This is a genomic window from Acidobacteriota bacterium (assembly GCA_016196035.1).
Taxonomy (GTDB): Bacteria; Acidobacteriota; Blastocatellia; order RBC074; family RBC074; genus JACPYM01.
In genome coordinates this window covers 1-47,800 of the sequence record JACPYM010000073.1, presented here as the reverse complement: position 1 = coordinate 47,800, position 47,800 = coordinate 1, and the positions used below count along the sequence as shown (strand labels likewise).

The following is a 47,800-nucleotide window of genomic DNA, read 5'->3' as shown; positions in this document are numbered from 1 at the left end:
CCTGGGAGCGCAGGCGTCTCGCCTGCGGGATGAAGGGGAAGACCTGCCGGAGTCAGCGTGTCTGATTTGACGCCCGCAGGCGAGACGCCTGCGCTCCCAGGCGCGCTCCCAGGCAAGGTTTCCAGCGCAAAGCCCAAATCGCTCGCCGATTGAAACCTGCGCTCCGGTTTCTTCTCCAAACAGCGCCGCACGATTTTGTCCAGCGCCGGCGAAATCTTCGCATTCGTCTCGCTCAACTCCGGCAGCTCTTCCTTCAAAATCGCGCTCATTAGCTCAGCCATCGAAGACCCATTGAATGCGCGCTGTCCGGCCAGCATCTCGTACAAGATCATCCCGAAGCTGAAAATATCTGAGCGATGATCCACTTCTGCGCCGCGTACTTGTTCGGGCGACATATAGCCCACCGTCCCCATAATCACGCCTGGATTCGTGAGTGGCTTCTTCAAGAGGTTTTGGGTCGCCGCTTCTGAATCCACACCGCCCGCCAACTTCGGCGGCTTCAGCTTCGCCAAGCCGAAGTCGAGAATCTTCACGCGGCCATCCGTCGTCACGAAAAGGTTCTCCGGTTTCAGGTCACGATGGACGATGCCTTTGGCGTGCGCGGCTGCCAAGCCGCTGGCGATCTGCTGCGCGTATTCAAGCGCCTTGCGCACCGGCAGCGCGCCGGCTTCCAGATGCGCGCGCAGTTCTTCGCCTTCCAGCAATTCGGCGACGAGATAAGGCGCGCCCGCGTGATTGCCAATGTCATAGATCGTCAGGATGTTCGGATGATTGAGCGCCGACGTGGCGCGCGCTTCCTGCTCAAAGCGTTTCAAGCGGTCGGAGTCATTGGCGAAGTCAGCAGGCAGAACCTTGATCGCCACTTCGCGGTCAAGGCGCGTGTCTTTGGCGCGATAGACTTCGCCCATCCCGCCCGCGCCGAGCGGCGCGACGATTTCATAAGCGCCAAGCCGCGCGCCGGGCACAATGGTCATTGTTAATGGGCCTCCGGGTTGGGTTGGTAAAGCGTGCGCAGTGTAAGGCAGCGCGGCGGCATTTGAAATACGCCGCCGCGCCGCCGGTTATTGTTGGTTGCTGGCTGGACACGCGCTTCAGAACGTCGCAATCGGATTGAGCGGCGACCCCGTGCCGCCTGTGATCGGCAAGGGCGCGGCGCTCAGCAAAAACGTCCAGCGTTTGCGTTGCGCCGTGGCGGCGCTCAGCGGCCCCAGATCGCAATTGTCGAAAATGTGCACGCCCATCGCATTCAGCGTCAGCAAGTGCACGGGATGCGAGATGCCTGCGATGCCCGACGGCAAGACATCGCTGGCGGCATCGCTGCCCAGCAAGGCTACATCGCGGTCTTTGAGCCACTTCGCGCACGAGGCGTGCAGGCCCGCCGTGCCTTGCTCGGCATCCCACGCGCCTTTGGCCGCACGGCGCGCCCAGCGTCCGGTGTGAATGAACACCGCGTCGCCTGCGCCAACCTTGAGGCCGGCGCGCTTTTCCCAAGCATCCAAATCCGCCGGATAGATCGCTACGGCGCCGTCCAGATAGGGCACGCCTTTGAGCGCGGCCATATCCATCAGCACGCCGCGCGTGAAGATGCCTTGTTTCAGATTGGTGATCGCCAGCTTGCCCGCGCCCTTGGCCGTGACTTCCTGGCGGGAAAAGCCGTTGTACATTTTGCCCTGGTAAAAGATGTGGCAGAGCGCATCCATGTGCGTGTGCTGATAGCCGTGAAAGTTGACGCCGAAACTGTCGGCGCTCCATTGCAGTTCGTCGGCCAGTAGCATGGTGTGTTGGTAAGGATTCGGATTATCCACCGCGCGCTCCGCGTTCGATTCGCGCGCCAGCGAAACGGCGACACCCTCTTTGACCAGCGCGGCGGCGGCTTTGCGTTTGGCGGGCGTGAGCAGATTGAGCGCGCCGAGTTGATCGTCTTTGCCCCAGCGGCCCCAATTGGAAAGCTGGGTCATCATTTGGTCAATGTCGGCTTTGGTCAGCTTTTGTTGCGCGTGGGTCGGCAGATAGAACGTGAGCGCGCCGGTCAAGACCAGCACGAGGGCGGTGAATGGGTAACGTTTACGATTCATGGTGCCTCCTGTAATCAGATTGTTTGGGAATGAGAGAAACAATTCTTCCATAGCGGCAGTTGTGAGCAGGCTTCTCTCCTATTCTGAGTATGCAGCGCTTCCAACGTGCAGTCTCGGCATAACATCCATTGGCCGACAGTACACCTCTTTGCCAGCCCGCCAACCCATCACTGCATCTTTTGACCTTCATTCCGCCCCACGCCTGCACGCTGGAAGCAGTGTTTGCTCAGGACTATTTCTTCACCTCTGCCATCCAATTGACCACCACATTGATGGGCGGGGAGGCCGTGTCTTCAACTCGTGTGATCACCAAGAACCGTTTTCCATCGCTTGTCACGACATAGTTGTTTCGGCCCGGATTGACAAAAGGAGTCTCAAAGAGCTGACGCGGCACACCCGTCTCGAACCCGGCAGCAGTAGCCTTCACTTCTACCGCCATTAGTATCTTGTCGCCGACGACAAAAAATAACTCCTTCCCGTCCCGCCGCCACTGCGGCTCCACACCACCGTTTACTGAAACCTGCCATTTGCCGCCGAGTTGTGGGAAAGTCGTCACGTAGACTTCACCCCTGCCAGATTCATATGACGCGTAGGCCACATAGCGGCCATCGGGCGAGATGGTTGGTTGTTCTTCTTGAAACTGCGTTTTGAGAAAGGGCTTGGCGGTGCGCTCTTCTTCCAGCGACAACAACCACAAATCATTCTGGGTCGAACTGCTGAAGCCAAGAGGATTCGTAACATAGATCATCAGTCGGCCATCGGGCGACAGGTCAGAGACGTTCTTGATTTCGGGCGAGGTGTAAACGAGTTCCTCTTCTTCGGCAGCGTCCACTTTCTTTTGGAAAATGTCGCGCTGCCCTTTGCGGTCGGAAGTAAAGAAAACCCGGCTGCCATCTCTTGACCAGAGCGGATTGAGATCATCCGCCGGATCAAAGGTGAACCGCGATTTAGCGCCACGCGCCAAATCAAACAGCCAGATGTCGCGTTTCTTTGTGTTGGGGTCTCGAATACCTACAGCCAACCGCTTGTCGTCCGCCGAAAGACTCGGATTGCTGTAATTGGCTGGCTCACCGACCGCACCAAGTTGCTTGCCGGTTTGATCGTACCAGATCAGTTGCGGCAACTTACTAGCGCCAGTCTGATAAGCCAGTACGCCGCTCTCAGAAACGCTGAAGTGTGTAAAGAAAACGGGAAGAAAAGGGGTAGTTCTCACCTGCTCAGCCACCTGAAAGGGTGCTCCGACGAGCTTCAGCGCGCCGGGGTCGAAGACTTGTCCCAACAGCGTGCCACCTTTGGCGAACAGCAAATGGCCCGCCGCATAGCTACCAGTACATTCCGTGTTGAGCACCAGCTTCGTCGCTTTGTCCGAGAGCGAGCCAACATAAATTCCCGTCCGGGCAGCCTGGTTATAGTTATAGTTCGCAAAATAAAGGAAGTGTTGACCGTCGGGCAAAAATTGCGGGAGCCCCTGAATGATTTCTCCATGCGACGCATCAAGCGTCGTCAACGCGGTAGGAACGCCGCCTGTGGCGGGCACACGATAGAGCACATCCCCGCTTCCCGACAGGACAATTTCACCAGCGCGATTCCACGAAGCTCCGACCGGTATCTTGGCTTCGCAAATCGTTTGCGGCGTGGCACCTAACAGCTCAATCCGCTTCAACTTTCCCTCGCTGAAAAACCCTAGCGAGCGGCTGTCTGGTGACCAGAACGGAAGAGCCGCATCCTCCGTTCCAGGCAAGGCCTGGGCTGTGAAAGAATTCAGCGGGCGGACGTACAGAAGCCTCTTCCCACTTAAGTCGGCGGCGCTAAAGGCGAGCCGCTGCCCGTCCGGCGAGACGGAAAAAGCAGCGAAATTCGTTTTTTCCGGCGCAAACTGCATAAACCGCAAGGCCAGCGCCTCCGGTTGCGCACGCTTGAAGTAGGCAATGCCCGATCCGACAAACACCACTAGGAAAATCGCTGCCGCAAGCCAACCAAACTGTCCAAGGCCGATACGCCACTTGCTGCCGGTCTGGTCAGTCACCACTCCGGTCACCTCGCTTAATTGCGCGCCGGACGGCCAACTCGCGTGCGCCGCGACGGCTTCGAGTGCAAAACCCAGATCGCGCGCCGACTGAAAGCGCAACTCCGGTTGCTTCTCTAAACAATGCCGCACGAGCTTGTCTAGCGCCGGGTTGATCTTCGCATTGGTCTCGCTCAACTCCGGCGGCTCGTCTTTCAAAATCGCGCTCATCACATCCGCCATTGACGCCCCGCTGAACGGCCGTTTGCCGCTCAGCATCTCGTACAGAATCATCCCGAAGCTGAAGATGTCCGAGCGATGATCGACTTCCTGCCCGCGCACCTGTTCCGGCGACATGTACCCAACCGTCCCCATCACCATGCCGGGATTCGTCAACGGCTTTTGCGTAGGAGCTTCGGAATCCACGCCGCCCGCCAACCTCTGCGGCTTCAGCTTCGCTAAGCCGAAATCTAAAATCTTGACGCGCCCATCTTTGGTGACGAACAGGTTTTCGGGTTTGAGGTCCCGATGCACAATGCCTTTGTCGTGCGCGGCGGCCAGCCCAGCCGCAATCTGCTGCGCATACTCGATGGCTTTGCGCACGGGCAGCGCACCAGCTTCTGACCCCGAAGGCATTTGCGCGCGCAATTCTTCGCCTTCCAGCAATTCGGCGACGATGTAAGGCGTTCCCGCGTGCTCGCCAATGTCGTAGATGGTCAGAATATTTGGATGATTGAGTGCCGAAGTCGCGCGCGCTTCTTGCTCGAAGCGTTTGAGCAAGGTTGCGTCTTGGACAAAGCTGCTCGGCAAAACCTTGATAGCGACTGCGCGGTTCAAGCGCTCATCCTTAGCCCGATAGACTTCGCCCATTCCCCCCTTGCCCAGGGGCCCAAGAATCTTGTACGCGCCGATTTGTTGTCCTGCGAGAAACGGCAGCTTGGCCTCGCTCAACGCCGCGGCACCAAGCCGTTGTGCCACCAGTTCGAGCCCCTTTCCCTCAATGAAGCTCCACTCCGCGCTGTCATCGCGCAATAACATTTCGACCTCGTGCCGCAAACCGTCATCAGCGGTGCAGGCTTCCACTAGAAAAGCTGCGCGCTCCGCTGGGGCGTATTCTCTCGCTGCGTGATAGAGCTTTTCGATCTGTAGCAAGCGTTCTGGGTCCATTGCGTCCTCTATGCGGAAGCTGTTATCGCCAGCCTTACACAATTATTGCTTGGTAATCGCCTCGTCCAGATTAAACAGCAAACTGGGCATAGGCCGCCAATTCCGCCGCAGCGAATTGACCGCCGATACGTTTGTCGCCAACCGCCAGCAGTTGCGCGGCGGCTGGCAGGTTGCTGGTGAAATACGCTTGCTGCTTGCTCAGATTGCGCACCAATGTTTGTAACTCCCGTTCGCTGGGCGCACGCGCCAGCAAGACGCGAAAGCCCCAAGCTAGGCGTTGTTGCGGCGTCGCGCCACCTTCCTTGAGCATGCGTTCGGCCAGGAAGCGTGCTGCTTCGACATACGTCACATCGTTCATCAGGTTCAGTGATTACAGCGGTGTGTTGGTAAGGATTCGGATTATCCACCTCGCGTTCCGCGTTCGATTCGCATGCCAGCGAAACAGCGACGCCCTCTTTGACCAGCGCGGCGGCGGCTTTGCGTTTGGCGGGCGTGAGCAGATTGAGCGCGCCGAGTTGATCGTCTTTGCCCCAGCGGCCCCAATTGGAAAGCTGGGTCATCAGCCGGTCAATGTCGGCCTTGGTGAGTTGCGGTTGGGCATGCGCCGGTAAATAAAATGTGAACGCGATGCAGCACGCCGTGACAAGCGCGGCGCGAACGGAAAGCAGGCGATTCATGCGGCCTCCAGTCGTGATGTTGGTTGTCAGTACAGACACGAATTCAACGTGACGCACGTTGACGAAAGTAAGGCAAAGACGCAACGAGGCGCGGGTGAACGGGGCAGTGCCCGACATCTGCAACACACGCGCATTGGTAATTTACCTATTTCCGGCGGCGTTGACGATCTGAGCCGGGCCTTTGCCGCAGGTTTTTTATGAAGCGGTTGCCGACACGGTCCGCTGATGTTTCAAATATAGACTGCAAGGAAAAGAATTTGGTCAAAACCACGGGGGACACGGGGGACACGGGGGACACGGGGCACACGGGGCACACGGGGTACAGGGGGTACAGGGGGCAGAGCGTGGGCAAAAAGACCGCTGAACATTGAGCAAGGCGCACCCGCTGCTGACCTTGCTGCCCCCGTGTTCCCTGTGTCCCCCGTGGTTTTCTTTTTCTTGAATGCTAGAGGGCGGCATTCTGAAGCGGCGGCGCGGAAACCCGGACTTGAGTATTGTTCAAACGGCGCTACTGTTATACCTTTGCTGTCGCTAACCACTTGGTAAGTCAGCGGCAAATCACAAGGAGCAATAAACTTCATGAAGCCGGATGAGGCGATCAATGTACAGGACTTGTTTTCGATTCGCGGTAAAGTCGCGCTGGTGACAGGCGGCTCGCGTGGCATTGGATTGATGATTGCGCGCGGCTATTTGGAGGCGGGCGCGAAGGTTTACATCTCAGCCCGCAAAAAAGAAGTCTGCGATGAGGTCGCGGCGCAATTGTCCGCCATCGGTGAGTGTATCTCGTTGCCCGCCGATCTCTCGGCGGTGACGGGCTGTCAGGAACTGGCGGCGGCAATTCAAGCGCGCGAATCAGCCTTGCACATCCTCGTCAACAACGCTGGCGCGGCCTGGGGCGCGCCGCTCGAAGGCTATCCCGAAGTCGGTTGGGACAAAGTCATGGACACCAATGTCAAAGGGGTTTTCTTTCTGACCCAGCAATTGCTGCCCTTGCTCGAAAAGGCCGCCACGGCGACTGATCCGGCGCGCGTGATCAACATCGGTTCAATTGATGGATTGAAGGTGCCACGCGTCGAAAATTACGCCTATGCGCCCAGCAAGGCGGCGGTGCATCATCTGACCCGCGTGCTGGCGGTTCAACTCGGCCCCCGCAACATCACCGTCAATGCGGTCGCGCCGGGGCCGTTCGAAAGCAAAATGACCGAATGGATGCTCGATAACTTCCGTTCGGAAATCGAAGCGCAATGTCCGCTCAAACGCATTGGCGAACCGGCGGATATGGTGGGCGTGGCGATCTATCTGGCCGCGCGTGCCGGCGCGTATCTGAACGGCGTGGTCATCCCTGTGGATGGAGGCATCTGTATCAAATAGCCGGAGGAGAAACTGAGCTGTAATGGCCAAACAAACCGCTCTCATCGAAGCGTTGCTCACCATCCCGCCGACCAGTCATCGGCGCAAACTGACGGTCAAGGCGGCTAAAACCGGCAAGGATGGCAAAGCTGGCGCGAGCAAGGCGCGCACGCAAGCCGTCACGGCCAATGACAATGAAATAGACCGGCTGCGGCAGATTTATTATGTGGCGGCGCGGCTGTTTTGCGAACGCGGTTTCGACGCCACTTCGATGAATGACATCGCCGACGCCATCGGCTTTACCAAAGCGGCGGTTTACCATTTCATCCCCGGCGGCAAGAAAGAGCTTTTATATGCCGTCATCAGCTACGGCATGGATACGCTCGAACGCGAAGTGCTCGCACCCGCGCGCGCGGTCGCCGATCCCGAGCAACGGCTGCGCACCATTATCCAAAACCATGTTCAGGTCATTACGCGCGGCAGCACCGCCGCGGGTTTCAATCCTGTCACTGTTGTCGTGGATGAAGTCGCCGGACTTTCCCCAGTTCATCGCCGTAAGATCGCGCAACGCAAACGCGCTTATGTGGATTTGGTGCGCGACACGCTGCGGGCACTGAAAGTCGAAGGGAAATTGAAAGAGATAGACATCACGGTGATTGCGTTCAGTATTTTCGGCATGATGCTCTGGCTGGCGCGTTGGTATCGCCCGGATGGGCCGTTGACCAACACCCAGGTTGCCGAAGAAATTTGCAAAATGGCCCTGAGCGGCCTGTTACAAACAGAGCCGCGTTGAAATTCCTGGCGCACCTTCAGCGCGCAAGGCATATTTTCCGCCAGGCCTACCTGGCTGCTGTCGGCTTTGCTTGGCGGCTATGGCGGATTGCCTTTGCCTTTGGTGAGACTCGACAAAAACTCATCGTTCTTGCGCTCCCTGACAGTTCGTACCATGCGCCGAATGATATTCACCGGATTCCAGGACTCCGTGAACAGCTTTTGGTGTGCGCTCCATTCGTGCCGGATGATTTTCAGCGGCAGCATAAATAGGCTGCCTTCCACAGCCGCCCGACAGTATCTGCATTTATAAATGTAATGATGCATTGCCAGCCTTCGTAACCCCTTCTCCATTCGGATAAGTTTCAAACGCCGCCAACCCGTCTCAAGGTGAGAGGTGAGCGAGGCGAAAAACGATCCTCTCTTCGCGACTTGGCGGGAAGATTTTCTTTTCAGAACGTGTTGAACAATTACGATCCGTCCAACGCACCGCTGCCCGATACCTGCCTGACCAAGCTCAAACTGCCCTGGTTGGATCAGCTAGCGGGGTGACGGTGTTTATCGCATCGTCCCATAAACGGCATTGCCGGAATGTTTATGGTGCAGGTTTCAGGTTGAACGGTTGCAGGTTCAAGTGCCTGGCACCTTGAGACCCAGACGGGGCGCGTGTATAGGCCAAGCGTAAGCTGGCTCAGACACAGTCGGGGCTTATCAGCAAGCACATATCTGTTTTGGGTTTGTTGGGAGAGAGGCACTCTCTGGGAGTGCCAAGCTTGGTGGTGTAACCGGTCATTCTAGTTGATGAAGCCGCCAGCTTGCCTTTTGCGAAAGGCGTTTTGCTGTGCACCGGTTGAGATATGCAACTTGAACTGATTTAGTAAGACCATCAAAACGCTTACTTGATACCAAACTTAAATCAATTTGTCATGGGACTGGCTGACTATGGCTGTAATTTTGACCGAATTTAACAGCCATCCGCTTTTCCTCCTGCGTCGCCTTTAACGTGGATTAAAATTTGAGTGCAAGGCTCCGCCTTCCAAAGCCAAAACCTGCCCGGTCATTAAATCGGGGCCGGTGATGATGTTGAGAATGGCGGCGGCGACATCTTCTGGTATGCAAACGCGCTGGAGCAAAACTTGTTGCTCGACCTTCTGCTTGGTTGCTTCATAGGCAACTTCGCCCAAACCTTCTTGTAACCAGCGCCCGGTGATGAAGCCGGGAGCGACCGCATTGACACGGACAGTCGGGGCAAAGACGCGCGCCAAGGTCACGGTCAGATTATTGAGCGCCGCCTTGGAGGCACAATAGGGAATGGAGCTGCCCGTTCCGGCTAGCCCCGCGATACTGGAAACGTTGACGATTTCGCCATTGCCAGCGGCGAGCAAGGCGGCCCGCGCCGCCCGCGCGCATTGAAACGGGCCAAGCAAATTCGTGCCCAGAATGCGCTGCCAATCTTCGGCCGTCACCGCTTCGAGGTCGGCGTGTTTGATAAACGAGGTCGTGCCGGCGTTGTTGACCAATACGTCCAACCGCCCAAATTCCTGCACGGCCCTGTCAATCATCCGGCGGCAGGCGGCATCGTCGGTGACATCGGCTTGCACGGCGACCCCGTGCACCCCGCACGCTGTTACGGCGGCGGCGGTTTCTTCTGCCTCAGCTTTTGAGCGGCTGTAATTGATTAGCACGGCACAACCACGCCGCGCCAGTTCCAAAGCCGTGGCGCGGCCTACTCCGGTTCCGCCGCCCGTCACGACGGCTGCTTTACCTGCGATTTCCATAGGATTTGTTGCTCCCGCAAAGGGTGACAGCGAACCTCAAATCTGCGTTGTCAGCGAAAATGAAGGTGGAATGCTTATTCGGACTGGCACAATCTACGATTGAAGCGCCTTTTGCACAATATCGGTTGGGCTAGTTTTCAGGCAAGACGGACGCGGGCCTTTCAGTGCCGGATAATTGACACCGAAGCGCTGAATTTATGTAACGTTTCGTGTACTGCTCCACACATAGACGCACGTTCGACTTTCACAAGTTCCAGCAGCATTCCCATTCATCTTGGAAGATCACCGTTTATTGTCACTGACAGTCAATGACTGATCGGCTGCGGAGACGTGCGCGCGTATTGAAGACCTGCGGTCCCCTCTAAACTTCGCCGGGACGAAGTTCTGTTTCCACGCTCTGCTTCTCTAAACAGCGGTTCGGTTGAAGGATGCACTCATTCTTCAATGTGCCGCTGAGATATGCTGAGCGCAGTATTGATAGGTTCAGCACCAGTGGAATGCCACGCCAATTCAAGCAAGAGGTTGCTTGAAAAACACTGCGGCTTGAATCTATGAATGCGTCGCACAGTAGCTACGCGCCGAGAGTTCAAATTTCCGGTATGCAAACCGCCACCCGAAGCCGCCCGTTGAGACGGCGCTTCCGTGGCTGTTCTTGAGACCGGAAAGACTTGTACAGACGGCAATCTTTGCGCAGCAAATTCTACTGGTTGCGGGGCATTATCGTTAGCGTTACGAAAACGATCTTTAAGCAGTAACACCATTGGCTTCAGCCATGCTTGCACTCTCTAGACAGTGGCTCTTGTGGTGGCGATCGGCCTTAACGCTAAAGCAAGCACGACCACGCACGTAATTCCCCCAACCGATACAAAGACAGAGCGAACGAAATTCGGGGCCGCGGTTCCTGGCCTCGCTGTGTAGCTATTGCGTGCTGTACCTAGTCGGAACAACTCGGCACCCAACCCACTAGGTAATTTTATATGGCAATCAAAGGTCTCTTTGTCGGGGATGCTGAAGCAGTCAAACAGCACTTATTGAGTTTAGAAAAAGCCGGGCAATTTCAGTTTGAATATGTACCCACGGCGGAAGCCGCCAGCGCCTTGTTAACGCAGAGCGCCTTTGATTTTTTGATCACGGATGAGAAGTTGCCGCAATTGTCGGGGGCCGATTTATTGGCCTGGTGCCAGCAGCGCCAGCCGGCGTTAGTCACCTTCATGCTCGCCGAGCCGGGCGCTACCGCCGTTGCCGTGACCGCCATGAAACGTGGCGCGGCAGATGTTTTGACCAAGCCGCTTTCCGGTGAAACGCTTGCCACCGCCCTCCAAAATGCCCTAAAAAATTCGACACATCCGGCTGTTTCCACCGTTGGAAATCACCCTGCGCAGGCGCGGCTGGTGGCGCATTCCGCAAAGATGCGCAAATTGTACGAGCAGGCCAAAACCATCGCTCCCTTCAACACCACCGTCCTCATTACGGGCGAGTCGGGCACCGGCAAGGAACTGATTGCGCGCACCATTCACGAGCACAGCAATCGCCGCCAACGCAATTTTGTCGCGCTGAATTGTTCGGCCATTCCGGATCATTTGTTGGAAGCAGAATTGTTCGGTCACGTCAAAGGCGCTTTCACGGGGGCGCAAACGGCGCGCGAGGGCCGCTTTGAGTATGCCAATGGCGGCACGCTGTTTTTGGATGAAATCGGCGATATGAGCCTGCCGTTGCAGGCCAAGTTGCTGCGGGTATTGCAGGAGCGCGAGTTCGAAAAGCTCGGCTCTTCGCGCACGGTTTCGGTGGATGTGCGCATCCTGGCGGCCACGAGCGCGGACTTGGAGCAAAAGATCAAAGAGGGCACTTTCCGGTTGGATTTGTATTACCGGTTGAATGTCGTGCATTTGCGCGTGGCGCCCTTGCGCGAGCGCCGGGAAGCGATTCGGCCCTTGGCGGAACAACTGCTGGCGCGGTTTTGCGCCAGCGCCGGGTTACCCGCCAAACAAATTGACGGAGAGGTGCTGGAAACTTTGCAGGCCTATCACTGGCCGGGCAATGTGCGGCAACTGCAAAACGCGATGGAATGTGCGGCGGCGTTTTCCGGCCCGGCAGAGACCCTTTACGTTTGGGATTTGCCCGAAGAGATTCGCGGCACGGGCGCTGGCCAGAGCCAAGCCAAGCTGAGGACTGATCTCGGAACAGGATTCGGAATGGATGCGGCTTTGCTGTCACAGCAGCCGCTGCCGGTCGAAGGCGTGAGTCTGGATGCGGTAGTGACGAATATTGAGCGCGAATTGTTGTTGCGTTCCTTAAGCCAGACCGGTGGCAACAAGATGCAAGCGGCCAAGCTGCTGAAGATGAAACGCACCACCTTTGTGGAAAAGCTCAAGCGGTTACAGATCGAAGAGTTCAACGAAGTAACCCTGGCGGAACTGGCGGTCAATGCCAATGGAAATCTTCCTTATGGAGGATTTGCGCTGGGTGCGCCAGGTGCAGTGGAGCGGTTGCGCTGCTGAGCGTCTGACGATCGTCAGAGGCGAGCGGCTTGGAATTGGAAAAATGTTGTGAGCGTTTTTGGCAGACGGCTTCTTGCGCATTAAGCTGATTGATCGTTGTTCCACCCTCACCGCAACGCTTATTGACCTTGCTTGGCGATTTGAGGCGGCGGGACAAGTCGCCCCGAATTGCCTGCCTTAGCTGTCTGTCCTGGGGGCGTTAATTTGCCCGTATTGCTCTTGACCGGAACCAGCACTTGGAGCGGTTCCACGATAGCGCCGCCTTCGTGAAAGTTTTTCAAACGCATGCACAGTGAGCGCGTGACCTCTTGCCCTTTGGTAATCAGCAACATTCCTTTCACAGACTTTACATCCTCTGCCAACAGCATGTCGGGAGTCAGTTCATCGATACGGGCCAGCTTGAGTTCATAGCGGATTTCATTTTTCAGCGCCAATTCGAGCGCCGGGATAATTTCAGGGTCGTACCAGTTGTGACGTTCGCGGATTTCTTCCAGCGCTTGAAAATTATCCAGCCGCGATTCGGCCAACTTGTCGTAATCGAGCGCCAGTTTCAGGATGCGGGCGCCCAGCGGAATTTCGTAGCCGCGCCGGTTGTCATAAGGCACGCCCGCGCCGTTAAAAAGTTTCTCCTGGTACGCGATGATTTCGGCCACGCCTTCCAGCCGTGGAATGTGGCGCAGGAGGTCGTGCCCGATTTGCGGATGGGCCTGCACCATTTTGATTTCTTCCGAATTCAGCGAATGGCCGCTATAAACGCGCCACAGGGTCTCTTCGGGAATCGTGATACAACCGACTTGCGAGAGCATGGCGGCGATTTCGACTTGCCAGGCATTTTCCACTTTGAGGATGGTCGTGATCTGTTTGACCAGCCGCCGCACGCGCGAGGCCCGGCCAAAGGCGGTCGGGTTCACCAGCGAAAGCAGGTCCGTCAAAATATGAATGCTTCCGCTCAGCGTCTTGTTCAGCAATTCTTTTTCCGCCGTCACCAACTGGTATTGCCGCAACGCGGCCTGGAGCGCACGCGCTAGCACTACCGGCGGACAGGGTTTGGTCAAAAAGCGAAAGATCGCGCCCTCATTGATCGCCTCCACGGCCGTATGTTGATCGGCGTTGCCAGTGAGCATCAGGCGCACGCTGTCGGGTGATTTTTCTTTGGCGCGGGCGAGGAATTCCACGCCATCCATGCCCGGCATGCGCATGTCTGTGATGATGGCGGCATAAGGTCCTTGGCTGGCCAGTGCGATCAGTCCATCCGCGCCGCCCAACGCCGTGTCAATATGGAATTCTTTGCGTAACGAACGTTGATAGGCTTCCAAGATGTTCGGTTCGTCGTCAACAAAAAGGATTTTCTCTTTCATCGCTCTTATCCTCACATGCTGAGTCGGGCTATCAGCTCAGGAATTCAGCTCGTACTCTTTCTGGGGCTAACTCACCCCGCCGTCAGGCTAACCGCCGGTCGTGGCGCCAATGTCACGCGTGCCGCCTTGATCCCTGACACCGCGGCGTGATCAGTTGGCAAAGTTTTGCGGGCATCTTCTACCACGCCGGTTCTACCACGCCGGTTCTACCACGCCGGTTCTACCACGCTGGTTCTATCACACTGGCGTCGCGTTGGTGCCAGGCGGGTCTACTTAGGCGGCGTGCGCTTCAGTAGCCTGTTTATGCATCTCGGTCCAGACGGGGACATGGTTTTCCAGCCCCAGATTGATAATGTAATCCAGATCGAGCGCTGGCGGTTGAACAATTTGCGGCGTGCGCTGTTGTTCAAGGTCTAACGCGTTGGAAACATGGACGGCAGTGAGCGGGCAAAAGCTTTGGGTCAAAGCGCGGGACGGTTCGTTATGAAAGGCCACCGCGCCGATGATGGCATTGGGCAGGCCCCATAATCCCAGCAAATAAGCGCCGACTTCCCCGTGGGTGGCGCCAAACACGCGCCGTTCGGCAGCTTTGCCGGAAAGCCCTTCCGTGCGCGCGAGTTTGAGCATTTGGTCATATTGCTGCGGCAATTCAGTCGCCAAAACCATTTTCCCGGCGTCGTGCAAGAGGCCTGCGGTGAATGCATCGTTGACTACTTCCAGCGTTTGCTGTTCGCCTTGCGCGATGCGTTTGGCAAAGACACCGACACGCAAACTGTGATTCCAAATGGCGGTCGGTGAAAAGCCCTGAATGGCGGCCGTTTTGGCGCGCGAAAAAACCTGGATGGTCAGCGTCATGGCGACGATGGCGTCCAGCCCCAGCAAATTGACGGCGTCTATCGGATTCGAGATATGCCGGCGCAAGCCGAAGAACGCCGAGTTCGCCATTTGCAGAATTTTTGCCGTCATCCCCATGTCGCGGGTGATGATCTCGGCGATCTTTTTCATGGAGGAATTGGGCGATTGCAGTTCCTTGACCAGTTCCGTGTAAAGGGTCGGCAGGGTCGGCAGCGAACTCATTTGCGAGATCAGCATTTTCAATTGCTCATTCGCCAGCAGTTCACGCACCGCACAAGCCCGGTTAATCGCCAGCGTCAACCGTTCCAACTCACAAGGCTTAGCCAGTAATTGGTAAGAGGGCCGGACGGTCTTGGTGATGATGTCTTCATCCGTGCAATCCGACAGCAGAATTTGCACGATGCGCGGATAACGATCCCTGACCAGCTTGAGCAACTCAGTGCCACTGATGCCAGGCAAATACATATCGGCCACCACGACATCAAACGGCTGCGTCGCCAGAATCTCCAACGCCTCGACGCCGCTCTGTGTGAAGTGCATGAACCAGGTGGCTTGCATGGGATCGAGCATGCGTTTGAGTTCCGCCAAGAAGTGCGGGTCGTCATTCACAAAAAGGATTTGTTTTTGCATTGGTTGCCTGTCAGGAAATTGCCTGCCTCGGGCAAGCAGAGTTGCGGTGCAGCGTGCGTTGTCTGTGTGTGTTACAGGTTTCAGTGACCGGCAGCCGGCGCGCGGCCAAGCGCAACAGGGCTTTTCCCCCTTGCGCTCAAGCCGCTGCCAACTGCGTGTTTTGAAAACAGCCCGCCCGCCAGACCGCCACCCGGTCGTTGATTCCCAAACGCGTTAAATACTCCTCGTCCAGCTTCGTGCTGCCGCACAGGTCGCACTGCGCGTGCAGTTCATGCTCCAGCGCATTGGCGATATGCACCGCGCTCAACGCGCTAAAGCCCTCCACCTGGCAAGCGCGCGGCTGATCATGAAACGCCACGGTTTCAACAATGGCGTTCGGCAGGCCCCACAGCCCCAGCAGGTAGGCGCCGATTTCCGCATGGGTCGCGCCAAAAACCTGTCGCTCGCAGTCATCGAAGGGCAACTCGTTCGCCCGCACCAACGCTAATAAGCGGCCGTAACTTTCAGGCATATTCGCCGCCAAAACCAGATGTCCCACGTCGTGCAAGAGTCCGGCGGTAAAAGCGTCATTGGCCAGGTCAATCGCTTCGCCTTGCGCCAGGGCCACCTGCTTGGCGCACATCGCCACGCGCATACTGTGGTCATACAGTGCTTCGGGTGAGAAGCCGCGCGACAGGGTCGAACTGAATTGCGAAAAAATCTGGATCGTCATGACCAGCGTCATCACCGTTTCCAGCCCCAACAGGCTCACGGCTTCAGCCGGCGAGGAAATTTGCCGGCGCAAACCGAAAAAGGCGGAGTTGACCATTTGCAAAATCTTGGCCGTCATCCCCAAGTCGCGCGCAATGACCTCGCCGACTTTTTTGAGCGTCACGCCGGGCGATTGCAATTCCTCGAGCAGTTCGTGGTAGAGCGACGGCAGGCTGGGCAGCGATTGCATTTGCGAAACGAGCAATTGCAGGCTTTCATTCGAGAGCAGGTCGCGTAAGGCGCAGGCGCGATTCACCGTGAGTTTAAGCGTCTCGGCCTCGCAGGGTTTGGAAAGATATTGATGCGCCGGCCCGACCGATTTGAAAATCAGATCGTAGTCGGAATAGCCGGACAGAATAATTCGCACGACGTGCGGATGATTGAGACGCACCTGGGTCAGCAGTTGCGCGCCATTCATGCCCGGCATGCGCATATCCGAAACCACTACATCGAAGGGCCGTTCGGCCAAAAAGGCGAGCGCCTGCTCACCGCTTTCGGTAAAGCTCATTTCCCATTCGTGGCGCATGGGGCGCAGCATGCGTTGCAGCCCTTGCAAGATTTTGGGCTCGTCATCCACAAAGAGAATTCTTCTCATTGCAGCCTCCCGTTCTGCCCGGCGACAGCCGCGGCAGCGGTAATTTCCTGCAAGGGCAGACGAACGATAAACGTCGTGCCGCGTCCGACTTCGCTTTCAAACTCGATGGTGCCTTTATGTTTTTTCACGATGACTTCATGCGAAATGGCTAGGCCTTGACCGGTGCCGTGTCCGACCTCTTTGGTGGTGAAGAACGGATCGAAAATGCGCGCCCGCACTTTTTCGGGAATACCGGCGCCGGTATCGCTGATGCGAATCTCGGCGCACTGTTCATCGTGGCCGGTGCTGATGATGATCGTGCCTTTGTCCTTGTGGCCGTCGTTGACAACCTCAGCGATGGCGTGGGCCGCGTTGATGACCAAATTGAGCACGACCTGATTCAACTCGCTCAAGACGCACGGCACCGGCGGCAGCGTGGGGTCGTATTTGGTGACCACATCCGCGACGTATTTCCATTCGTTGCGGGCGACCGTGAGCGTGCTCTCAATCGCTTTGTTGAGGTCGGCGGCCTTTTTCTTGAGGCCGGGATGCGCGAAATCTTTCAGGGATTGCACGATCTTGGTGACGTGTTCGACGCCTTCCAGCGATTGTTGCAAGGACTTGGGAATTTCCAGCAGCAGATAATCCACATCGGCGCTGCGCAACGTGGCCTCGGCTTGCGCCACCAACTCTGACAGCAGGTCGCTGGTTTGGCAGGCCTCCAACAATTCGCGATCTTTCCCGATGACCTGGTTCAATTCCTGGAAGGAGTCCAGTAAGAAGCGCGTGTTATCGCCGATATATTGCATCGGCGTATTGATCTCGTGGGCGATGCCGGCGGCCAGTTGGCCGAGCGATTCCAATTTCTGCGCCCGGCGCAAGTGCTCTTCGCTTTCGCGCAGCGCCTCTTCGATTTTGCGTTGCTGCGTGATGTCCGAAAAAACGCCGTCGGCATAACGCACGCCGTCTTTTTCGTAGGTCGCCACAGCCCGCTCGTGCAGCCAGCGCCAGGTTCCATCTTTGTGGCTGGCGCGGTAATTCAGATCGAAAGTGACGTTCTGGCTGAACAAGGCCGTCAGCGCCGCGCGCACGCTGGCCACCTCATCCGGGTGGATGCTGTCGAACCAGTGTTGCGGGTTCTGATAAATCTCGGCGGCGGTATAGCCCAAGACCTTTTCCACATTCGGGCTGATAAACATGCAACGTCCCTCACTGTCACAGGTCCAGGTGACATCGGGAATGTTGTTAATCAGCGAGCGGTATTTCTCTTCGCTGACGCGGCGCGCTTCCTCAGCGCGTTTGCGTTGAATGCCCTGGGCCAGCGTGTTGGCCAAGGTGGCCAGCGCCGCTTGGATGTTTTCCGTCAGGGGACGCCGCGCAAAGAGCGCCAGCACTCCGAGCACGCGGTCTTCGACAATCAAAGGATAACCGGCAAAGGCCACCAGGCCCGTGCGGCGTATCCATTCCTGTTCGCCAAAAAAGGCGGCGCTATCCACCTGATTGGTCATGAGCGGTTGGCGCGTTTGCGCAATGCGGCCGATTTTGTGCTGGTCTAGCGGTACGCACCGCGTTGCTTGATCCAATTCCGCCGCCGCGCCCGCGCCCGCCAGCAATTCCAGCATTTGGGTTTCAGGGTTGATCAGCCAGAGGCGGGTACATTCCGCTTTGAGATGCTGCATGATCAACTCGGCGCAGCGTTGCAAGGTGCAGGGCAAGTCGTCACCTGTCGTTAGCACCGTGCCAATGTCAGCGCCCAAATGGGCCAACTGGGCGTGGCGCTCGAGCCGGAGCGAGGTGGTTTCCAGATCGTTGAGCTGCTCGTTCAGGCGGCGTTGCATTTCGATGAGGCGCACGCCGACCTGCAAGCGCGCTAACAGCTCTTCGCGGTCAAACGGCTTGGTGACGTAATCATCCGCGCCCCCTTGCAACCCGGCCACCACATCCGCTTTGGAATTGTTGGCGGTCAGCAAAATCAGATAGGTCGGCAGTTTTTGCCCCGTTTGCCGCAGGCGGCGGCAGACTTCGATGCCGTCCAGTTCCGGCATATTCACGTCCAGAATCGCCAGCGGCGGCGCCTGTGGCCCGAGCAGGATGTCGAGCGCTTCCTGGCCATTGCTGGCAGTGATCGTTTGATAACCACGCTTGGACAAGGTGGCCTGCACCAATAGGCGGAAACTGGAACTGTCGTCGGCAATCAAGATTTTCATGGACTTTCCTCCTCGCTACGATAAAGCCGGGAAACACAGGTAGGGCCCGGCAGGGGCGCCTCTGCAACGCATAACATCTGGGGAGGGGCGGGCCAGTCTGTGTGCTGACATCGCCCGGGCCTGCCTTGCCTGCCACCGGAGCTGCATATTTTGGGCTTGGGGGGAGCGTGGTCTGGCGGCAGCTACGGCGGGAAATGGGGAGTGTGTTAAACGTGCTGGTCACAAGCCACGGCGTTGTGGCCATTGCGCAAATAAGCGTTGACGCCGCGCTGCGTTTTATCCAACTGGCATTGTTCGGCCCGCAAGTCGTGACGGGCCGCCAGCAACAAGGGTTGGGTGCGGGCATCGGTGGCGCGGATCGCCGCCACCAGTGCAGCCGTTTGCCCCGCCAGCGCGGTTTGCGTCAGCCCGGCGGGCGCGGGCGTGCTGGCCAAATCAGTTTCGGCCTTGCCCAACGTGTCGCGCAACGCGGCGATCTGCCGATGGTAAACCTCCAGGCGTTCACCCAGCGTGGCGCGTTCGTTGACGACGCGCAAGACTTCGTCGAAATTGCGTGCGGTCGCGGCTTGTTCCTCTTGCCGGGCCAACGCCAATAAAGCTTCCAAATCCGTGCATTGGGCGATCAGCAAATCCAGCACCGAGACGGCGTGCGGATGGATCGGATGGGTTGCAGACATAGCGATCAAGCGCTCCTTCTAGGCCAGACAGACGCCCGCCATTGGCGCGGGCTGGGGGACGGCCGCCGCCAGGGCCAGCGCCTGGGTTTTCGCGTTGTTCGACCAGGCATTGCGCACCGGCACTAACAACTCCGCCGTTTGCCGCATCAACGCTTCATCCAGTTGCGCGCTGGCGCGCAGCGTATCGGCGGCGACATGCAAATACAGGTTGTTGAGAATCGGGGCGACCTCGCCGCCGCGCTCATAGTCGAGAATGGATTGCAAATAACCGATGATGTCGAGGGCCCGATTGGTATGTTCGCCTTTGGCCACGAGGTCGCCCGCCGCTATATCCGCCGCGGCCAGCCGCAAGAATTTGATCGCTCCGTCGTAAAGCATCACGATTTGTTGAAGGGGATCGGTCTCAGCGTTCGCCACTTTGCCATAAGCGGCCAGGGCATTTGCTTTCCAGTTCATGTGTTCTCCCTGCGAGTGGTTCACGGTGGCAAATCAGCCGCCGTGGGGGCACTAAGGGGCCGTCCGGCAACGGTCAAGGGATAGTTTGCCGTGGGCGGCGTGAATGGGTTTGCGCTTGGTTAGCCACGCGGGCTGAGAGTGCCAGCCAGCGCTTAAAGATGTTTGTTCAACCCACTCCTCTTATCGGCGGGTGCGGCCCATTGCTTAAGCGGCCTTAGGCGGATTTCGGTTTGAGCGAATCGAGGATGGTGGTCAATTGCGTGCTCTGCCCATTGAGTTGCCCGATGGCCGCATCGGCGATGGCGAACTGGCGATTGAGCGATTGGCGCAAATCGCTGAGCCGCGCCAGTTGGGCGGCGATGTTTTTTTCCGTGCGTTTGATCGAATCCTGATAACCGTTGATGGCCGTGGTGACGGTGCCGGTGACCGCGTCGCTCAGCTTGTCGAATTCATCGTGCAAGGCAGCAGCCAGGCCGGTGAAGCCCTCGCTTTTGCCCGCCAGCAGGGCTTGTACATCGCCCAGGTTGTTGCTCAATTTTTCATTGAGCACGGTTGCGTCGAGTGTCAATTTCCCGGAATCATCGCGGCTGAGGCCCAGCTCCGCCAGGTTCTTAAACGCGCCGCCGTTATTGCCGGCATTGCCGCCGAGCGCCTCGCGGATCTGGCGTTGCACAGTGCGCAACGTCGCATCGCCCGCCAGCGGGCCGGAAGGCCGTCCTTGGCCGTCTTTCGTATATTGCCCGGCAATGAAGCTTTGCACATCGTTGTAAGCCGCGACGAGGCTGTTCAGCTTCTCATTCAAATCGGACGTTTTTGACGTGACCGAAATTGTGGTCGAGCCGCTGCTTTTGAGATTGAAAGTCAGGCCCGTCACCGCGTCGGAAACGGTGTTGGACGAACGCGTGAGCGCTAGTCCGTTCAAGCTGAAAGAAGCGTCCAGGTCGGAAAAATCCGTGGTCGCGCCGGGCGGATTGACCGCCGTCAGATTCAAATCAGCCGCCGTGCCGGTGGCGCTGGTTTCGACCAATTCGACGCGCCCCGCCGTGCCGGTGGCGTTCGAATTGAGGGCGAGTTTGAATTTCGTGCCTGTCCCATCCACATCCACGATGGTGGCGTTCACACCCGCGCCCGCCTTGTTAATGGCGTCGCGCAAACCGGTCAGCGTATTGTTGGAGCTGTCAATCGTGATGGCGGTGCCGGTGCTGGCGCCACCCTTGCGCAACTCAAAGGTCGCCGTTGTCGCCCCGCCCGCTAACACGGCTGCGGTGTCGCTGGTATAAACGCGCGAGGTTTGCGTGAGGCTGGTCGCCAGGCGCGTGACCGTGAGATTGATGCTGGCGGTGGCGGCTTCGGCGCTGCTGGTGGCCGTGGCGACATTGGCCGCCGAAGAACTGGCGGTGCGGCCGTTACCCAGCGTGCGGTCATTGAGCGCATCGGCGGCGGCAGTCAACGCCAGCAAGCGGGCGTTGAGTTGTTTCAACGCGTCGCTGCGTTTGCTGCTTTCGGCATTCTTGTTCTGCAACTGCGAAAGCGGGCGCGATTTTTCGGCCAGGATCGAGTCCGTCAGCGCTTTGAAATCCAAACCGCTGCCCACTCCGTTGAAATTGACGGTTGCCATCGTAACCCCCTGCGCGTGAATGCGCCTGTCGCCCTTCTTTGCCGTTAAGCCTGTTGATCGAAAAGCTGCCCCTGCGTTTTGCCCAGCGCGGCGGACAGCCGCAACAAGGCTTCAGTCGGAATCTGCTGCACCGTTTCGCCGGATAATTGATCCACCAGCTTGATGACGATGGTGCCGGTGTCATCATCGCGGCTGAATTTCAAATCAATCTGCGATTGCTTCACGGCCTCGCTTAAGGCTTGGGCCGCTTCGGCGGCGGCTTCGCCCTGGCCGGGTGGAAAACTTAATTTGATTTCGCCCTGCGTTTGATTGATGCCGATGGTCGTGCGGGGGACTGTTCCATTGCCCGCCGCACCGGTGCCAGTCTGTCCCGTCCCGGTTTGCGCCGCGCCCGCTTGGGTGCGTGTGCCGATGGCGGCGGTGGGCACAATGGCCGGACTTTCGGCCTGCGGATTGAGCAGGTTGATCGAATTTAGCGGAAGGATTTGCATAACTACCTCCAGGTTCGCGTGGCCAGGTTTGCGTGGCAGATTTTGCGTAGCGGGTCGCGCGTGGCCGGTCAAATGGCCTAAAGGCGAGTCCTCCGAGGAGAACTCGCCTGTAGGTTTTTGACCAACGATTTAAGCTTGCGCCCAGCTTACCGCAGCAGTGACAACACCGCCTGGCTCGATTGGTTGGCCTGCGCCAACGCCGCGACGCCCGCCTGTTGCAGCACACTCAACCGCGAGAGGTTCGAAGCTTCCGCCGTGATGTCCGCATCGCGCACGCGCGATTCGGCAGCCTGGAAGTTGTTGATCTGCGAAGTCGCCAGATCAATCGCCTGTTGCAGGCGATTCTGGCCCGCGCCGACGACGCCCTGGACTTTGCCCAGATTGGTGATGGCCGTCGCGATGGAATCCAACGCCGTTTTGGCACCCGTTGCGCCACCCGTCAGGGTGGCGCCACTGGCCGCCGTCGGGCTTTGCGCGGTCAGGTTGTTATCGGCGCTTGCCGTGGCATCGTTGCTAATGCCCAGATTGAAATTGTTCAGCGAAACGAAGGTCACTTCGGAACCGTCCGCTTTGTTGACCACCGCAAACACGCCCGCCGAGCGCAAGGTCGTGTCGTTATTAACTGAAGCTGCCGCATTCGCCGCGCCGGTGGCCGCCGTCGTGCTGGTGGTGAAGCTCACATCCTTGGCGGTGTTTTCAAAGCCGATTTCCTTACCCGTGAAGCTGAGCGTCTGGCTACCGGCGGCGGTGGCGGCGGAGACACTCTTCGTCGTGACGTTGGCCGCGCCGGTAATCGCCACGTCATTTGCGGCAGCCGCAGCGCCCGCCACACTGGTTTGCCCGGTCCCTGTACCTGCCACGTCCGAAGACACGGTGAAGAACTTCGTCGAGGACAGCACCAAATTGCCACTGCTGTTGACCGAAGCCGTGATGCCCGCCTCTTTTGCATTGGCATCGTTGTTGATCGTGTCAATCACATTGGAGGAGGTCGCGCCTGCCGAAAGGCTAATCGTTGCGGACGAAAGCGAGCTGCTGGAACCGATGAATTGGAAGGTCAGATTTTCGTTGGCGGTCAACCCGCCGGAAATGTCGCCGCCGCCGGTGACGTTGCCGGTGCCCGCGCCGATGTTCAAGCTGTTCAGGCCCAGACTGGTCGAGTCCACGCGATTGGCTGCGCCGGACAAATCAACCTGCACGCCATTGTTGGTGTTCGCCGCCGAAAAGGTGTCGCTGCCACCGCCGATGATCGTGGTCAGTGATTTGTTGTTGGTGCCGCCATTGACCAAGCCGATGTTTTCCGCCTGGCGCGTGATTTCACTCAGCACATTGGAGAACTCTTGTTGCAGCGTGTCGCGGTTGCCGGTGAAGGTATCCGAAGCCGATTGCGCGGCCAGTGTCGAAGCGCGGTCGAGCAGGTTGGAAACCGTGTTCAACCCGCCGTCCACGATCTGCAAGGTCGAAAGACCGTCGTTGGCATTGCGCACGCCCTGATTGAGCACGTTGATGTCGCTCCGGTATTTGTTGGCGATGGCCAGACCCGCCGCGTCATCGCCGGAGTTGTTGATACGTAAGCCCGATGACAGGCGCTGAATCGTTTGATTCAGTTTGGCGCCCGAAGCGTTCAAACGTGTTTGGGAAGATGCTGAACCGAGATTGTTGACTAATGAAACTGACATGATGTTCCTCCGTGAACTGAAGCCTTAGCATCCTTGCCTCGGCAATTGAGAATTTGATTTTGGTGGGAGCGCCCACAACGCCCCGGGACATACCCCTTATCGAACAAGCGCGGCGGGAACTTTAGGTCTTGGCCAAGAAATCCGGGTTTAACAGTGTGAGGCGGATTTTTTGCCCGGGTGCGCCTGCGTCCTCGCAGGCGCACCCGGGCACGTCGTTACAGTTGGTAAACCGTGCCCGACTTCAGACCGTCACGGCAGGCGCGGCGCCGTTCAACGCCGCAGTGGCGGCCTGCGTGTTTAACTCGCCAGCCACGAAGGTTTGCAGGGCGGCATTCAAACGCGCGATCTCTTTTGCCAGCGTGGCGCTGAGGCTGGCGGCCCCGGCGGTTTGTCCGTTGCGGCCCAACGTTTCCAATTCATAGGCCAAGGCCACCACTTGGTGCGCGCCGAAATTGCCGGCCATGCCTTTGAGCGAGTGTGCCGCGCGCATCAGCTCGGTACTCGCGCCGTTGGCGCTGCCCACCGCGGCGCTGTTTTGTTGAATGGTCAGCAGCAGGCTCGGGCTTTCGCTCAAGAACAGTTCGATCAATTCGACCAGTAAATCCTGATCGCCCTCCACCAGAGCCAGGGAAGCGGCCGCATCAAACGCCGGTTTCGCCGGGGCGGCGTGCGGCGCGGGTTCCGAGGCAACGCGGGTGTTCGTTGCGGCGGCGGGTGGGCCATATTTGGCGTAAAGCCCCGCGATGGTTTGGTGCAGTTCCGCCGCCTGGATCGGTTTCGAGACGTAAGCATCCATCCCGGCGTCCAGGCAACGTTCGCGGTCGCCTTTCATGGCATAGGCGGTCAGCGCCACGATGGGCAGATGTTTGCCGGTGGTTTGTTCTTGCGCGCGAATCGCCGCCGTCGCTTCCAAGCCGCTCATTTCAGGCATTTGAATGTCCATCAGCACCAAGTCAAAAGACTCGGCGGCGAGCGCGGCGAGGGCTTCGCGGCCATTGTTGGCGGTGACGACGCTGTGGCCCTGTTTCTGCAACAGGCGAATCGCCAGTCGCTGATTGACAAGATTGTCTTCTGCTAAAAGGATGTGCATGGTTCCTCCTGGTTGGTGAGATGGTGACGGGGCGGCGCGATTGCCGCGCGTGCGCTGTCCGGGGCGGCCAAGGGTTTCCTGGATCGCCAGTTGTAATTCGGCTTGGCGCACCGGTTTGAGCAGGCAGACGGCCAGGCCGAGTTCGCGCCGTCTTTCTGGCGGGATCAGTTCACCCGCCGAGGTCAACATGATGATCGGGGGCGCGGCCAATTCAGGCCGGCGTTTGATTTCGGCGGCCAGCATCAGCCCATCCATTTCCGGCATGTGTCCGTCCAGCAAGATCAACCCAAAGGGCGTGCCTTGTTGCTGGGCGCTGGTCAAGGCCGCCAGCGCCGCCGCCCCGTGTTCGACCAGCGTAGCGCGCACTTGCCAATTGCCGAGCAGGCTTTCAAGAATGCGGCGATTGGTCGCATTGTCGTCTACTACCAAGACGGAAAGCCCGGCCAGCTTGACCTGCCCGGCGTTGTGCCCGTTGACCAACTGCTGCTGGGCCGCGGCGAAAGGCACTGTGAAATGGAAGGTGCTGCCGTGGCCCGGTTCGCTCTCGACCCGGATCGTTCCGCCCATCAATTTGACGAGTTGTGAAGAGATGGCCAGCCCCAGCCCCGTGCCGCCATAGAGCCGCGTCGTCGAACCGTCGGCTTGTGTGAAGGCCTCGAAAATCTGGCTCTGTTTGGCCAGCGGAATGCCGATGCCCGTGTCGCGCACCGCGAAATGCAGCAGCAGGTCTTGCGAGTAGTCGCGCAAGACCGTTTGGCCAGGCGGCCCAGCGCTGGGCTGCCATAACGCGCGCGGCAGGCTGGTTTCGGCGCGGTTGACCTCGATCACGACTTCGCCCTGCTGGGTGAATTTGATGGCGTTGCCGACCAGGTTGATCAGGATTTGCCGCAAGCGCGTCGGGTCGCCTTGCACGCCGCCCAGACCGGGCTGAATGTGGCAGGCCAGTTCCAACCCTTTCTGGTGCGCGCGGAAAGCCAGCGCGCGCATGGTTTCTTCGGTCTCGTGGCAGAGATCAAAGGGCACGCTGTCGAGGCTGAGCTTGCCGGCTTCGATCTTCGAGAAATCGAGAATGTCGTTGATGATGGTGAGCAGCGAATCCGCCGACGTTTTGATGAGTTCCAGATATTCGCGCTGTTCGCTGTCAAGCTCGGTGTCGAGGGTGAGTTCGGTCATGCCGATGATGCCGTTCATGGGCGTGCGAATCTCGTGGCTCATATTGGCCAGGAATTCGCTTTTGGCGCGGCTGGCTTCTTCAGCGGCTTCCTTGGCCCTTTGCATTTCCAGTTCGGCGCGGCGGCGTTGCGTTACGTCGCGGGCAATGCCGCGAAAGCCCTGTGGACGGCCATTGCCGTCATGGATCAGCGTGACGCTGGTATCCACGGTGTAGCGCGTCTGATCACCACGGATCAATTCGGTAACAATGCCGCGTAAGGGCGCACCGGTTTGGTAAACCTGTCTCATGGCCCGCGCCATAATGGCGTAATTTTCATCGTCGGCTTGCGGGTGATAGTCAATCGAAATGGCCAGCAACTCTGCGCGTGTGCGGCGTTGTTCTTCCATTACGCGCGAATTGAAAAACGTGAAGCGCCCGTTGAGATCCATTTCCCAATAGCTATCGGCCATTTCTTCGATAATGGTGCGGTAACGCTCTTCACTTTGCCGAATGGCCTCTTCGGTTTCCTTGAGCTTGGTAATGTCCATCATCGTGCCGACATAACCCGTCAATTCGCCCGTTTCTGACAGCAGCGGCGCGGAAGAGCTATGCACCCAGCGGAGTTTTCCTTGTTTGTCCCGGATTCTGAACTCATTGAGCCGTTCTCGTCCGTTGCGTTCGGCGCCGCGCTGGGCGATGAGGATAGCTAAATCTTCCGGGAGCACGGCATCAGTCCAACCGTTGCCAAGCGTTTCCTCGAAACTCAACCCCGACAGTTCGTGCCAATGCTCGTTGCTGTAGATATTGTTTTTCTGGGCGTCCATTTCAAAGATGCCCATCGGCGCTGAGGCGCTCAGCGTGCGGAAGCGTTTTACGCTCGCGTACAACTCTTCCGTGCGAGTGCGGATTTGTTGTTCGATATTTTCATTGAGGCTCTCCAGCTCGACTTGCCGGTTGGCAGTATCGCGCATCTCGCGCACGCCGCGCAGGCAGGTCAGGCAGAGAAAGAAATCCTCAAACAACACCCAGCCCGCATGCTCGAGCCAGCGCAGGCTGCCGGGCGTGAGGATGCCGTAAACGGACTGCGGCCAATACACGCCGCGCAGAAAATGATCCAACGCCGTCACCACGGTGGCCGGAATCAGCACGCGCCAATCACGGTAAAAGGCCAGGAAGGCCAGCGAACCGAAAATGTGAAAGTGCGTTTCAATGCGTCCGCCGGAAATGTGTATCAACAACCCGGACATCAACATCTGCCCAACGGCAATCGTGTGCCTGGTGACGACCCAGCCGGGCCGCGACAGGGCCAGGCTCACCGGCGGCAGCGTAATGACGCCGCCCAACAACAACGCGGCCCAGACGTGCACATGCGTCTGGCTGGTCGTGCCCGCCCAAGTCCGCGGCGAAAGCCACAGGGCGGCGGCCAGACTGGCCGCCCATTGCACCACCATCAAGGCCGCGAACATGCGGTCGGTTTGCTGGAAAATTTGCTGCTGCTGCGCGCGAAAAACAGTTGCGGCGCGCGCCGCCTGCTGGGCGCTGGCCTGATTGGCTATGGATTGCATATCTGAATTCCCGTGGTACGGCTGGCGTGGGCTGCATCAAACAAGGCGTAACCGAAGACGCGCGTGCGCGCCTCTGCTGTCACTGCGCCCGTCAAATGCGCGAGCAGCGCGTTGCGACCGGCGTGATCGCCGGCGTGACCGCGCAAACCCGTAACACCGCCGTTAAAGAGTAACTGGCCTGTGGTGTCGTAAAGCACCACATGCCCAGAAGTCGTAGCGTGAAAAAGCCGCGCTTCACGTCCCTCTGCATCGGGCAACACCGTCACGCCAGGAATCGCGGCGGCTGTTTGCCAGAGGCCAGTATTTGTCCATTCCGTTGGGCCGTCCTTGGGGAGACTGTCCGGTTGATAGAAAAGTACAAAGGCTTTGACCAGGCCCTGGCTGTGCGCCAGCAAGCGGTCTAGCTCTGCCAGACTGGCGCGCGTGCAAGGACAATGCAGGTGCGTCAGCAGCATCAGCGTGGGATGTTCTAACGAACGTGGGATGCGACTGGCCGCGGGCCAAACCGGGGGAGGCGCGGCGGCCTGACCGGGGGTGTGGTCGTACTGCCAAAGTATGCTCAAGCCGGTCACCAGGAAGGCGAGCCGCGCGCCGCTCGCCAGCACCGACAAAACGGGTTGAAGCCTATGTCTCACGAAATCCTCACCTGCTCCCATCCAACCTGCTCCCATCCAACCTGCTCCCATCCAACCTGCTCCCATCCAACCTGCTCACTCCGTAGACGTGGAGGTTTTGCCGCGTTCCATCCAGGCGCCCAATTCAATGTTCAAACGCCCGACTTCGGCTTCTAAGGCCAAACAGAGCGTGTCCGCTTCCCGCAAGGTTTCAGCGCGGCCCGCTTCTTCCAAGCGCCGGGCGAGCGCCACCACGTCTTGCGCGCCAAAATTGCTCGCCGCGCCTTTGAGCGCGTGTGCGGCCTGGGCCACGGCCTTGCTGTGGCCGGTGTCGAGTGCTTGCTTGAGTTCGGTCAGCAGTCGCGGACTGTCGCCGGCAAATAGCTCAACCAACTCGGTCAGCAATTCCGTATCGCCTTCGACCTGTGCCAGCAGCGCGGTTTCATCAAAAACTTTTTCGCCGGGCGCAGCCGTGGCGGCGGTGGGAACCAACGCCGCGATGACCGCATAGAGTTCGGCGGCTTTGAGTGGTTTGGCGAGATAGCCATCCATGCCGGCGGCCAGGCAGCGTTCGTGATCGCCGGGCTGGGCATGGGCCGTCATCGCCACGACGGGCAAGTGCGCGCCCGTCCGGCGTTCGCGCGCGCGCATCTGGCGGGTCGCTTCAAAGCCGTCGAGCAACGGCATCTGGACATCCATCAGCGCCAGATCGAAGGTGGCGGTTTCGTGCAAGGCGAGGGCTTCCTGCCCGTTGTTGGCCAGGATGACTGTGTGGCCTTGCTTTTCCAGCAAGCGCGTGGCCAGCCGCTGATTCACCAGATTGTCTTCGCATAACAGAATGTGTTTGCTGGCGGCAGTCGCGGGCCGGGCGGACGCCGGACGCACCGGGGACGCGGGCGCGGGGCGGGGCGGATGCAGCACCGCCAGGATGGTTTGCAGCAATTCAGCCTGTTTGATGGGTTTGGTCAAACAGGCCGCCAGGCCCATTTGGCGGCGGCGCTCGCATTCGCTGAACTGGCCCGCCGAAGTCAGCATGACCAGGGTTGTTGGGGCCAGCGCCGGTTGCTGTTTGATGGCCGCCGCCAGCATGAAGCCGTCCATGTCCGGCATGTGGCAATCAAGCAGCCCCAACGGGAAAGGAGCTTGCGCAGCGTGCGCCTGTTGCAGCGCCTGTAAGGCGGCGGGGCCGCTCTCGACCAGTACCGGTTGCATGCCCCATGTGGCCAACAGGGCGCCCAGAATGCGGCGATTGGTGGCGTTGTCATCCACCACCAGCACCGGCAGCCCGCGCAACTCGCCGCGCTCAAGGGCGAGGCCCGGTTGGTGCGGCGCGGCTTGCAACTCGAATCCCGCCGTGAAATGAAACGTGCTGCCCTGGCCCAAGACGCTCTCGACACACAGTTGCCCGCCCATCATGGCGACCAGTTGCGCAGAAATCGTCAGGCCCAAACCCGTGCCGCCGTAATGCCGCGTCGTCGAACCATCGGCCTGGGTGAAGGCTTCGAAAATGCGGGTTTGTTTTTCCGGTGCAATGCCGATGCCGGTGTCGCGCACCGCAAAGTGCAACTGCGCCGTGGCGGCTTCACCCGGCGGGGGCGGGACGTTTTCGACGCGGCTGACCTCCACGACGACTTCGCCCTGCTGGGTGAATTTGATGGCGTTGCCGACCAGATTGATCAGAATCTGGCGCAGGCGCGCGGGGTCGCCGTTGAGGGCTTCGGGCACGCCGGGATCGAAATGGCAGGCCAGTTCCAAGCCCTTTTGATGGGCGCGCAAGGCGAGCGTCTTCATCGTCTCTTCGACGGATTCGCGCAGGTTGAAAGGCGCCTGGTCGAGATGCAGCTTGCCCGCCTCGATCTTCGAGAAATCGAGAATGTCATTGATGACGGTGAGCAGCGCATCCGCCGAGCTTTTGATCATGTCCAGGTACTCGCGCTGTTCGCTGTCGAGTTGGGTGTCGAGGGTGAGTTCGGTCATGCCGATGATGCCGTTCATGGGCGTGCGAATCTCGTGGCTCATGTTGGCCAGAAACTCGCTCTTGGCCTGGTTCGCGGCTTCGGCGTTCTCTTTGGCCTGTTGCAAGGCGATCTCGGCTTGCGCGCGTTCGATGGCGATGCCGGCCAGATGAGTGGCTCTTGCGACGAGCAACAACTCGTTCGCATCAGGGCTTTGTGGGGTGCGGTAGTAGACGGCGAAGGTGCCAAGCACTTGGCGCGTAGTCGAGAAAATCGGGGTTGACCAACAAGCCCGCAAGCCATGCGACAAAGCCAGTTCTTTGTAGTCCGCCCATAATGGATCGGTAGCCAGATCAGCGACGATGACCTGTTTGCCAAAATACGCCGCCGTCCCGCAAGAGCCGACATTGGGGCCGATTTCAACGCCATCAATGGCTGCATTGTAAGCGGCGGGCAAGCTGGGTGCGGCCCCTTGGCTGAGGTGCTTTCCCGTGGCGTCCAACAACAGGATGGAACAGAGCATTTGGCCGGTTTGCTCTTCGATGGTGCGGCTCACCGCTTCCAATACTGCGGCCAGCGGGGCGTCCGTCGCGATCATTTCGAGAATCCGTTGTTCCGCTACCAGCAACGCTTCGTCTTGGATGCGTTCGGTTACTTCCCAGAAAGCCCCCTGCGTCCCCACGATGACGCCGTGGGCGTCGTAGACCGGTGATTTCCGCACCTCGACATAGATCACCGCGCCATCCGGTTTCTGGAACTCTTCGATGCGATTGATCACTTCCCCGGTCTCCATCACCAGCCGGTCGTCCTGCTGATATTTTTCCGCCAGCTCTGCCGGGAACAAGTCTAAATCCGTATACCCGATGACTTCCGCAGGCGTTCTTTCCACCGCGTTATAAAAACCGCGATTGACGGCGGTGAAGCGGCCAGCGCGGTTTTTCAAAAAGATATTGAGCGGCAAGCCTTCGACCAGCGAATGGTAGAGCGCTTCGGAATTCCGCAACGCCTCTTCACGCTGCTTGCGCTTGGTAATGTCGTGAATGACGCTGGTGATGAACAATCCTTCGGGCGTTTGCAAGGGGCTGAGACTGATCTCGACTGGAATTTCATGACCATCTTTGTGCTGCGCGTAAAGCGTGGCATCCGTGCCCATCGGACGCTGTTGCGGGTCAGCGGCATACTGCGCCCGCTTGTCGTGGTGGGCGCCCCTGAACCGCGCGGGTACCAGCATCTCCAGGGGTTGGCCCAGCAGTTCCGCGCGTTGATAGCCGAAGAGCCGTTCGGTTTGGGTGTTGACGAGCAGGATGCGGCCCGCCTGGTCAACCCCCACGATGGCATCCGGGGCGGCTTCGAGCAGGCCCCGGAACTTGGCTTCCGAGGCTTGCAGGATTTCCTCGGCCCGTTTGCGCTCTGTGATGTCACGGGTGACTGCCAGTTGCGCGATGATGGTTCCCGTACTATCGAATAAGGGACAGGCATGGGTTTCCATCCTTTTCCTGGTGCCTTTGAGTCCGATGATTTCGAACTCGGCGACACGCGACTCGCCGCGAAAAACCGCCGCATGCAATTCTTGAAATGCGGGCAGGTACGCCGGCGCGATCAAGCCAAAGACCGATTGACCCAGCACAGCCTCTTGATCGTCAGCCTCGATCATGGCGAGGCCGGCAGGGTTCATCTCCAGCAGGCTGCCGTCGGCGGCGACTAATTTGACGCATTCGGGTTCGGAATTGAGGATTGTGCGCAGGCGTTGCTGGTTTTCGCGCAACGCTTGTTCGGTGCGTTTGCGCTCGGCCACCTCCTGCTGCAATGCCTGTGTCCGCTCATTGACGATTACCGTCAGCGCGTGTTCGCGCACTTGCAGATGCGCGAGCCGCAGGCGGTAGCCGGCGCCCACTGTGAACGCCAACAAACACAAGCAGAGCGCATAGAACCAATAAGTCTGATAGAAATGCGGCGCGAGCCGGAGTTGGTAGCGCACGCCGGTTTCGTTCCACACCCCGTCGTTGTTGGCGGCGCGCACGTAAAAGGTATAGCGGCCCGGCGGGATGTTGCTGTAAAACGCCGTGCGCCGTTCGCCCGCCTCGACCCAGTCGCGGTCATACCCTTCCAGTTTGTATTTGAAGCGCACTTTTTCCGGCGCCAGAAAACTCAAGCCGGTGTATTGAAACGCCAGATCACCCCGGCCTGGCGGGGCGACGGCCATTTGTCCCAGTGCATAAAGCTGTTCATCAATGTGCACTTCTTCGAGATGGACGGGTGGAGCCAAAGTGTTATTGGTCAATTTTGCCGGGTCAGTGAAACAGACTCCCCCAAAGGTGCCGAACCAAATCTTGCCGTCAGTGGTTTTCCACCCGACGGGATGATGGCCGACCGCGCCGATGGTGCTGTTCAACCCATGCTCGCGTCCATACGCCACCGAGGTGAGCCAGCGTGTGCGCCCGGCGGCAAAATCATTGAGCTGCTGTTTGCTGACCCGGAAAATGCCCTTGCTGCAACTCATCCACAAATTGCCCAGGTCGTCTTCGACCAGGCCGTAGGCATAGTTGGAATACAAGCCGTCATTCACGGTGTAGCTGGTGAAATGGCCGTCCTTGAAACGATTCAAACCGTGGCGCGTGGCCAGCCAAAGCGTGTCCTCGCGGTCCAGATAAAAGCTCTGCACGCCGTTACTGGCCAGCCCGTCCTTTTCGGTATAAACCGTGAAGCGGCCGTCTTTGAACAGATTTAAGCCCCCGCCCCGCGTGCCGATCCAAAAGTTGCCCGCCCGATCTTCGCACAGGGCGCGCACCGCATTTTGTGAGAGGCCGTCGGTCGTGGTGTAAAGCGTAAAGCCGCCGCGCTGATATTTGACCAAACCATCAAGGTCCAGGCCGATCCAAATGGCGCCTTCACGATCTTCGTAAATCGTCCGCACAAAAAATGGCGGCAACGCCGGGTCGCTGATAGGTGTGAAGCGTGGATGGCAAGGCCAGTCATTACAGCCCGCGGCTAGATTTGCCTTAAACAAACCTGCGGCTGTGCCCACCCACAGATTGCCCGCCCGATCTTCGGCGAGGGCCGTGATGCGTTGGCTGTGGGGATTGTTCCCAAAGTGGAAGGTGGCAATCACGCCGTGCTTGAGCAAGTTCAAGCCTTGACTGGTGCCCAGCCAAACATGGCCGTAATGATCTTGCAGGACGGCCGAGACGTTATCATCGGCCAGCCCGTCTTGCCGGGTGTAATTTTCAAATTGTCCACGCCGTATGCGCCCCAACCCCTCATTGCGAAAGCCGACCCAGAGATTGCCTTCGCGATCAGCGAGCAGAGCCAGCACCGGGTCGGTGGCGTGGTCTTCAGCTCGGATGTGGTAGGCCAGAATTTTGCCGTGCCGGTATTGATTGAGGCCGCGGTCGGTGGCGATCCAAAGCGTGCCTTCAGCGTCTTCGAGCACGGTGTTGATCTGTTCGGAAACCAAGCCGTCGCGCATGCCAAAGCGTGTGGCCCGGCCCGCCTGCCAACGAATCAAGCCAACGGATGTGCCCAGCCAGAGCGCTCCGTCGCGCGCGCGGAAAATGAATTTTGTATTTGCCTCGGCTGGGAGAGCGGCAAGTTTGTGCTGGATTAACTTGCCGTCTTTGAACTGATTCAGACCGCCGCGCCCGGTGCCGATCCACAAACTGCCATCCGTGTCGGTAAACAGCGCTTTGACCGCGTTATACGCCAGCCCGTCTTTGACGGTGTAATTGGTGAAGCGGCCATCTTTGAAATAGCTCAGTCCGCCATCGGTGCCGATCCACAAACCGCCGGTCTGGTCAGGGCAAATGGTGGTGACGAAATCATTGGGCAACCCCTCTTTGGTGGTGTAAACGGTGAACTGTCCTTGTTGGTAGCGGCTGAGACCGCCGCCAAAAGTGCCCATCCACAAACTGCCGTCGGGGCCTTCGGCCAAGGCCCAGACTTCATTCTCACGCAACTGCCGCAGATTGCGATCATCAAAGGTCGTAAACCGGACGCCATCAAACCGGGCGACGCCGCCTTTGGTGCCGACCCAGAGGTAACCGTCGCGCGTTTGCCGTAGCGCCAGCACGGAGTTCTGGGGCAGGCCTTGCGGTTGCCGCCAAATGTCCGGGCTATGCCAGGTAGGCTCCTGACTTCTTGGCTGGGAGAGCGCTGTTCCAGCCAGACACACGAATAACCAAAGCGCCGCTGCCACGGCTCTGCTTAGTTGCCTTCCACTCAAACAGAAACTTGTCATAGCTGCTCCCGTTCCCACGCTTTTCAAACGCGGCGTGTGCCTGCGTGCGCGCGCTCGCACCATTGGCCGAATTGCCAAAGCGCCGCTTGCTCACGCGCGCGGTACTGTCCCAATGTCAACTGACTCCCGTAAACGCAACTGCAAACGGCGCTAGGCCGTGCTTAGCGCCATTAATGCGCCAAGCGCCGCGTTGAGCCGGTTTAACTCGGCCTCCAGCGCTTGGCAGGCCAGGTCGGCCCCGTCGAAATTCCCGGTTTGCGCCAGTTCCTCTAAACGACAAACTGCGGCCACCGTCGCTTGCGCGCCAAAGTTGCCCGCCGCGCCTTTGAGGGCATGGGCGGCGCGCGCCAGGCCCGCGCGATCGTGCTTGGCGCTGGCTTGTGCCAGCGCGGCCAGCAAGCGCGGGCTATCCTGCCGGAAGAGTTCCCCCAACTCGGCCAGCAACTCGTGATCGCCTTCCACCTGGGCCAGCGCTCGCGCTTGATCGAAAACGGCGGCTTCGACTTCCGGCCTTTCGACCGGCGGCGCGGGCCTGGTTGCTTGACCGGCCTGCGGCGCCAGTCTGGTGAGGACGGCCAGCAACTCGGCGGACTGAAGCGGTTTGGCCAGATACCCATCCATGCCAGCGGCAAGGCAGCGTTCGCGGTCGCCTTTCATCGCGTGCGCTGTCAGGGCAATGATCGGGACGTGCTGGCCGTGCAGGCTCTCCTCGGCGCGAATGCGCGCCGTGGTTTTGAAGCCGTCCAGCACGGGCATCTGCACATCCATCAGCACCAGGTCGAACGGCTGCTGCGCAAAGGCGGCGAGCGCCTCCTGGCCGTTGTTGGCTACGGTTACCCGATGACCGTGCTTTTCTAACAGGCGGATCGCCAGCCGTTGATTGATCAGATTGTCTTCGGCCAGCAACACGCGCAGATGCTGCTCTGGTGTGACCGGCGCGCTGGGCGTGGCGCGTTGAGCAGGCGCCACGGGCGGCGCGGTGAAACCGAGCGCGGTGGCGAGCGCGTGGCGTAGCTCCGCTTGTTTGACTGGCTTGGAGAGACAGGCGGCCAGGCCCAATTCGCGGCGGCGCTCGCAATCGGCGATTTGACCGGCGGAGGTCAGCATGATGGTGGCGGTCTCGGCCAATTCGGGCCGCTGTTTGAGCGCGGCGGCGAGCGTGAACCCGTCCATTTCCGGCATGTGACAATCCAGCAGAATAAGTGCAAAGGGATTGTCGGTATCGCGGGCGTGATCCAAGGCTGGTAAGGCGGCGGCGGCGCTCTCGGCGAGCACCGGCTGCATGCCCCAATGGCTCAAGGTCGCTGCGAGAATGCGGCGATTCGTCGCGTTGTCATCCACCACCAGCACGGCCAGGCCCGCGAGATCATAGGGCACGGCGGCGGCGGCCCGTGGCTCGACCGGAGCGCGCGGCAGACCGAGCGCGGCGGTGAAATGAAACGTACTGCCCTGGCCCGGTTCGCTCTCGACCCACATCCTGCCGCCCATCAAGGCCACCAGTTGCTGCGAAATGCTGAGGCCCAAACCCGTGCCGCCATACTGCCGCGTCGTCGAGCCGTCGGCCTGGGTGAAGGCCTCGAAGATGCGCGCTTGCTTGTCTAACGGAATGCCGATGCCCGTGTCGCGCACAGTGAAATGCAATTGGATGGCGGAGTGCGGATGACGGAGTGCGGATTGTTTGGCCTGCCTGGAATGACCGGAAGGCTCGGAATTAACGGTGCGTTCGACTTGTGGCAGATCTTCAATCCGCCCTCCGCCCTCCGCCCTCCGCACTTCCACGACGACTTCGCCGCGTTTGGTGAACTTGATGGCATTGCCCACCAGGTTGACCAGAATTTGCCGCAGGCGCGCGGCATCGCCATCCACCGCTTCGGGGACGCCGGGCTGGATGTAACAAGCCATTTCCAGGCCGGTTTGGTGCGCCCGCAGCGCGAGCGTTTTCAGCGTCTCTTCGACGGTTTCGCGCAAATCGAAATCAAGGGCTTCGAGACTCAGCTTGCCGGCTTCGATCTTCGAGAAATCGAGAATGTCGTTGATCACGGTGAGCAGCGCATCCGCCGAGCTTTTGATCATGTCTACATATTCGCGCTGTTCGGTGTTGAGTTCGGTGTCGAGCGTGAGTTCGGTCATGCCGATGATGCCGTTCATGGGGGTGCGAATTTCGTGGCTCATATTCGCCAGGAATTCGCTCTTGGCGCGGTTGGCCTCTTCCGCCGCGATGGTCAGACGCTGGGCTGCCGCGATGGCTTCTTCGAGTTGCCGGTTGGTGGCGGCCAATTCGCGGTTGGTGGCTTCGGCCACTTCTTTGGCGCGGAACAACTCGGCTTCGTCGCGTTTGCGGGCGGTGATGTCGGTGATGGTGCCCAGCAAACCGGCGAACTGGCCGTCTTCGGCGTAAAGCGCGGTCGCACAGTTATAGGCCCAGCAAATCTCGCCGGCCTGGTTGCGGAAGCGGAATTCGTTGACCACTTCGCCGCCGTTGCGCGCCGCCGCCAACAGCGCCGCCTGTAAAGTGGCTTGATCTTCCCGGTGTAACGCGCGCAGCCAGCCGGTGCCCAGGCTCTTTTCAAAACTCAGGCCGGAGAGCGTCTGCCAGCGCGCATTGGTATAAATGCACTGCCCCTGCGCGTCCGTCTGATAGATGCCGCTGGGCGAGGCGGCGCTCAACGACTTGAAGCGCTCCTCGCTGGTTTTGAGATCGGCGGTGCGTTCGAGCACCTGTTGTTCGACCAGTTCGCGTTGTTGTTGCAGCGCCGAGTCGCGCGCCTGAATCTGTTCGAGCATCTCGTTGAAGCCGTCTATCAATTGCCCCAACTCATCCTGACTCGTTTTGCTGGCGCGCATAGAGTAATTCTGCTCGACCGAGATGACGCGCGCCGTGTGCGCCAGATGCTCCAGCGGTTGCGAAATGACGCGTTGCAATTTGGCCGAGAGCGGCAAGGTTACGCCCAGCGCCGCCAGCAGAATGATGACCAGGATGCTGGCGTGCCGCTTCAATTGCGCGTCCAATTCTTTCAGATCGGATTCCAGATAAATCGTGCCGACCATTTCGCCGCTCAGGTTGATCTGCTGAAACAACACCAACCGGTCTTGGCTGAAATAGCTCCCCGGCGTTTGCGGCACGGGCGGCGTGAATCTGGCTTGCGCGTCGCCGCGCAAGTATTTGGCAAACGACGCGCCATCTTTGTCGTAAAGACAGGCGGAAACGATAGACGGTTTGGCGCTCAAGCCCGCCAGTAACTCGCGGGCGGACTGCTGATCGTCGAAGGTGAGGGCGGCGGTGCTGTTCAATTCGAGCATCTCGGCCAGCGTCGTGAGGTCGCGCACCATCGCCTGGCGCGCGCTGCCCAGGTCATAAGTAATAAACGCCGCGCATGCCAACAGCAGCCCGGCGCCGCTGGTGAGCATGATGATCAGGGTCAGTTTGCGTTTGATTGAGAGTTGCTGGAAAACGCGCATCTTACTCCCTCCTTGCGGCCTGTCCGCCCCGGGCAGGTTTCGCCAAAATTTGCAGCCGCGAGCTAATTTTCAAATGGCACTGTTCGGCGGGTTCCGCATTGATTTCAAAGCGCACCTTGCCGCCTTCGATAACGAAATTGATCAGACCGCCTTGCTCGGTAAATTGCTCGGCTTCGCCGATGGTCAAGACGCTCGCGCCTCTGAGACTCTCGAAGATTTGCGCCCAACGGCCGCGCTCCGATGAACTGATGAAAAGGATGTGGCAGCCGCGCAGGTTCTGGCCGCGCTTCAAGCGTTTGATCAGCAACGGATGTCCATTGATGGCCTTGCCGTTGATGGCCTGGTCGAGCGTGTTGCCAAAAGGGTCGTCGCCGAGCAGGCCGATGACGAAAGGCGCGCTGGCGTCGTTGAAGGTTTCCGCCGGCCACTCGACGAATTTCGCAAAGTTGAACAGGAAGGCGGCCTTGACCTGATATTCGCTGGCCGCTTGCGCCAGGGCCTGCTGCGGGTCAGGGCCGAAGCTGGCAACCAGCGCCCCCAGCAGGAACACGCCGCTGACCCAACAGGCGCGCCTGCGCCACGCCACACAGCTTCTGCGCGCGAAGGCTTCCTTCAGATTCGGCGCAGCCAGATTCGGCGCAGCCAGATTCGGCGCAGTTAGAATCGCCATGTCGCTTTCCCCACAAAGCTGCGTTTGATCTGGCTTGGGACGACGGTGAGGTCTAAGCCATTGAATTCGGGATGCCGGTTATCGAGCAGATTTTGACCGCCCAGACTGAAATCGAGGCTTTCTGTCACGCGCCACCCCAGCCTGAGATCAAGCCGGGTGTAGCGGGGAATCTGCTGCGCCGTCAGCGCCGAGACGTGATAGAGCGCCGCATCCAGTTCAAAGTTGCGCGGCAGTTTGAAGAAGGAATGCACTTGAAACTGATGTTGCGGGTTTTCCTTTTCGCCTTGCTCAGCGGCTACAGGGAGGGTGGCGTCTTCGCGGTGCAATTGCAGGCGTAAGAAAGAATAGCTGCCGCTCAATTTCCATTGGCTGGTGATGTTCCAATTGGTTGACGCTTCGACGCCGTAGGTTTCACCGTGCGTCAGATTCCTGAAGCGCAGCGGGATGACCACGTGCGGCGGCAGCGGGTCGAGTTCAAAAAACGGGCGTTCGGGCACCACAGTCAGCAGGCGGTGATAACGGTTGTAAAACGCCGTCACGTCGAGCGAAAGGCGGTCGTACATTTGACTGCGATAACCGATCTCGTAGGCGAGCACGTTTTCAGACTTGAACCCACGGTCGCCGAAATACGCCAGAATGTTGGGCGTTCCGTCCGGGCCGGGGAAGGCGGCCTGATTGGCCCGCACGTCATGCCAGGAGCGCGAAGGCGTTCTGACCGCGCGCGAAATAGCGCCCCAATAGGTCTGGCGCTGACTCGGCGTCCACAACAAGCGGACGCTGGGCTGGGCTTCGACGCCGGAAAAATCGTTGTGTTCGAGTTTCGTGCCGAGTGTCAGCCGCAGACGCTCTTTGACCAAGGTCAACTCATCCTGCACAAAGCCGCTGAAAAGCCGATAGCGCCGGTCTTTAGGTGTAAATTGCACGGGTGTCCGGCTGCTGCTATTCGTTTCATCGAAGACCGACCGGTACCCCAGCCCCCAGACCAGGTCGTGCCGCCCCGCCGCCAGATGGTGCTGGAAGTCGAGGTCGAAGGTGTCAATTTCATCGGTGAGCGCGGCCGCCTGGCGGCTCGTCTGGTCATAATAGAATTGGAGGGCGGTGTCGGAGCGTGGCGAGGAGGCGTGATTCCAACGCGCCAGCACATTCTCACCGGAGAGGGTGGCGCGCGTGTTGGCCAGCGGCGCAAAGGGCGTCGCCGCGGAAATGAGCGTGCCGGTCTCGCGCAAATCGCCTTTATAAACGTCGCCCTGCACAGTCAGCGCATCGCGCCCGGAAAATTGCCACTCGGCGCGTCCGCCCGCGCGCGCGATCTGTTCGCCGTCGCGCGCCGCCTGCCCCAGGGCATTCACGAGACCGCTGCGATTGAAGTATTTGGCATAAAACCGATAGTAGGCTTGGCTGCCCAGCTTGCCGCCGTAACGCACAGTGCCGAAGCCCTGCTCTGCGTTGCCGCCGCCGGTGCTAAGTAACCCGCCTTGTGTGTCTTTGGCGCGTTTGGTGATGATGTTGATGACGCCGTTGACGGCATTCGCGCCCCAGAGCGTGCCGCCGGGGCCGCGAATGACTTCGATGCGCTCGATGTCTTCGAGCGGCAAATCCTGTTCGTCCCAGTAAACGCCCGCGAAAATCGGCGAGTAAGTATTGCGGCCATCCACCAGCACCAGCAGTTTGTTGGCATATTGACCATTGAAGCCGCGCGCGCTGATCGCCCAGATGCTGCCGGTAACACGCGCTACTGACAAGCCCGGCACCAGCCGCAGCAATTCGGGAATGCTGGTCAACCCGGAACGCCGGATGTCTTCTTGCGTGATGACATAGATGGCCGCTGCGGTCTGAAAGAGTTTCTCTTCTTTCTTCGAGACCGAGGTGACCTCGATGTTCAGCAACTCTTCCAGGCTGGTCGTGGTCAGGTCGTTTTTGGCTGACTGTGCCCAGACCGCCTGGGCAGGCCAGGCCAACAGCAGCGCCAGCAAACACTTCATCAAGCCATCACTGACAACGCGCGGGCGTCCAACGTCGAGCTGCGCTGTCAAGCCGTAGTAAGACCAAGTCAGATATTTCATTGCAGATCCTTCCTGACAATTAGCCAGCCGATTGAGCGGATGACGGCTAGTGTGAGTGTGGCGAATGGGGATTGCTGGGGATGTCTGAGCAGCCGCCGCTATTGCTCTGTGTTCAAGATGACCAGATCAACGCGACGATTGAGCGCGCGGCCTTCCAGCGTGTTGTTATCGGCGACCGGACGTTCGCTGGCATATCCGGCGACCGAAAGCCGCGCGGGCGCGATGCCGCGCGCGACCAGTTGCGCCAACACCTTGGAGGCGCGCGCGGACGAAAGCTCCCAATTCGAGGGATACCGCGCGGTGGCAATCGGCGTCGCGTCGGTATGCCCTTCGACCCGAATTTGCGTGCGCGCGCCGCTCAGGCTATCGGCCAGCGTGTCAATCAAACCGCGCGCATCGTCACGCACCGCCGCCTCGCCCGCCGCAAAGAAACCGGCCTCGGCCAGCGACACCACAAAACCGCGCCCCGTCGTCAACACCCGCGCCCGCGCCCGCAGCAGTTCATTTTGCGCCAGCGCCCATTCGACCGCCGCGCGCGCTTCGGTCACTGAATCGCTGCCCGGCAAGACACCGCTCCCGCCCGGCGGCCCCAGCGCGGCGGCGGGCGCGCCGGCGATTTGCTGGCTCAGCGCGGCAGCGACGGCTTGCGCGCGGTCGCGATCAGCGGCGGCATAAAGCACCGCGAACAAGGCAAACAGCAAGGTCATCAGATCGGCATACGAAACCAGCCAGCGGTCGCGATGGTTCGCTTCCTGCCCGACGGTGTTGTCGCCAGCTTTGCGCCGTTTGACCTGGTCATCAGCAGTCTCGAACAAGGGGCATTCCTCCTAAGCGCCGTAGCCAGTTTGATTGGCCAGGTGCGCGGCAATCGCCGTGGGCGTTTCGTGCGCGGCAAAGGCGACCAGGGCTTCGGCCAGCACTTCGCGGCGTTTCATGCGCAAGCGATGTTGATCGCGCAAGCGCGCCGCCAGCGGGAAGAACACCAGATTGGCGATGCCGATGCCGTAGATTGTGGCGACGAAGGCCGTCGCGATGCCCAGGCCCAACGCGCCCGGATCGGCCAGCGAGCGCAACACGTAAATCAGCCCCAGCACTGCGCCGATGATGCCGAAGGTCGGCGCGTAACTGCCGGCGGCATCGAGCGTCGCCACTTCGCCCAACCCGCGTTCGTCTTCGGCATCGAGCATGCGCTGGAGCCGTTCGCGCACGGTGCGCGGTTCGGCGTAATCGGCAATCAGGGCCAGGCCTTTGGCGAGCAGTGGGTCAGTGCTGTTGTTGGCATGTGGTTCCAGGGCGCGCACGCCTTCGCGTTTGACCAGCCGGGCCAGCCAGGTCAGGCGCGCCAGCCCGGCTTCCAACTCGTCATCCTGTTCGCGAAAGCAATAAATGTAAGTGGCGTGAATGGCTTCTTTCAGCCCGCCCAAGCCACGCCGGACGACGACCGCGCCCAGCGTGCCGCCGCAGACAACCAGCGCGGCGGTCGGTTGCCACAGAAACCGCAAGCGAATGCCTTCGAGCAACGCGCCTCCGCCAATGGCGGCGAAGCCGATCAACCATCCGATCAAAACTGAAAAATCCCGGCGTTTCATAAAAGTGTTTCTTTGGATTTCCGGCAGGCGCTGGCATGCCAGTCTGAGCAACCCAAGCGCAAGTCTTGACTGTGCGCACAAAGCGGGACATCCCCTTGTAGTAACGAATTTATTCGTTACGCGCCGCAGCGAATAAATTCGCTACTACAAGGGGACGCACATTCAACCTCATTGTGTTTTAGCCGGGCTTCTCCGGCGCTTCTGACTGGTCTTCTTCGGGTTCGGCGGCGGGAGAACGCAAGCGCGCGGCCAGGCTGGTTAAGGCGGCGCGGGGTGTGGCTGTGGTCTGTGAGGCAGCCCGATTGGCGGCCTGAATCTCGGCGAAGATTTCAAAACGATGCACTGAAGTTTCGCGCGGCGCGACGATGCCCAAGCGCACGCCATCGCCGCTGACGGCTAAAACCTCAATCGTAATTTCATTCCCAATCACCAGCTTCTCGCCGGCCTGCCGTTTCAACACCAACATGAAAAGCCCTCCTGGCCCATTACCCGCTGCCGTCCTGGCAACGGTTCTCGTCAGCCGTCCCGTCCTCACATCCTCACACTAGGGCGGCCAGCGCCGCCAATGGCTCATCCAAGCGGTAGCCGCTTTCGGTCAACACCGGTTGCGTCCCGCGCATCGCCCCGGTCGAAATCACCAACGGCGCGCGCAGGTTGAGCGTCGAGTCATGCCATTCCGGCATGATTCGTGTAATCGCCAATAGCAGCGGTTCTTCATCAGTTTTGAGGCCGATGCGCGCGCGCGTTTCGCCCGGCAACCGCGGCGTGTAACTGTCGCAATAGGCTTGCGGGTCGAGCACTAAAAATGCCGTTTCGTCTGCTTCGACAGAGGCCAGCCACAAGAACGGCGTGATCTCCGGCTGGCTGATTACGACCAGGCGGCGCAATTGCGGCAATCCGATCAAGCCTTCCTCGAAGGTGATGACATCGCTCTCGGTATATTCGATGTCCGTGCTTTGAATGCGAACCTTTGGCATAACTTTCGTAGGTCAAACAAATGAAGCAGGCTTTGCCACAGAGGCACAGAGACACAGAGACAGAGAGAAAAGAAGACAGAGAGAAAAAGACAATTACGGTCGTGAACCAAATTGCTCTGTGCCTCTGTGCCTCTGTGGCAATACTTCTGGGAAAGATCAACCCAGCAGATCGAGCAAGGTGCGGCGATTGGTGACTGCCCGGGTTTGCAAAATGGCGTCCAGCGCTTGCTGCGACGATGTCAATTCCAACGCGGACTCGGCAAAGTCTGCGCCTTCGGTGTGGTCGGCGGCTTGCGCCAGCACAATCGAACGCTGCGCAAGTTGATCAGTGGTCGCCTGCACACGTTCCAGGCCGTTGCCGACCAGCGCGTGCGCGGTGCGGGCCTGTTCGGCCAGTACGGTGAGCCGGTCCAGGCTGGTCAGGACGGCGGTTTTATCCGCCGCCGGATTGCCCGTGCCGCGCAAGGCCGTCGCCGCATTTTTCAGCTCCGTAAAAATCGAGCCGGTGGCATCCGCAAACGCCGCTTCCGCTGTCACTCCAATCGCGATGGGCGCGCCATCCGGGTCGAGTTGCAGCAGTTGTTGTGTCGCGGGCGTGGCCGCCGGGACGGCGTTGTTATCGTAAGGCGGCACATCTTGCCGCGTGCCGCCGAACAGGAAGCGGTCGCCGAATTTTTGATTCGCCAGGCCGAGCGTTTGCGCGAACAGATGATCGAGTTCGGCGGCGATGTCCTTTTTGCCTTCGGCGCTGGTGTTGTCCGAGCCGCCCTGTGTGAGCAAGGCGCGCGCCCGGTCGAGCGTCGTCTCGTAACTTTCCAGCGCGCTATCGGCGGCCAGCAACGTATCGCTGGCCGTGCCGGCATTGCGTTGAAACTGCGCGAGGGCCGTTTCCGAACTGCGCAGCCGCACCACCGTGCCCGCGCCGACCGGGTCATCCGACGGACGATTGATGCGCTTGCCGCTGGCAATGCGTTCCTGCGCGGTGGCGATACGTTGCCGGCCCGCCGTGATCTGCGCGACGAGGCGGGCGTTGCTGAAACCATCTGTGACACGAAAAGTCATCTTGGATACCTGGGATTGGGGAAAGCGGACATCTTTCCTTCGCACTTAGATCGGTTTTCACTTCGGTGTACGGGAAAACTGCAAGCTGGGACGGTGCCGCGCGCGTGAGCAAGCGGCAGGTTGGCAGTGGAGCCAAGAGGGCAAGCTTGACACGCCGCTTGCTCACGCGCGCGGTACTGTCCCAGCGTCAATTCCGCATTCCGCATTCCAATTACTGCGCCAGCGATAAAACGATCTGGGTCATCTCGTCGGCGACTTTCAAAAAGTGGGCCGCTGCCTCGTAAGCCTTCTGGTATTGCAACAAGTTGACCGCTTCTTCGTCGAGCGAGACGCCCGACACCGAATCGCGCTGGGCCTGGGCCTGCGCCAAAATCAGTTGTTGCGTCGAAAGCGCATCCTCGGCGGCATGAACGCCTTGCCCGGCGCTCGTCACCAACCCCGCATAAAACGATTCGAAGGAGCCGGTTTTCGTGCCGACTACCGAAGTATTGTCTTGCAACAAGCCCGCCAGCGCGCGCGCCACCGTGGCGTCGCCGGTGCCTGCGCCGTTGGCGGCAGTGACGATCTTGCGCGGATCGTCTTTCAGTGCGGTGTTGAATTGGATATTCGCAGCCGTGACGGGGCCGCCGCCCTGCGCCAAAAAAACTGCCGTGCCCGGGTTGCCGTCCAGGTCGGTACCAGAGGTATGCAAAGTGTTGACGCGGTCGGCCACAGAAGCCGACAAGTCATCGAGGCTGGCAATCTGTCCGTTGATCTCGCCCAGCGCGTCCTGGTAACCGCGCAGCTTGCCGCTGGCAAAATTGGCGGGCACGCCATCCAGCGTCGCTTGCGTCAAGCCATTGGGCGGCGTGCTCGTCGTGCCCAAGGCGAAGGCTTGCGTGCCGACTACCAGCGATTTGCCATCGGCCAGTTGAAAGGTCACGAGGCTGCCCGCTTCGGTGGCGCGTCCGCCGGTCAATTCGGCCAACTGGCGCACCAGTTCGCCGCGTTGATCGCGCAACCCGCTGGACTGTTCGCCAATGTTTTCCGCGATGGAAATCTTGTTATTGAGGTCGGCGACCTGTTGCGTCAGGGTGTTCACCTGGTCAACGCCCTGGCCATAGGCTGCGTCAGTGCTCGAACGAATATCGGCCAAACGCGCGCGCGTAACTTGAAAGGAATCGGCCAACGTTTCGGCCTTGGCCCCGACCAGCGCGCGCAGCGGCACGGAGGTCGGTTGCGCTTCTAAATCGCGGAAGGCGCCGAAAAAGTTGGTGAGCGCGGCTTGAATGCCGCCACTCGTGTTGGAGTCGTTAAAGACCGCGTCCACCGGCGCCAGCGCATCGCGGCGCGCGGTCAAGCGGCCATTCAGGCCGGTCTCGGCATTCAAACGGGCCTCGACGAAATTGTCGCGTAAGGCGCGCACGCCATCCGGGCCAAGATCGCTGCCGCCCGGTTGCAAGTTGGTGCCGATGGGCGGCAATTGCACCTGTTGGCGCGTGTAACCTTGCGTGTTGACGTTGGCGATGTTCTGCCCGGTGATCGTGACGCCGAGTTGACTGGCGCGCAACGCCCGCCGCCCGATTTCAAACGAGGAAAAGTTTACGCCCATGATTTGACCTCCCCGCGCCGCGCATACGGCGCACGGTAGGTGAGGGGCGGCACCCCTGACAATTCGATGCAACTCGCGGTGAAGGTCGCGCCATTGTTGGCGACAGCGGCGGCGCGCGCCTGTGTACGTTGAAACGCGCGGGCCGCACTCAGCAATTCATTGGACGCCGCGCGAAAGGCGACACGCGTTTCATTGCTCAGCGCGGGCTGACCTTCGTTGCCCACGTGACGGTCAGCAAAGGCCGAAAGCGCCGCCATCAATTCCACCAGCCGCACGCGCATCTTGAGCAATTCGCCTGCGCCCGCGCGCGTCAGAGAATCAATCTTTTCGGGCTGGCCGCCGACCAACGCGCCGCACAACTGCAAGCAAGCCGCATTGAGCCGCCGATAGGCCGCCGCCTGTTCGTGCATCAACTGCGCCGCGTTTTGGATTAACTGGTCGAGCATCTTGTTGTGCGCCTGCAACGCTGCGCCTTGGCGCAGCACTTCAAACATTCATTAGACCGCTGTGGTTCCATCCTGCGTGTCTTTCAGCAAGGCATCCGCGATGTCGCCAGCGGCAGGTTGGTAATTTCCGCCTTGCACTTGGGCGCGCAATTGTTCGACGCGCCCCGCCCGTACATCCGGCAACTGCAACGTCTTATTGGTCAGTTCGCCAAGCTCTGCCGCGCGTCCCGAAACGCTGATCGAATCCGCCGCCGTGGGCGCACCTGTGCTCGCGGGTGTTGCCGTGCTGTTTTCGGGCAAGCGCTCTGTTTCCAATCGCCCCGTGCGCCGCGCTTCGACTTCGCCACCGCCGTTCAAGTTAATTCGGTTCATTTCGCAAACTCCTCACAATGACGATCCGTTATGCCTCGACGCCTCAACCTTGCTCACGGGAGCGGAGAGGCAACCTACGGCTTCTTATCGGCGAGAACGTTTGGAATCTTTAGCCACAGCTTGTAAGGGGTCTACGTGCGCACCATCTTTGTTGACTTCAAAGTGCAGATGCGGCCCGGTCGAGCGCCCGGTTGAACCAACGGTGGCAATGGTTTGTCCTGGTTTTACCTCGTCGCCGGCCTGCACCAACAGGCGCGCGGCGTGGGCATAGCGGGTGCGCTGGCCGTCGGCGTGTTCAATCTCAACCAGGTTGCCATAGCCGCCGCGCCGCCCGGCGAAGACCACTGTTCCCCCCGCCGCAGCGGCAATCGGTGTGCCTGGCGGGGCCGCGATGTCAACGCCGCCGTGCCGCCGCACGCCGCCGTGCAGCGGGTCATGGCGCACGCCGAAATTGGAACTGATGCGCCCGTGTAATGGGATGCGCAACGCGACGGCGACCGGAGCCGCTGACGCCGTCGCGTTACGCGCGAGATTGGCTGCCGCCGCTGGTGGCGCGCTCACCGCACTCGGAGCAAGGTGCGGGGACGCGACGCCACGAAGTGCGGCAGGCAACTCGCGCAAAGTGGTTTGAGTTGGAAGGTGGGCAACTGATTGCGCAGCGGCCTGGTTGGTGGGCGTTGCCGCTGGTTCAGTGGCCGGTGGCAGACAGACCCCCACAGATACCGGTGTCGCCACCGCCGGTCTTTCAGCCGCATTGTTCTCGCGCAACAGTCGAGCCGTCTCAACAGCGCGTTGCGTGCTATGTGATTCGGCGACGGCAGCGGCTTTCCCGCCTAAGCGTTGCACCAAGACATCGGCCAGCCCCACGCCGCCATTGCGCGCCATCGCCGTCGCCAACTGTTCGCTGAACATCTGTTTGTAAAAGCCGCCCTCGTTGCTGCTAAACAAACTGTCCTCGTCTTCTTCAGAGGAATTCAGCGCCGCCGTGAGTTGTTTGAGCAACATGGCCTCGAACTCCATCGCCGCCTGCCGCACCGCATGCGCTTCACGCGCCTCGGGCGAGGCGGCGTTTTTGAGCAAGGCATTTGGTTTTAGCTCGGCAGAGTCGAGACGGATGAAAGGCATAAGTGACCATTTCCATCCTGGAAGCGCAGGCATCCTTGCCTGCTGGGAAAGAAGCGGCGCAGCCTTCCTTATTCTCGGTGAAGGATAAGGAACGCTACGCGGCTTTTCTTATATAGTTTTCAAGAAAAAGAATTTCCGAAAAGTCCCAAAGGGACGACCAGCCAACAGCCCAGGGTGAAGCCCTGGGGAGTCGTGCAAATGGTTCGGCCAGCCCTGAAAGGG

33 protein-coding genes are annotated in these 47,800 nt (G+C 59.6%); 3 read left to right on the top strand and 30 right to left on the bottom strand.

What is annotated here, in order from left to right:
- The 4 genes from HY011_22395 to HY011_22380 all read right to left on the bottom strand — a co-directional run.
- On the bottom strand, positions 1-974 hold a 974-nt coding region (locus HY011_22395; GenBank protein ID MBI3425686.1), incomplete at its 3' end, for a serine/threonine protein kinase.
- Positions 975-1,091: 117 nt separating this feature from the next.
- Entirely contained in the window at positions 1,092-2,075 is a 984-nt protein-coding gene (locus HY011_22390) for a cyclase family protein (protein MBI3425685.1), read from the bottom strand.
- Positions 2,076-2,307: 232 nt separating this feature from the next.
- Positions 2,308-5,247, bottom strand: a complete 2,940-nt coding sequence (locus HY011_22385) for a serine/threonine-protein kinase (GenBank protein ID MBI3425684.1) — start codon at positions 5,245-5,247, stop codon at positions 2,308-2,310.
- A 70-nt stretch (positions 5,248-5,317) separates the two neighbouring features.
- Positions 5,318-5,605: a hypothetical protein gene (locus HY011_22380; protein MBI3425683.1), complete on the bottom strand. Its 288-nt coding sequence runs from the start codon at positions 5,603-5,605 to the stop codon at positions 5,318-5,320.
- Between the two features lie 898 nt (positions 5,606-6,503).
- Here HY011_22380 and HY011_22375 point away from each other — a divergent pair.
- Both HY011_22375 and HY011_22370 read left to right on the top strand, forming a co-directional pair.
- A complete protein-coding gene (locus HY011_22375; GenBank protein MBI3425682.1) occupies positions 6,504-7,295 on the top strand; it encodes an SDR family oxidoreductase in 792 nt (263 codons plus the stop codon).
- A 22-nt stretch (positions 7,296-7,317) separates the two neighbouring features.
- Positions 7,318-8,067 (top strand): TetR/AcrR family transcriptional regulator, encoded by a 750-nt coding sequence (locus HY011_22370; GenBank protein MBI3425681.1) that lies wholly within the window; start codon positions 7,318-7,320, stop codon positions 8,065-8,067.
- Between the two features lie 77 nt (positions 8,068-8,144).
- On the opposite strand, the gene HY011_22365 is transcribed toward HY011_22370, so the two are convergent.
- Both HY011_22365 and HY011_22360 read right to left on the bottom strand, forming a co-directional pair.
- A complete protein-coding gene (locus HY011_22365) occupies positions 8,145-8,312 on the bottom strand; it encodes a hypothetical protein (protein ID MBI3425680.1) in 168 nt (55 codons plus the stop codon).
- A gap of 731 nt (positions 8,313-9,043) precedes the next feature.
- Positions 9,044-9,823, bottom strand: a complete 780-nt coding sequence (locus tag HY011_22360; protein ID MBI3425679.1) for an SDR family oxidoreductase — start codon at positions 9,821-9,823, stop codon at positions 9,044-9,046.
- A 977-nt stretch (positions 9,824-10,800) separates the two neighbouring features.
- On the opposite strand from HY011_22360, the gene HY011_22355 reads away from it, so the two are divergent.
- Positions 10,801-12,321, top strand: a complete 1,521-nt coding sequence (locus HY011_22355; protein MBI3425678.1) for a sigma-54-dependent Fis family transcriptional regulator — start codon at positions 10,801-10,803, stop codon at positions 12,319-12,321.
- Positions 12,322-12,440: 119 nt separating this feature from the next.
- Here the strand turns inward: HY011_22355 and HY011_22350 are convergent, their stop codons facing one another.
- The 24 genes from HY011_22350 to HY011_22235 all read right to left on the bottom strand — a co-directional run bounded on the left by HY011_22350 (position 12,441) and on the right by HY011_22235 (position 47,338).
- Positions 12,441-13,679, bottom strand: coding sequence for a response regulator (locus HY011_22350; protein MBI3425677.1), 1,239 nt, complete (start codon positions 13,677-13,679; stop codon positions 12,441-12,443).
- 273 nt (positions 13,680-13,952) lie between these two features.
- Complete coding sequence (locus HY011_22345) at positions 13,953-15,164, bottom strand: HDOD domain-containing protein (GenBank protein MBI3425676.1); 1,212 nt, start codon at positions 15,162-15,164, stop codon at positions 13,953-13,955.
- Between the two features lie 136 nt (positions 15,165-15,300).
- Complete coding sequence (locus HY011_22340) at positions 15,301-16,509, bottom strand: HDOD domain-containing protein (protein ID MBI3425675.1); 1,209 nt, start codon at positions 16,507-16,509, stop codon at positions 15,301-15,303.
- Entirely contained in the window at positions 16,506-18,695 is a 2,190-nt protein-coding gene (locus tag HY011_22335; GenBank protein ID MBI3425674.1) for a response regulator, read from the bottom strand. Before HY011_22335 ends, HY011_22340 begins: the two co-directional genes overlap by 4 nt.
- 206 nt (positions 18,696-18,901) lie before the next feature.
- Positions 18,902-19,372 carry a hypothetical protein gene (locus tag HY011_22330; GenBank protein ID MBI3425673.1) on the bottom strand — a complete coding sequence of 157 codons (471 nt, stop codon included), beginning with the start codon at positions 19,370-19,372 and terminating at the stop codon, positions 18,902-18,904.
- Positions 19,373-19,390: 18 nt separating this feature from the next.
- The gene (fliS, locus tag HY011_22325; protein ID MBI3425672.1) at positions 19,391-19,828 is read right to left on the bottom strand and encodes a flagellar export chaperone FliS; all 438 of its coding nucleotides are present in this window, start codon (positions 19,826-19,828) and stop codon (positions 19,391-19,393) included.
- A gap of 214 nt (positions 19,829-20,042) precedes the next feature.
- Positions 20,043-21,446, bottom strand: a complete 1,404-nt coding sequence (gene fliD / locus HY011_22320; protein MBI3425671.1) for a flagellar filament capping protein FliD — start codon at positions 21,444-21,446, stop codon at positions 20,043-20,045.
- 44 nt (positions 21,447-21,490) lie between these two features.
- Positions 21,491-21,937: a flagellar protein FlaG gene (locus HY011_22315; GenBank protein MBI3425670.1), complete on the bottom strand. Its 447-nt coding sequence runs from the start codon at positions 21,935-21,937 to the stop codon at positions 21,491-21,493.
- A 146-nt stretch (positions 21,938-22,083) separates the two neighbouring features.
- Positions 22,084-23,613 carry a hypothetical protein gene (locus HY011_22310; protein MBI3425669.1) on the bottom strand — a complete coding sequence of 510 codons (1,530 nt, stop codon included), beginning with the start codon at positions 23,611-23,613 and terminating at the stop codon, positions 22,084-22,086.
- Positions 23,614-23,854: 241 nt separating this feature from the next.
- Positions 23,855-27,421: a response regulator gene (locus HY011_22305; protein ID MBI3425668.1), complete on the bottom strand. Its 3,567-nt coding sequence runs from the start codon at positions 27,419-27,421 to the stop codon at positions 23,855-23,857.
- Positions 27,409-28,056, bottom strand: a complete 648-nt coding sequence (locus HY011_22300; GenBank protein ID MBI3425667.1) for a hypothetical protein — start codon at positions 28,054-28,056, stop codon at positions 27,409-27,411. Before HY011_22300 ends, HY011_22305 begins: the two co-directional genes overlap by 13 nt.
- Positions 28,057-28,131: 75 nt before the next feature.
- Positions 28,132-34,056: a PAS domain S-box protein gene (locus tag HY011_22295; GenBank protein ID MBI3425666.1), complete on the bottom strand. Its 5,925-nt coding sequence runs from the start codon at positions 34,054-34,056 to the stop codon at positions 28,132-28,134.
- Positions 34,057-34,374: 318 nt separating this feature from the next.
- Positions 34,375-37,683 carry a response regulator gene (locus tag HY011_22290; GenBank protein ID MBI3425665.1) on the bottom strand — a complete coding sequence of 1,103 codons (3,309 nt, stop codon included), beginning with the start codon at positions 37,681-37,683 and terminating at the stop codon, positions 34,375-34,377.
- A 1-nt stretch (position 37,684) separates the two neighbouring features.
- Positions 37,685-38,353: a YfiR family protein gene (locus HY011_22285; GenBank protein MBI3425664.1), complete on the bottom strand. Its 669-nt coding sequence runs from the start codon at positions 38,351-38,353 to the stop codon at positions 37,685-37,687.
- Positions 38,341-40,416 carry a TonB-dependent receptor gene (locus HY011_22280; protein ID MBI3425663.1) on the bottom strand — a complete coding sequence of 692 codons (2,076 nt, stop codon included), beginning with the start codon at positions 40,414-40,416 and terminating at the stop codon, positions 38,341-38,343. Before HY011_22280 ends, HY011_22285 begins: the two co-directional genes overlap by 13 nt.
- A 98-nt stretch (positions 40,417-40,514) precedes the next feature.
- The gene (locus HY011_22275) at positions 40,515-41,231 is read right to left on the bottom strand and encodes an OmpA family protein (protein ID MBI3425662.1); all 717 of its coding nucleotides are present in this window, start codon (positions 41,229-41,231) and stop codon (positions 40,515-40,517) included.
- 12 nt (positions 41,232-41,243) lie between these two features.
- Positions 41,244-42,005 (bottom strand): MotA/TolQ/ExbB proton channel family protein, encoded by a 762-nt coding sequence (locus HY011_22270; protein MBI3425661.1) that lies wholly within the window; start codon positions 42,003-42,005, stop codon positions 41,244-41,246.
- A 178-nt stretch (positions 42,006-42,183) separates the two neighbouring features.
- The gene (gene csrA, locus HY011_22265; GenBank protein ID MBI3425660.1) at positions 42,184-42,471 is read right to left on the bottom strand and encodes a carbon storage regulator CsrA; all 288 of its coding nucleotides are present in this window, start codon (positions 42,469-42,471) and stop codon (positions 42,184-42,186) included.
- Positions 42,472-42,544: 73 nt separating this feature from the next.
- Positions 42,545-42,982 (bottom strand): flagellar assembly protein FliW, encoded by a 438-nt coding sequence (fliW, locus tag HY011_22260; GenBank protein MBI3425659.1) that lies wholly within the window; start codon positions 42,980-42,982, stop codon positions 42,545-42,547.
- 156 nt (positions 42,983-43,138) lie between these two features.
- On the bottom strand, positions 43,139-44,044 hold the full coding sequence (locus HY011_22255; protein ID MBI3425658.1) for a hypothetical protein: 906 nt from the start codon (positions 44,042-44,044) through the stop codon (positions 43,139-43,141).
- Between the two features lie 211 nt (positions 44,045-44,255).
- On the bottom strand, positions 44,256-45,635 hold the full coding sequence (gene flgK, locus HY011_22250) for a flagellar hook-associated protein FlgK (GenBank protein MBI3425657.1): 1,380 nt from the start codon (positions 45,633-45,635) through the stop codon (positions 44,256-44,258).
- Positions 45,626-46,129, bottom strand: a complete 504-nt coding sequence (locus HY011_22245) for a hypothetical protein (protein MBI3425656.1) — start codon at positions 46,127-46,129, stop codon at positions 45,626-45,628. The genes flgK and HY011_22245 overlap by 10 nt, the downstream gene beginning before the upstream one ends.
- Before the next feature lie 3 nt (positions 46,130-46,132).
- A complete protein-coding gene (gene flgM / locus HY011_22240) occupies positions 46,133-46,453 on the bottom strand; it encodes a flagellar biosynthesis anti-sigma factor FlgM (GenBank protein ID MBI3425655.1) in 321 nt (106 codons plus the stop codon).
- 84 nt (positions 46,454-46,537) lie between these two features.
- Positions 46,538-47,338, bottom strand: a complete 801-nt coding sequence (locus HY011_22235; GenBank protein ID MBI3425654.1) for a peptidoglycan DD-metalloendopeptidase family protein — start codon at positions 47,336-47,338, stop codon at positions 46,538-46,540.
- Positions 47,339-47,800: the final 462 nt, after the last annotated feature.

Bases quoted from the DNA above. Each gene is read 5' to 3' on its own strand.
- HY011_22390 (MBI3425685.1), bottom strand. From the start codon at position 2,075: ATGAATCGTAAACGTTACCCATTCACCGCCCTCGTGCTGGTCTTGACC.
- HY011_22385 (MBI3425684.1), bottom strand. From the start codon at position 5,247: ATGGACCCAGAACGCTTGCTACAGATCGAAAAGCTCTATCACGCAGCG.
- HY011_22380 (MBI3425683.1), bottom strand. From the start codon at position 5,605: ATGAACGATGTGACGTATGTCGAAGCAGCACGCTTCCTGGCCGAACGC.
- HY011_22375 (MBI3425682.1), top strand. From the start codon at position 6,504: ATGAAGCCGGATGAGGCGATCAATGTACAGGACTTGTTTTCGATTCGC.
- HY011_22370 (MBI3425681.1), top strand. From the start codon at position 7,318: ATGGCCAAACAAACCGCTCTCATCGAAGCGTTGCTCACCATCCCGCCG.
- HY011_22365 (MBI3425680.1), bottom strand. From the start codon at position 8,312: ATGCTGCCGCTGAAAATCATCCGGCACGAATGGAGCGCACACCAAAAG.
- HY011_22360 (MBI3425679.1), bottom strand. From the start codon at position 9,823: ATGGAAATCGCAGGTAAAGCAGCCGTCGTGACGGGCGGCGGAACCGGA.
- HY011_22355 (MBI3425678.1), top strand. From the start codon at position 10,801: ATGGCAATCAAAGGTCTCTTTGTCGGGGATGCTGAAGCAGTCAAACAG.
- HY011_22350 (MBI3425677.1), bottom strand. From the start codon at position 13,679: ATGAAAGAGAAAATCCTTTTTGTTGACGACGAACCGAACATCTTGGAA.
- HY011_22345 (MBI3425676.1), bottom strand. From the start codon at position 15,164: ATGCAAAAACAAATCCTTTTTGTGAATGACGACCCGCACTTCTTGGCG.
- HY011_22340 (MBI3425675.1), bottom strand. From the start codon at position 16,509: ATGAGAAGAATTCTCTTTGTGGATGACGAGCCCAAAATCTTGCAAGGG.
- HY011_22335 (MBI3425674.1), bottom strand. From the start codon at position 18,695: ATGAAAATCTTGATTGCCGACGACAGTTCCAGTTTCCGCCTATTGGTG.
- HY011_22330 (MBI3425673.1), bottom strand. From the start codon at position 19,372: ATGTCTGCAACCCATCCGATCCATCCGCACGCCGTCTCGGTGCTGGAT.
- fliS (MBI3425672.1), bottom strand. From the start codon at position 19,828: ATGAACTGGAAAGCAAATGCCCTGGCCGCTTATGGCAAAGTGGCGAAC.
- fliD (MBI3425671.1), bottom strand. From the start codon at position 21,446: ATGGCAACCGTCAATTTCAACGGAGTGGGCAGCGGTTTGGATTTCAAA.
- HY011_22315 (MBI3425670.1), bottom strand. From the start codon at position 21,937: ATGCAAATCCTTCCGCTAAATTCGATCAACCTGCTCAATCCGCAGGCC.
- HY011_22310 (MBI3425669.1), bottom strand. From the start codon at position 23,613: ATGTCAGTTTCATTAGTCAACAATCTCGGTTCAGCATCTTCCCAAACA.
- HY011_22305 (MBI3425668.1), bottom strand. From the start codon at position 27,421: ATGCAATCCATAGCCAATCAGGCCAGCGCCCAGCAGGCGGCGCGCGCC.
- HY011_22290 (MBI3425665.1), bottom strand. From the start codon at position 37,683: ATGCGCGTTTTCCAGCAACTCTCAATCAAACGCAAACTGACCCTGATC.
- HY011_22285 (MBI3425664.1), bottom strand. From the start codon at position 38,353: ATGGCGATTCTAACTGCGCCGAATCTGGCTGCGCCGAATCTGGCTGCG.
- HY011_22280 (MBI3425663.1), bottom strand. From the start codon at position 40,416: ATGAAATATCTGACTTGGTCTTACTACGGCTTGACAGCGCAGCTCGAC.
- HY011_22270 (MBI3425661.1), bottom strand. From the start codon at position 42,005: ATGAAACGCCGGGATTTTTCAGTTTTGATCGGATGGTTGATCGGCTTC.
- csrA (MBI3425660.1), bottom strand. From the start codon at position 42,471: ATGTTGGTGTTGAAACGGCAGGCCGGCGAGAAGCTGGTGATTGGGAAT.
- fliW (MBI3425659.1), bottom strand. From the start codon at position 42,982: ATGCCAAAGGTTCGCATTCAAAGCACGGACATCGAATATACCGAGAGC.
- HY011_22255 (MBI3425658.1), bottom strand. From the start codon at position 44,044: ATGACTTTTCGTGTCACAGATGGTTTCAGCAACGCCCGCCTCGTCGCG.
- flgK (MBI3425657.1), bottom strand. From the start codon at position 45,635: ATGGGCGTAAACTTTTCCTCGTTTGAAATCGGGCGGCGGGCGTTGCGC.
- HY011_22245 (MBI3425656.1), bottom strand. From the start codon at position 46,129: ATGTTTGAAGTGCTGCGCCAAGGCGCAGCGTTGCAGGCGCACAACAAG.
- flgM (MBI3425655.1), bottom strand. From the start codon at position 46,453: ATGAACCGAATTAACTTGAACGGCGGTGGCGAAGTCGAAGCGCGGCGC.
- HY011_22235 (MBI3425654.1), bottom strand. From the start codon at position 47,338: ATGGCGCGCAATGGCGGCGTGGGGCTGGCCGATGTCTTGGTGCAACGC.